At 71.6% G+C, this 56,308-nt stretch carries 52 protein-coding genes (1 of these 52 running past the window's edge); 31 read left to right on the forward strand and 21 right to left on the reverse strand.

The genetic code is table 11. The annotated features are described in order from the left end of the window. The 4 genes from WMF43_RS34160 to WMF43_RS34175 all read left to right on the forward strand — a co-directional run. A protein-coding gene (locus WMF43_RS34160; protein ID WP_437671113.1) for a SagB/ThcOx family dehydrogenase crosses the window boundary here: on the forward strand, positions 1-480 show its 3' portion. It extends 294 nt beyond the left edge of the window; 480 of the gene's 774 nt are visible here — the last part of the coding sequence; its start codon lies off the left edge, out of view; the stop codon is at positions 478-480. Positions 481-511: 31 nt separating this feature from the next. After that, positions 512-1,585: a TOMM precursor leader peptide-binding protein gene (locus WMF43_RS34165; RefSeq protein WP_437671114.1), complete on the forward strand. Its 1,074-nt coding sequence runs from the start codon at positions 512-514 to the stop codon at positions 1,583-1,585. A gap of 183 nt (positions 1,586-1,768) precedes the next feature. Further along, positions 1,769-3,289, forward strand: coding sequence for a protein kinase domain-containing protein (locus WMF43_RS34170; RefSeq protein WP_437671115.1), 1,521 nt, complete (start codon positions 1,769-1,771; stop codon positions 3,287-3,289). A gap of 22 nt (positions 3,290-3,311) precedes the next feature. Next, complete coding sequence (locus WMF43_RS34175; protein WP_437671116.1) at positions 3,312-4,301, forward strand: hypothetical protein; 990 nt, start codon at positions 3,312-3,314, stop codon at positions 4,299-4,301. A gap of 335 nt (positions 4,302-4,636) precedes the next feature. Here WMF43_RS34175 and WMF43_RS34180 read toward each other — a convergent pair whose 3' ends face one another. After that, positions 4,637-6,088, reverse strand: coding sequence for an OmpA family protein (locus tag WMF43_RS34180; protein WP_437671117.1), 1,452 nt, complete (start codon positions 6,086-6,088; stop codon positions 4,637-4,639). A gap of 11 nt (positions 6,089-6,099) precedes the next feature. Beyond that, positions 6,100-7,236: a hypothetical protein gene (locus WMF43_RS34185; protein ID WP_437671118.1), complete on the reverse strand. Its 1,137-nt coding sequence runs from the start codon at positions 7,234-7,236 to the stop codon at positions 6,100-6,102. Between the two features lie 364 nt (positions 7,237-7,600). Here WMF43_RS34185 and WMF43_RS34190 point away from each other — a divergent pair, with 364 nt between their 5' ends. After that, complete coding sequence (locus WMF43_RS34190; protein ID WP_437671119.1) at positions 7,601-10,099, forward strand: M1 family metallopeptidase; 2,499 nt, start codon at positions 7,601-7,603, stop codon at positions 10,097-10,099. A 34-nt stretch (positions 10,100-10,133) separates the two neighbouring features. Beyond that, positions 10,134-10,751, forward strand: coding sequence for a hypothetical protein (locus tag WMF43_RS34195; protein WP_437671120.1), 618 nt, complete (start codon positions 10,134-10,136; stop codon positions 10,749-10,751). A gap of 48 nt (positions 10,752-10,799) precedes the next feature. Here the strand turns inward: WMF43_RS34195 and WMF43_RS34200 are convergent, their stop codons facing one another. From WMF43_RS34200 to WMF43_RS34210, 3 genes are all read right to left on the reverse strand, one after another. Continuing rightward, the gene (locus WMF43_RS34200; RefSeq protein ID WP_437671121.1) at positions 10,800-11,684 is read right to left on the reverse strand and encodes a hypothetical protein; all 885 of its coding nucleotides are present in this window, start codon (positions 11,682-11,684) and stop codon (positions 10,800-10,802) included. 16 nt (positions 11,685-11,700) lie between these two features. Beyond that, the gene (locus WMF43_RS34205) at positions 11,701-12,216 is read right to left on the reverse strand and encodes a hypothetical protein (protein WP_437671122.1); all 516 of its coding nucleotides are present in this window, start codon (positions 12,214-12,216) and stop codon (positions 11,701-11,703) included. A gap of 199 nt (positions 12,217-12,415) precedes the next feature. Further along, positions 12,416-13,081 (reverse strand): hypothetical protein, encoded by a 666-nt coding sequence (locus WMF43_RS34210; RefSeq protein WP_437671123.1) that lies wholly within the window; start codon positions 13,079-13,081, stop codon positions 12,416-12,418. Between the two features lie 395 nt (positions 13,082-13,476). Between WMF43_RS34210 and WMF43_RS34215 the strand changes: the two genes are divergently transcribed. From WMF43_RS34215 to WMF43_RS34235, 5 genes are all read left to right on the forward strand, one after another. Continuing rightward, positions 13,477-17,499 carry a chemotaxis protein CheB gene (locus WMF43_RS34215; protein WP_437671124.1) on the forward strand — a complete coding sequence of 1,341 codons (4,023 nt, stop codon included), beginning with the start codon at positions 13,477-13,479 and terminating at the stop codon, positions 17,497-17,499. Between the two features lie 258 nt (positions 17,500-17,757). Then, positions 17,758-18,183 (forward strand): response regulator, encoded by a 426-nt coding sequence (locus tag WMF43_RS34220; protein WP_437671125.1) that lies wholly within the window; start codon positions 17,758-17,760, stop codon positions 18,181-18,183. A gap of 165 nt (positions 18,184-18,348) precedes the next feature. After that, positions 18,349-19,575: a hypothetical protein gene (locus tag WMF43_RS34225; protein ID WP_437671126.1), complete on the forward strand. Its 1,227-nt coding sequence runs from the start codon at positions 18,349-18,351 to the stop codon at positions 19,573-19,575. A 129-nt stretch (positions 19,576-19,704) separates the two neighbouring features. Next, positions 19,705-20,847, forward strand: a complete 1,143-nt coding sequence (locus WMF43_RS34230) for a hexokinase family protein (RefSeq protein WP_437671127.1) — start codon at positions 19,705-19,707, stop codon at positions 20,845-20,847. A 294-nt stretch (positions 20,848-21,141) separates the two neighbouring features. After that, on the forward strand, positions 21,142-21,609 hold the full coding sequence (locus tag WMF43_RS34235; protein WP_437671128.1) for a hypothetical protein: 468 nt from the start codon (positions 21,142-21,144) through the stop codon (positions 21,607-21,609). Between the two features lie 97 nt (positions 21,610-21,706). Here the strand turns inward: WMF43_RS34235 and gndA are convergent, their stop codons facing one another. Together gndA and WMF43_RS34245 are read right to left on the reverse strand one after the other, a co-directional pair. After that, on the reverse strand, positions 21,707-23,239 hold the full coding sequence (gndA, locus tag WMF43_RS34240; protein WP_437671129.1) for an NADP-dependent phosphogluconate dehydrogenase: 1,533 nt from the start codon (positions 23,237-23,239) through the stop codon (positions 21,707-21,709). 553 nt (positions 23,240-23,792) lie between these two features. Beyond that, complete coding sequence (locus WMF43_RS34245) at positions 23,793-24,731, reverse strand: hypothetical protein (protein WP_437671130.1); 939 nt, start codon at positions 24,729-24,731, stop codon at positions 23,793-23,795. Between the two features lie 230 nt (positions 24,732-24,961). On the opposite strand from WMF43_RS34245, the gene WMF43_RS34250 reads away from it, so the two are divergent. From WMF43_RS34250 to WMF43_RS34260, 3 genes are all read left to right on the forward strand, one after another. Continuing rightward, positions 24,962-26,608, forward strand: coding sequence for a serine/threonine-protein kinase (locus WMF43_RS34250; RefSeq protein ID WP_437671131.1), 1,647 nt, complete (start codon positions 24,962-24,964; stop codon positions 26,606-26,608). 47 nt (positions 26,609-26,655) lie between these two features. Further along, the gene (locus WMF43_RS34255) at positions 26,656-27,738 is read left to right on the forward strand and encodes a hypothetical protein (RefSeq protein ID WP_437671132.1); all 1,083 of its coding nucleotides are present in this window, start codon (positions 26,656-26,658) and stop codon (positions 27,736-27,738) included. 269 nt (positions 27,739-28,007) lie between these two features. Further along, positions 28,008-28,721, forward strand: a complete 714-nt coding sequence (locus WMF43_RS34260; RefSeq protein WP_437671133.1) for a hypothetical protein — start codon at positions 28,008-28,010, stop codon at positions 28,719-28,721. Between the two features lie 69 nt (positions 28,722-28,790). Here the strand turns inward: WMF43_RS34260 and WMF43_RS34265 are convergent, their stop codons facing one another. After that, entirely contained in the window at positions 28,791-29,147 is a 357-nt protein-coding gene (locus WMF43_RS34265) for a Spx/MgsR family RNA polymerase-binding regulatory protein (protein WP_437671134.1), read from the reverse strand. 400 nt (positions 29,148-29,547) lie between these two features. Here WMF43_RS34265 and abc-f point away from each other — a divergent pair, with 400 nt between their 5' ends. From abc-f to WMF43_RS34280, 3 genes are all read left to right on the forward strand, one after another. After that, positions 29,548-31,170 (forward strand): ribosomal protection-like ABC-F family protein, encoded by a 1,623-nt coding sequence (gene abc-f, locus WMF43_RS34270; RefSeq protein WP_437671135.1) that lies wholly within the window; start codon positions 29,548-29,550, stop codon positions 31,168-31,170. 188 nt (positions 31,171-31,358) lie between these two features. After that, positions 31,359-33,926, forward strand: coding sequence for an ATP-binding protein (locus tag WMF43_RS34275; protein ID WP_437671136.1), 2,568 nt, complete (start codon positions 31,359-31,361; stop codon positions 33,924-33,926). Between the two features lie 209 nt (positions 33,927-34,135). Continuing rightward, positions 34,136-34,393: a hypothetical protein gene (locus WMF43_RS34280; protein WP_437671137.1), complete on the forward strand. Its 258-nt coding sequence runs from the start codon at positions 34,136-34,138 to the stop codon at positions 34,391-34,393. Positions 34,394-34,570: 177 nt separating this feature from the next. On the opposite strand, the gene WMF43_RS34285 is transcribed toward WMF43_RS34280, so the two are convergent. Continuing rightward, positions 34,571-34,945: a hypothetical protein gene (locus WMF43_RS34285; protein ID WP_437671138.1), complete on the reverse strand. Its 375-nt coding sequence runs from the start codon at positions 34,943-34,945 to the stop codon at positions 34,571-34,573. A 146-nt stretch (positions 34,946-35,091) separates the two neighbouring features. Further along, on the reverse strand, positions 35,092-35,727 hold the full coding sequence (locus WMF43_RS34290; RefSeq protein WP_437671139.1) for a hypothetical protein: 636 nt from the start codon (positions 35,725-35,727) through the stop codon (positions 35,092-35,094). 382 nt (positions 35,728-36,109) lie between these two features. On the opposite strand from WMF43_RS34290, the gene WMF43_RS34295 reads away from it, so the two are divergent. From WMF43_RS34295 to WMF43_RS34315, 5 genes are all read left to right on the forward strand, one after another. Next, positions 36,110-36,949, forward strand: a complete 840-nt coding sequence (locus WMF43_RS34295; protein WP_437671140.1) for a YceI family protein — start codon at positions 36,110-36,112, stop codon at positions 36,947-36,949. Positions 36,950-37,196: 247 nt separating this feature from the next. After that, a complete protein-coding gene (locus tag WMF43_RS34300) occupies positions 37,197-37,601 on the forward strand; it encodes a hypothetical protein (RefSeq protein WP_437671141.1) in 405 nt (134 codons plus the stop codon). A gap of 22 nt (positions 37,602-37,623) precedes the next feature. After that, on the forward strand, positions 37,624-38,496 hold the full coding sequence (locus WMF43_RS34305; protein WP_437671142.1) for a DUF692 domain-containing protein: 873 nt from the start codon (positions 37,624-37,626) through the stop codon (positions 38,494-38,496). Further along, positions 38,493-39,434 (forward strand): HvfC/BufC N-terminal domain-containing protein, encoded by a 942-nt coding sequence (locus tag WMF43_RS34310; protein ID WP_437671143.1) that lies wholly within the window; start codon positions 38,493-38,495, stop codon positions 39,432-39,434. Before WMF43_RS34305 ends, WMF43_RS34310 begins: the two co-directional genes overlap by 4 nt. Positions 39,435-39,542: 108 nt before the next feature. Continuing rightward, positions 39,543-40,811: a lactonase family protein gene (locus WMF43_RS34315; protein ID WP_437671144.1), complete on the forward strand. Its 1,269-nt coding sequence runs from the start codon at positions 39,543-39,545 to the stop codon at positions 40,809-40,811. Between the two features lie 132 nt (positions 40,812-40,943). Here the strand turns inward: WMF43_RS34315 and WMF43_RS34320 are convergent, their stop codons facing one another. Next, positions 40,944-41,342 carry a DUF5615 family PIN-like protein gene (locus WMF43_RS34320; protein ID WP_437671145.1) on the reverse strand — a complete coding sequence of 133 codons (399 nt, stop codon included), beginning with the start codon at positions 41,340-41,342 and terminating at the stop codon, positions 40,944-40,946. Beyond that, positions 41,339-42,106, reverse strand: a complete 768-nt coding sequence (locus tag WMF43_RS34325; protein WP_437671146.1) for a DUF433 domain-containing protein — start codon at positions 42,104-42,106, stop codon at positions 41,339-41,341. The genes WMF43_RS34320 and WMF43_RS34325 overlap by 4 nt, the downstream gene beginning before the upstream one ends. A gap of 284 nt (positions 42,107-42,390) precedes the next feature. Here WMF43_RS34325 and WMF43_RS34330 point away from each other — a divergent pair, with 284 nt between their 5' ends. Both WMF43_RS34330 and WMF43_RS34335 read left to right on the forward strand, forming a co-directional pair. After that, a complete protein-coding gene (locus WMF43_RS34330; protein WP_437671147.1) occupies positions 42,391-44,616 on the forward strand; it encodes an SUMF1/EgtB/PvdO family nonheme iron enzyme in 2,226 nt (741 codons plus the stop codon). A 4-nt stretch (positions 44,617-44,620) separates the two neighbouring features. Next, on the forward strand, positions 44,621-46,141 hold the full coding sequence (locus tag WMF43_RS34335; RefSeq protein ID WP_437671148.1) for a hypothetical protein: 1,521 nt from the start codon (positions 44,621-44,623) through the stop codon (positions 46,139-46,141). Positions 46,142-46,178: 37 nt separating this feature from the next. Here the strand turns inward: WMF43_RS34335 and WMF43_RS34340 are convergent, their stop codons facing one another. Both WMF43_RS34340 and WMF43_RS34345 read right to left on the reverse strand, forming a co-directional pair. After that, positions 46,179-46,421, reverse strand: a complete 243-nt coding sequence (locus WMF43_RS34340) for a type II toxin-antitoxin system RelE family toxin (protein WP_437671149.1) — start codon at positions 46,419-46,421, stop codon at positions 46,179-46,181. Further along, a complete protein-coding gene (locus WMF43_RS34345) occupies positions 46,421-46,693 on the reverse strand; it encodes a hypothetical protein (RefSeq protein WP_437671150.1) in 273 nt (90 codons plus the stop codon). Before WMF43_RS34345 ends, WMF43_RS34340 begins: the two co-directional genes overlap by 1 nt. A 420-nt stretch (positions 46,694-47,113) precedes the next feature. Between WMF43_RS34345 and WMF43_RS34350 the strand changes: the two genes are divergently transcribed. Together WMF43_RS34350 and WMF43_RS34355 are read left to right on the forward strand one after the other, a co-directional pair. Then, entirely contained in the window at positions 47,114-47,371 is a 258-nt protein-coding gene (locus tag WMF43_RS34350) for a hypothetical protein (protein WP_437671151.1), read from the forward strand. A gap of 1,894 nt (positions 47,372-49,265) precedes the next feature. Further along, a complete protein-coding gene (locus WMF43_RS34355) occupies positions 49,266-49,568 on the forward strand; it encodes a hypothetical protein (protein ID WP_437671152.1) in 303 nt (100 codons plus the stop codon). A 177-nt stretch (positions 49,569-49,745) separates the two neighbouring features. Here WMF43_RS34355 and WMF43_RS34360 read toward each other — a convergent pair whose 3' ends face one another. Both WMF43_RS34360 and WMF43_RS34365 read right to left on the reverse strand, forming a co-directional pair. Continuing rightward, positions 49,746-50,135 (reverse strand): hypothetical protein, encoded by a 390-nt coding sequence (locus WMF43_RS34360; RefSeq protein ID WP_437671153.1) that lies wholly within the window; start codon positions 50,133-50,135, stop codon positions 49,746-49,748. A 57-nt stretch (positions 50,136-50,192) separates the two neighbouring features. Then, positions 50,193-50,450 (reverse strand): hypothetical protein, encoded by a 258-nt coding sequence (locus tag WMF43_RS34365; protein WP_437671154.1) that lies wholly within the window; start codon positions 50,448-50,450, stop codon positions 50,193-50,195. A 144-nt stretch (positions 50,451-50,594) separates the two neighbouring features. Here WMF43_RS34365 and WMF43_RS34370 point away from each other — a divergent pair, with 144 nt between their 5' ends. Beyond that, positions 50,595-50,720: a hypothetical protein gene (locus WMF43_RS34370; RefSeq protein ID WP_437671155.1), complete on the forward strand. Its 126-nt coding sequence runs from the start codon at positions 50,595-50,597 to the stop codon at positions 50,718-50,720. 308 nt (positions 50,721-51,028) lie between these two features. After that, entirely contained in the window at positions 51,029-51,277 is a 249-nt protein-coding gene (locus WMF43_RS34375) for a hypothetical protein (RefSeq protein WP_437671156.1), read from the forward strand. A 21-nt stretch (positions 51,278-51,298) separates the two neighbouring features. Here WMF43_RS34375 and WMF43_RS34380 read toward each other — a convergent pair whose 3' ends face one another. Further along, the gene (locus WMF43_RS34380) at positions 51,299-51,574 is read right to left on the reverse strand and encodes a hypothetical protein (protein ID WP_437671157.1); all 276 of its coding nucleotides are present in this window, start codon (positions 51,572-51,574) and stop codon (positions 51,299-51,301) included. Positions 51,575-51,852: 278 nt separating this feature from the next. Between WMF43_RS34380 and WMF43_RS34385 the strand changes: the two genes are divergently transcribed. Together WMF43_RS34385 and WMF43_RS34390 are read left to right on the forward strand one after the other, a co-directional pair. Continuing rightward, positions 51,853-52,041, forward strand: coding sequence for a hypothetical protein (locus WMF43_RS34385; protein ID WP_437671158.1), 189 nt, complete (start codon positions 51,853-51,855; stop codon positions 52,039-52,041). 9 nt (positions 52,042-52,050) lie between these two features. Further along, positions 52,051-52,428 (forward strand): hypothetical protein, encoded by a 378-nt coding sequence (locus WMF43_RS34390; protein ID WP_437671159.1) that lies wholly within the window; start codon positions 52,051-52,053, stop codon positions 52,426-52,428. Here WMF43_RS34390 and WMF43_RS34395 read toward each other — a convergent pair. Together WMF43_RS34395 and WMF43_RS34400 are read right to left on the reverse strand one after the other, a co-directional pair. Further along, the gene (locus WMF43_RS34395; protein WP_437671160.1) at positions 52,415-52,627 is read right to left on the reverse strand and encodes a hypothetical protein; all 213 of its coding nucleotides are present in this window, start codon (positions 52,625-52,627) and stop codon (positions 52,415-52,417) included. The two genes, WMF43_RS34390 and WMF43_RS34395, sit on opposite strands and share 14 nt — an antisense overlap. Before the next feature lie 1,076 nt (positions 52,628-53,703). Then, positions 53,704-54,363 (reverse strand): hypothetical protein, encoded by a 660-nt coding sequence (locus WMF43_RS34400; RefSeq protein WP_437671161.1) that lies wholly within the window; start codon positions 54,361-54,363, stop codon positions 53,704-53,706. Between the two features lie 48 nt (positions 54,364-54,411). Here WMF43_RS34400 and WMF43_RS34405 point away from each other — a divergent pair, with 48 nt between their 5' ends. Beyond that, positions 54,412-54,609 carry a hypothetical protein gene (locus tag WMF43_RS34405; protein ID WP_437671162.1) on the forward strand — a complete coding sequence of 66 codons (198 nt, stop codon included), beginning with the start codon at positions 54,412-54,414 and terminating at the stop codon, positions 54,607-54,609. 231 nt (positions 54,610-54,840) lie between these two features. Here WMF43_RS34405 and WMF43_RS34410 read toward each other — a convergent pair whose 3' ends face one another. Together WMF43_RS34410 and WMF43_RS34415 are read right to left on the reverse strand one after the other, a co-directional pair. Further along, the gene (locus tag WMF43_RS34410; RefSeq protein ID WP_437671163.1) at positions 54,841-55,428 is read right to left on the reverse strand and encodes a thioredoxin family protein; all 588 of its coding nucleotides are present in this window, start codon (positions 55,426-55,428) and stop codon (positions 54,841-54,843) included. A 322-nt stretch (positions 55,429-55,750) separates the two neighbouring features. Next, the gene (locus WMF43_RS34415; RefSeq protein WP_437671164.1) at positions 55,751-56,086 is read right to left on the reverse strand and encodes a hypothetical protein; all 336 of its coding nucleotides are present in this window, start codon (positions 56,084-56,086) and stop codon (positions 55,751-55,753) included. Between the last annotated feature and the right edge of the window lie 222 nt (positions 56,087-56,308).

Below are 56,308 nucleotides of genomic sequence, written 5' to 3' on the forward strand. Positions count from 1 at the left end.
GTCGAGGGGCAGTGGATCTGCGATCGCCCCGCGCCCTCGGCCGGCGGCCGGTATCCGCTCGAGATCTACGTCGCGACGCGGGCGGTGGAGGGGCTCGCGGACGGCCTTTACCACTACGACGCGCGGGCGCACGAGCTCGAGCTCCGGCGGGAAGGGCTCGCGCACGCGGCGCTCGCCGACCTCGCCGTCGGCCAGGACATGGTCCTCCACGCCAACGTGGTGGTGATCATCACGGCGATCCCGCTCCGCACGATGTGGAAGTACGGCCAGCGCGGGTATCGCTTCCTCTGGATCGACGCGGGTCACCTCGGCCAGAACCTCTACCTCGCCGCCACGGCCATGGGCCTCGGCCCGGTGGCCATCGGCGGCTTCTACGACGACGAGCTGAAGACGTTCCTGGAGCTCCCGGACGAGGAGGAGCCCCTCTACATCCTCTGCATCGGTCAACCCGGGCCGGCAGCGGGTGTGACAGGGCCGTAGCGCGCCTTCACCAACAGCATTGGAGAGCACCATGCCCACCCTTCGACTCAGCCGCTCGGCCAGCATCACGCCCACGGACGCGGGCGTCATCTTCCGCTCGGATCTCGGCACCTTCCAGCTGACCGGCGCGGACGTGAGCGCATTCCTCGAGCGGATGGTGCCGCTGCTCGACGGCTCGCGCGACCGCGAGGCGCTCATCGAGGCGCTCCCCGAGTACTCCCGGCGGAGCGTGGCCGCGTTCCTCGATCTGCTCGAGGCGCGCGGGCTGGTCGAGCCGGTGCCCGACGCGGCGCCGTCGCTCGACGGGGAGCGCTTCCGCGGACAGGCAGAGTTCCTCCGCAGGTGGTCCGACGCCCCCGGGGAAGCGGCCGGGCGGCTCGCCGGCGCTCGCGTGCTCCTCGTGGGGCTCGAGCCCTGGGGCGCCTCGGCGGCCCTCTCGCTCGCGGCGGCCGGGCTGCCCGAGCTCCGCCTGATCGACGACGCGGCGGTGGGCCCGGGCGACGTCGCGGTGGTCCGCGCGCGCGGCGAGGCGGCGCTCGGCGCGCCCCGCCGGGCCGCCGTGGCGTCGCTGATCCGCGAGCGCGCGCCGTGGTGCCGGGTGGAGGAGAGCGACCCCGGCGCGCTCGACGCGGGCGCCCTCCACGCGCGGGACGGGCGTCCTCACCTCCTCGTCTGGGCGGCGCGCGAGGACGACGCGGATCTCCTGGAGCGCGCCGCGCGGTTCGGCCACCGCGCGCGGGTGGTCTCCCTCTGGTCGCGCCTCGCTGGGACGACGGCCGTGCTCGGCCCGCTCGTGTTCCCGGGCGCGACGGCGTGCCGGATCTGCGCGACCGCCGAGGCGCTCAACCCCCCGCTCCCAGGGCACCCGGGCGGCGCGGCCGCGCCTCAGGCGGCCGCGATGGGGCAGCTCCTCGGCCACCTCGTGGCCATGGAGGCCCTCAAGGTGATCACGGAGTACACCCCCTCGAGGCTCGGGGGGCGGCTCCTCATGCAGGATCTCTCGACGTTCGAGACATCGCACCACACGCTCGTGAGGCTGCCCTGGTGCAGGGTGTGCGGGGAGAGGGCGGGCCGGTCGCACGGACATCGGCACCGCGCCCCGTGAGCGCGCGCCACGGCCGGGGCGCCTCGACGCCGCGCCCCGGCTGCTCTAGCCTGCGGTCGTGAAGCGGGGTCGCCTCGAAGCCATCGCCTTGTGGATGCCCACCGCCGCGCTCCCCGCGGGCGCGGCCCGCGGCGGGTCCGTGCGCTGCCGGGCGGTCGTCGCCTCGGTCCGGGGCTGAGCGTCATGATCGGTCGAACCCTCGATGATCGTTACGCGATCATCCGGCTGCTCGGTCAGGGCGGCATGGGCGCCGTCTACGAAGCGCGCCACACCGGCACTGGCCGCCGCGTCGCGGTGAAGGTCATCCTCGGCCAGTCCGCCGACGACGAGCTCCTGCGCCGCTTCCAGCGCGAGGCGCGCGCGGTCGGAGCGGTCGAGTCGGAGCACATCGCGCAGGTGTTCGACACCGGGCGCGATCGCGAGACGGGCGCGCCGTACATCGCGATGGAGTTCCTCGAGGGCGAGGACGTGCAGGCGCTCATCGACCGGCTCGGCCCGCTGCCGGTGGATCTCGCGCTCCGCGTCGCCTTGCAGGCGTGCCTCGGGCTCGAGCGCGCGCACGAGGTGGGCATCGTCCACCGCGACATCAAGCCCGCGAACCTGTTCCTCACCCGGAAGCAGGGCGGCCAGCGGGTGCTCAAGCTGCTCGACTTCGGCGTCGCCAAGATGTCGGATCACAGCCTCGGGAACGGCGGGATGACGAAGAGCGGCGCGCTGCTCGGCTCGCCGCTCTACATGTCCCCCGAGCAGGCGCGCGGCAGCGGCGTCGTCGACGCACGGTCGGACGTCTGGTCGCTCGGGATCAGCCTGTACCATGCGCTCACGGGGCACTGCCCGAACGAGCACCTGACCGGCCTCGGCGAGCTCGTCCTGGCGATCTGCACGACCCCGGTGCGCTGGATCCAGGAGATCGCCCCGTGGGTGCCGCCGGAGGTCGCCCACGTGGTGCACCGGACGCTGGTCATCGATCCGGCCGGCCGCACCGCGAGCGCCGCCCAGCTCGCGGCCGCGCTGCGCGCGTTCCTGCCGTACGGCGAGCAGATCGTCGAGGGGATGCTCGCGCCGGTCGACGCCGCCACGCGCGCCTCGCGCGTGTCGATGGCGCCGCGCGCCGCCTCGCACCCCTCGGCCATTCCCGCGGGCACCCCGCGCCCCTCGGCCATTCCCGCGGGCACCCCGCACCCCTCGGCCGTTCCCGCGGGCACCCCGCGCCCGTCGGCCGTTCCCGCGGGTGTGCCCCACGTGCTGTCGGGCACGGCGCCCCCCATGAGCGTGGGGTTGACGGGCCGCCCCAACCGACCGGCCTCGAAGCCGCCGCTCGCCCTGATCGTCGGCGGCGTGCTCGCGGCAGCGGCCGCGGGCGGGGCTGCCGTTTACTTCGCGGTCGCCGGCGGCTCCCCGCCGCCGGAGGTCCCGGCCGACCCGCCGCGCGTCGAGGCCGAGCCGCCGCCGTCCGCGTCCCCCCCGGCCGACCCGCCGCGCCCGGCCGGGTCGATGCCCGGCCCCTCGCTCACGGCGGCCGCCTCGCCCCCCGAGGTGTCGCCGCCGCCGGCCCCGTCCCCTTCGGCGCCCCCGGGCCCCGCGTCGGCGTCCGCGCCGCCCAGCGTCGCCGTGCGCCCGCCCGCGCCGAGGCCTCCCGCGCCGAGGCCGCAGCTGCCCCCCAGACCTCCGAGGAATGATGACGACGAGACATCGAGGAAGTAGCCGCGCCGCGGCTCGCCGCGCCGTGTGGAGCGTCGCTGCGCTCCTGTCGCTCGCCGCGGGCGTCGCCCGCGCGGAGCCCACGGCGGATCAAGCGGCCGCCGCCGAGGCGCTCTTCCGTGAGGGCCGCGATCTCGTGGCGAAGGGCAAGTTCGCCGAGGCGTGCCCCAAGTTCGCGGCGAGCCAGCGCCTCGATCCGGGTTACGGCACCCAGTGGAACCTCGCGGACTGCCTCGAGCGCCTCGGCCGCACCGCGAGCGCCTGGGCTGCGTTCCGCGAGGCCGCGGACATGGCGAGCCGCTCTGGCCAGGCCGATCGCGAGGCGAAGGCGGTGCGTCGCGCCGCCGACCTGGAGAAGAAGCTCGAGCGCCTCGCCGTCGCGGTGGCGGCGCCCGAGCCCGGCCTGGTCGTGAAGCGCAACGGCGCGGTCCTCGACGCCGGCGCGTGGGGTGCGCCGCTCCCGGTCGACCCTGGCAAACACGTCGTCGAGGCGACGGCCCCTGGCAAGAAGCCCTTCACCGTCGAGGCGCAGACCGCCGGCCCCGGCCAGATCGTCACGGTCGAGGTCCCCTCCCTCGAGCCCGCCCCCGAGGCGGCCGTCCCGCCCCCGTCCGGCCCCGTGCTCGCCCCCACCGCGCCCTCGCCGCCCCTCGCGGACGACGGCGCCGGCACCCGCCGCACCCTGTCTTTCGTTGCCGGCGGCGTCGGCCTGGCCGGCGTCGCCGTCGGCTCCGTCTTCGGCCTCATCGCCAGCTCCCGATGGAACAAGGCCCAGGACGACCACTGCCGCACCGAGACGCTCTGTGACGCGCAGGGCGTCGCGCTGGTCGACGACGCCAAGGGCGCCGCGACGCTCTCCACCGTCGGTTTCGTCGTCGGCGGCGTCGGCCTTGCAGCCGGCGTCGCCCTCTTCGTGACCTCCCTCTCCCCTACCCCCCCCACCGCCGCCCGTCTCGTGGTCACCCCCGCCCTCACCCCCACCGCCGCCGGCCTAGACCTCCGGGCCCGCTTCTAGCCCAGACCGCGAGCGCCGGCGGGTGGGTCCGCGCTCGCCGACGTGGCGCGGGCGGGCGCGCCGAGCACCGACCTGAGGTGCCATAACCCCCCAGTCCTCTCGACGCCTCAGGCGCGCCTTGTGTGGCGCGCACCATAACGTCCCAGTTGGCGTGGCCCGAAGGGAGGCATGCCGGGCGGTGTCCCCTGCGCAAGCTCCCCCGCCCCAGTCTTGCCGATTGGCCAGCGCCCGCCCGCGCCACGTCGGCGAGCGCGGACCCACCCGCCGGCGCGACGCCGCCCGGGATCCCGCCCCCCCTCCCAGGCGAGACCCCGAGCCGCCGCCCCCGCGTCGCGTCACTCGTCGATGACGAACTCCACGCGCCGGTTCTTCGCCAGGCTCGCCGGGTCATCGCCCTCCGCCAGCGGCTTGCTCGACCCGTACCCCTCCGCCGTGAGCCTGCCCGGGCTGACGCCCTTCTGGATCAGGTAGTTGCGCACCGTCTCCGCGCGCTCCCGGCTGAGCTGCATGTTCAGCTCGTCGGTCCCCGTCTCGTCGGTGTGCCCCTCGACCCGCACCCGCTCGATCTCGGGGTTCGCCTTCATGACGAGCGCCACCTGATCCAGCGTCTTGTACGACTCCGGCTCGAGCTCCGCCGACCCCGTCCGGAACCGGATGGTGTCCCGCATCGTGAACTCGCCGGCCTCGTACGTGACCCGCGGCTCCCCCTTGTCCGGGCAGCCGTCGTCGTCCTCGACGCCGTTGATCGTCTCCTTCTCGTCCGGGCACTCGTCCTTCGCGTTCGGCACGCCGTCGTGATCGTCGTCGGCGTCCTCCTCGGGGCAGCCGTCGCTGTCGTACTCCGCGTCGCGGTCCTCGGGCACGTCGGGGCACTGGTCCCGCTCGTCCGAGACCCCGTCGTGGTCCTGGTCGTGCGACGTCGGCGTGTACTTGACCCCCGCGAACACCCGGAAGATCGGCACCCCGTAGCCGGCCAGCGCGCCGATGCCCGGCCCCGCGACGATCTCCCACTCGTCGCTCGGGTTGATCTTCACGTACCCGAGCGCCTCGAGCGGCGCCTCCTCCAGGTCGGCCTCCTTGAGGCCGATGCCGCCGTTCGCCTCGGCGCCGATCTCGACCTTCCCGTCGATGCCGCCGAAGCGGTACCCGAGCGCCGCGGCGTACGTCAGCTCGCTCGCCGCCTCGACGTTCGCGTACGTCGTCCCCTCGCGGATCGCGACGCCCGCGTTCACGCCGAACCGCAGGCCGGGCGCGAAGCGGTGATCGAGCACGAGCCGCGGCCAGAACACGACGTTGCGCGCCCCGCCCGAGAAATCGCCGGAGTGCGTGGGCACGCGCAGCTCGGCCACGAGGCCGAGGCCGATGGAGTCGCGGTCGTCGAGCAGGCGCAGCTTCGGCACGAGCCGGATGTCGCCGATGCCCGCCGACGACGGCGAGCCCTCCCCCGTCTGCCCGAGGAACAGCGGCACGTCGAGCCCGATCGCGAACGGCTCGGCGATCGTCACCGACGCCATGAGGTCGGCCCCCAGCCGGCCGCTCACGATCTGGCGCCGCACCTCGCCGTCGCCCGTCGCGACGATGAGCGGGTTGCGCGCGTAGTTCAGGAAGAGCCCGAACGCCCAGCGATCCTGGGGCTCGCGGACGCCGGAGCCCTCGGTGACGACGAAGGCGTCGTGCGTGACGGCCGGCTTGAAGCGCTCGATGTCGATGTTGTTTTCCTGCGCCCGCGCCCCCGTCGAGGCGGCGAGGACCAGCAGGGCGGTGACGGCGGTGATCCGTGCGCGCATCGGTCTCCTCTTCATCGGATGGCCCCGGGTCCACGGCGCGGGCGACGCCGCCACCTCAGGGCGAGCCCGCCCACGGCGAGCAGGGAAAGGGCGCCCCCGCCGTACGGCGCGGGCCCCGTCGCGCAGGCGCAGGCCCCGCCGCGCACCTCGTCGCCCGGCTGGATCCCCGGGTCGCCGGGCCCGCCGGCCCCGCTCGACGCCGAGCCGTCGACGCACCGGCCGGTCGGCGCGCAGCGCTCGCCCGCGTCGCACTGGGCGCCGCCCAGCGTGCACGCGGCGCACTGGCCGTCCACGCACACGAGGTCCCCGCAGTCGTCGTTCGACGAGCAGGTGCCCGAGGCCACGGGCACACACCGCCCGTCGGGCAGGCAGTCCTCGCCCGCGTCGCAGTCCGCGTCCTCGTAACACGACACGGGCAGCACGCAGTCGCCGCCCACGCAGACGCCGTTGCCGGCGCAGTCGTCGTCGCTGGTGCAGCCCGACACGACCACGTCCGGCACCCGGTCGTCGTCGTCGTCCGCGGGCACACACGGCGCGGCGATGCCGATGTCGAGGTCGCCCGGCCCGAGCCCCGCCGTGGCGTTGACCGAGCGGAAGTACAGGTTCGCCTCGCACGTCGCGGACACGCCCACCACGCCGAGATCGATCGACGCCTGCGCATACCCGCGGTTCGCCTCGTTGATCAGCACCGGGTCGATGTCCACCCCCGCCTCGATGACGACCTGCTCCTCCATCACCGGGGTCTCCGCGTAGGCGCCCCCCTCGAAGGTCCAGAACCCCGCGCGCGTGCCGTCGCCCTTCACGCCGAGCACGTACTCGTACCCGCCCGGCGAGCTGTCCGTCGTGAACTGCGCGTTGATCGCCGTCTCCACGGCCGGGCCCCCGGCCGGCCCCCCGGTCCCCTGGTTCCGGTCGGCGTCGATGAACACGAACAGCGTGACGTCGGCGCTGATCGCCGTCTCCTGCGACACGTACGCGCGCGTCCAGAGCCGCCCCGCGGCGGCGACCGCGTACGCCGTACGGAAGTCGATCGCCTGCTCCGGCTCGTCGAAGGTCTCGCCGTCGCCCGCGACGTCCTCGTCCCCGAACGGCCAGTGCGGCTCGCCGGTCTCGTCGACCGCCACGATCTCGTGGAGGATCGGCGACATCCGTCCGCCGGTCCACGTCTGCGCGGACGAGGTTCCCGCCCCGAGCGCAACGGCGAGCGCTGCCCCCAGAGCCAGCGGCGCAGCGAACGAGCGCCGCCTTACGCACCCATCTCGGTGATGTGCCATGGCGCGAGCATCCTCGCACAAGTCGGCGCAACCATTACAAATGAAAGGCGATCTGCGCAGGGGGTGCGCAGGGGTGCGCGCCCCGCGCTCCCCCTCCGCCGGGCTTGGCCGCGAGCCCGGTTTCTGTAACTGTCCATCGGTCAGTTACCCGCCGCCGCGCCGGCCCGCGGCCCCGGGGGCGCTCCGATCCGGAGCGCCCGGCCCCGTGACATTCACCCCTGCCTCCCGAGGAACCCGGATGCACCGCCCTGCTCAGAACCACCGCCCCGGAGCGTTCCGGCTGGCCTGCCTGCTGCTCCCCGCGCTCGCCGCCGCGTGCTCCGACGGCGGCCCGCCGCCGCTCGAGGGGAGCGCGTTCGACGTCGCGCGCTACGACCTCCGGGGCGAGTTCGACTGGGAGCGGCGCCGCCTCGTCGCGACGCTCGGCCTGACCTTCTCGCTCACGGGCGACGGCCCCCGCGCCGTCGTCCTCGACAGCGCCGTCGAGGTCGCGGAGGTCCGGCTGAAGGGCGGCGGGGTGCTCCCGCACGCCGTCGATCGCGCGCGCGGCGATCTCGCGATCGACCTCGCGGCCGTGCCCGAGGCGGCGCGCCGCGCGCCGATCGACGTCGAGATCGACTACGAGGCGCCCGCGGGCGACGCGCTCCGCGCCGTCCCGGCGCGCCTCGGCGATCCGGTCCCCGTCCGCGCCGTCTACACGATCTCCGAGCCGCTCGCGGCGTCGCAGTGGATGCCGTGCCACAACGCGCCCTCGGACCGGGCGCTCTTCTCGGTCGCCATGCGCGTCGCCCCCGGCGAGACGATGATCGCGAACGGCGACCTCGCCGCCGACGAGGACCTCGGCGCCTCGGGCCGCCTCGTCCGTTACGAGACCGCCTACCCGCTGCCGGCGTACCTCATGGCGTTCGCGATCAGCGACTTCGAGGTGGAGCGCGCCACGAAGGGCGACCTCCCCCTCTCGATCTGGCGCCGCCGCGGGCTGCCCGGCGACGCCCGCGGGACGCTCGACGAGCTCGCGCGCGCGATCGACCGCTTCGAGGAGCTGCTCGTCCCGTACCCCTTCGAGAAGTACGCGCTCGTGCTGCTGCCGGACTTCTCCGTGGGCGGGGTCGAGCACGCGAGCGTCACCTTCCAGCGCGAGGAGCGGAGCACGCAGCCCTCGCTCGCCTCCGATCTCCTGCTCACCGCGCACGAGCTCGCGCACCAGTGGTTCGGCGACCTCGTGACGGTGAGCACCTGGGACGACCTCTGGATCAAGGAGGGCATGGCCACGCTGCTCCAGCAGGAGGTCGCGCGCGCCCACGTGGACGAGAGCTGCGCCGGGACGCTGAACGGCGACGAGCTCGGCGCCGCGGAGGGCGAGGCCGCGCGCGACGTGTCGCTCGATCCGGACGAGAAGTACACGAGCGGCCCCTACGGCCGCGCCGCCTGGGTGCTCACCCAGATCCGCAGCCTCGTCGGCGAGGACGCCTTCTGGTCGGCGCTGCGCGGGGTCCTCGAGCGGCACCGCTTCGGCAGCGTCGGCACCGACGAGCTCCTCGACGCCTTCGCGCCGGCGCTCGGCCCGGACGCGACGGCCCGCGCCCGCCGCGCCGTGACCGCCAGGGCCCTCCCGCGGCTCACCGTCGAGCCCGCGCCGTCCGGCGGCGCGTTCGTCACGCTCCACGACCCGGACGGCGCGCTCGTCGCGCCCCTCGACGTCGCCTGGATGGCCGGCGACGGCCCCGCCCGCGCGCAGATCCTCGCGCCCGGCGAGCGCGTCGCGCTCGCGCCGCAGCGCCCCTCCGAGCTCCTCGTCGTCGATCCGATGGACCGCCACCCCGAGCGGTCCTTCCTGGCCACGGAGCGCGATCGCGACGCCTACGCCGCGGGCCTCGCCCCGCTGCGCGCGCCCGCCGATCCCGCGGCCGTCCCGCGCTTCCTCGACGCCGGCGGCGCGCACCAGCTCGCCGCGCTCCGGGACGGGCTGCCGAAGGCGCTCGCGCCCGAGGAGCTCGAGGCCTTCGTCGCGGGCCTCGACGCCGACGCGGCCAGGGCCGTGGCGCTCGGGGCCGCGTGCGAGGTCGCGAGCGCGCCGGGCCTCGACGAGAAGGCCCGCGCCGCGTGGGCGCGCGCGCTCACCGACCTCTTCTCGAGCGCGGCGATCAGCTTCGGGCTCGACGACGTCGAGAGCTACGCCGCGTGCAGCGCCGTCGTCTCGCCCGAGGTCCTGTTCGCCGACGACTGGTCCGCGCTGGAGACCGGGCTCGCGTCCGGCGGCGTCTCCGACGCGCGGCTCCTGTTCCTGTCCAAGTTCGCCCTGCCCGAGGCCAGGGCGCTCGCCGTGTGGGGGCCGGTCGCGCTGAGGTCGAGCGCGCTGCGCTCGCGCCTCCTCGCGGTCCGGCACCTCGCGGCGTACCTCGATCGGCTCGACCCGGCCGCGCTGCCCGCGTGGCGCGCCTTCTTCGCCAGCGTGCTCGAGGCGACCGACGTCGCCGAGGTCCTCCGCGCCGACCTCCGCGCCGTGGTCGCATCCGCGGCGCCCGCCGCGGCGGACAACCGGGACGCGCTCGCGGGGCTCGGCCGGGTCCTCCGCGCGCGCGACGCCCGCTCCGTCCATGCCGAAGCCGTGTGCGCCGCGCTCGCGCTGACGCGCGGCGACCAAGTGGCCTGGGACCGGTTCGTCGCCGGGGTCGCGGCCACCCCCCAGAGCGACCTCGCCGCCCTCCTGCTGCGCGCCCCCGCGCGTTGCCGCTGAAGCTCCCGCCACGCGCTGCTAGACTCGCCGGCCCATGCCGGAGCTCATCGATCTCCTTCGCCAGAACGCCTCGGTCGCCCGCGTCGCGGAGTACCTCGACGGGCTGACGCACGACGAGCGCCTCCGCGCCCTCTCGACCACCACGCGCGCGGATCAGCGCGCGCTCTACAACGCCGCGAGCGCGGCGCCGGCGCTCACGCTCGACTTCTTCGTCCCGAGCGGCACCCCGCCCCGCGCGGCGGTCCATCACAAGGGGAGGAACAGCCTCCCTCTCCCCGCGCCGCTCCGCTTCTTCGAGAAGCGGTTTGCCCTGCCCGAGGACGGCAGCGCCCGCCTCTTCGGTTACAACGAGGGACTCACACGCTCCTGGATCGGCCCGGGCTTCTTCGTCGCCGTCCCCACGGCCGGCAACCTCGCCTGGCAGGAGCGCGGCGCGGTGGTGATCGACTATTTCCAGGTCCCTGACGGCCCCGTTCCCGACGGCTGGCCCAGGGTCGTGCCGAACGGCAAGGGGCTCCAGTCCTTCGTCTATGACGGGACACGCGACTTCATGCGCCGGGTCTCGAAGCACGTCTCGATCGGCGCCGCGTTCAAGGGCGAGAAGGCGCTCGATCATTACTTCACGCTCTGCCGGGAGCCCGGCGGAGCGTAGCGCTCGCCGGCCCCGCGCCTCGCCTGGCCAGGCTCCTCGACGTCTCGCTCAGATCTCGGAGTAGGCGCGGGAGATGACCCGCCGGGCCACCGACTGGACGCCGGTGTGCTCGTAGTAGCTGGTCATCACGTCGAGCGCCGCGGCCACCACGTCGAGCTTGTCGTCCGAGAAGGAGATGTGCTCGCGCACCTTGTCGAGGACGCCGGCCTGAGTGATGCCCTTCTCCTGCACCAGCTGGGTGACCTTGCCGCCGGTCTGCTCGAGGTTCTTCTGGATGAGGGCCTTGTGCTCATCGGGACCGCGACCGGGCAGGTACTTGGCCACCGCGTTGTAGAGCTTGCTCTCGGTGAGCGCCGAGCCCGAGACGGCGGCGGTGATCTTCTCCATGAAGTTCGGCCCCAGCGGCAACACGCAGTCGATGGCCGCGAAGGCCGCCAGGCGCATGATGTCGCTCTTGCCGTAGCTGCCGACGGCCCTGGCGAACTCGGCCACCCCGTCGCCGGGGATGCCGTTCACGAACACGAACGAGGCCAGCTCGCACGCGAACTTGACGCCCGCGTCCACGGCCTGCGCCGTCTCCGGCTGTGGGGTGATGGCCTTCAGGAAGCCGAGATCGAACTTCTGGCCGATGAGGTTCACCGCGGAGGCGGCGGCGATGGTCTTGTCCAGGCTGTCCACCATCTGGAAGCACCAGACCGCTTTCTGGTAGCTGTTCGACGGGTCGGTGTAGAGCTGGATGGCGCGTTGGCCGACCTGCTGGACGAGGTCCTGGTCGCTCTCTCCCGTCTCGTCGGCGATGAGCTCGTCGAAGTTGGTGATGTTCTTCCACTGGCCGGGGGCGATCCAGTCGAGCGCGTGGAGCACAGCACCGGTGACGCTGGTGCCGGGCAGGTCGTTGACCAGCTTGAAGATCGGGTCGTCGCTGTCGCTCATGGTCTCTCTCCGGTGGCTACTTGGTGGGTGGATTGAAGGAACGCAGCCCGCCGAGATCGAACTTCTCGAGCAGGGCCTTGCGCGCGGCGTGATCCATGGCCTGCGACGAGACCTTGATCTGCCAGCGGTCGGCGATGAGCGCCGTCGTCTGGTTCTTGCCCACCGTGGTCAGCGGGTCGCTGCCCAGCTTCTCGGCGGCGCCGGCGAACTTCTTGCGAGCGTCCTCGTTCTGGACGAGGTCGCTGATCGAGAGCGTGGCCTCGGCGCCCTCCTTGGCGTACTTGGCCTGCACGAAGCCGTCCTTCTCCTGCTCGAAGGTGCGTTTCAGCCCATCGACGCCGTCGGCCGGGAAGAAGGCGTTCAGCTTGCCGCCCTCGACCGCCTTGGGCGCGTCCCCCTTGGCCTTCTCCTCGACGCGCTGGTCGGCGGCCTCCTGCGCCCCCTCCCACCGCTCGTTCTTGTTCTTGCAGCCAGTCGCTCCCGAGAGCATCCCGGCGAGACAGAGCGCTCCGAGCCGTCGCCATCCGAGCATCTTCGTATCTCCTTACGCGCCTGCGAGCGCAGCGCGACCATAGCGCACCCGGCCCGCAGCGGCTGCGCTGGCCGGCGTGCGCGGTGACGATGCGGATCCGGGGCGCCATGATCCGTGCCGGACGCAAGTGAAGCGGATGTACCCCGCTCCTCTATCCCCTTCGGCGCCACCGGCAGCCCGAGCGGCCGGCCGATCCCTCTCAGTTGGGCTGCGTCCCCCCCGGCAGCCGCGCGATCAGCCCTTTTCGCAGGAGCCCCACCTTGTTCCGCATCGCGGCGACCTGCTGCCGCATCCCGTCCGCCTGCTCGGCGAGATCGACGATGCCGGCCGCGGTCGCCGCCTGCGCGAGCGCGCGCGCGTCGTCGGCGAGGCGCCCCATGCGCCCCTCGACCTCGTCCATCGCCGCGACGACCTCGGCGATCTGCTCCGGGCTGGTCGCGTCGCGCTGCCGCGCCGCGGTCTCCTGCACGAGCTGGTTGATGCCCCGCCCCTCCTCGCCGAGCGCCGCGAAGCGCTGGAAGAGCTCGCCGAGCTGCTCCGCCCGCCGCTTGATCTCCTCGCCGCGCGCCGCGAGCGCCGTGGCGGTCGCCTCGTGGCGGTCGCGCGCCGCGGCGATGGCCGCGATCAGCGCCCCGAGCGCCACGCTCACGCGCTGCTGCGCCTCCGCGGCCTCGGTCGTCGACTTCGCGGCGCGCTCGATCCCCTTGCGCGTCTCGAGGGACATCTTCCGCGCGGCGTCCGCGAGCTCCTCGAAGCGGAGGAGCTCGCGCTCGAGCGCGCGCGCCGCCTCCGAGAGCTCGCCGTCGCCCTTGCCGTGATCCTCTCGCCCGCCCACGCTGCGGCCATTTTTTTCGCGCTTGCTCACGTTTTCGCTCTCGCCGCCCTTCGCGTCCGTCCGTGCGCGGCGACAGCATCCTGCCCGATCGCCGGCCCGCGTGGCAGCCCCCTGCGCTGCTCCGGCGCGCGCGTGTGGCGGCCTCGAGCGTGTGGTGTCGCCGAACACCTGCGCCCGCGCGGCGCGCGTGGTACCAGGTAGCTCCTTACGCGCGTGTCCGGTATCCTGACGACCCCCATTGCCCTTGCGCTCTGTTGTCCATGAGAACGAAGAACAGCAGCCGCGCCAGGCGGCCCCCTAGCAGAAAAAAAAAGGCGTCGACAGCGCAGCTCGGGCCGAAGCCAGAGGGGCAGCCTCTTCGTCCACCTGCCGCGGGCGCCCCCCCCGCCGCGGACGCTCCTGCCGCTGCGGGCGCTCCTGCCGCCGTGGACTCCCTCGCCGCGGGCGCGGCGGCGCCTGCCCCTCTCGCGTCCATCGCCGGGTGTCACCCCTCCTATGTCGTCGGGATCGGCTCCTCCGCGGGCGGCCTCGAGGCGCTCCGGGTCCTCATCGGCGGCCTCAAGAGCGCCGACAGGATGAGCCTCATCATCGTCCAGCACCTCGCCCCGCAGCACCGGAGTCGGCTGGTCGAGATCATCAGCCACGCCACGTCGCTGAACGTCAAAGAGGTCGCCGAGGGGGAGATCCTCTGCGCGAACACCGTCTATGTGACCCCGCCCAACGCGGATGTGGTCGTCGACGGCAACGTCCTCCTCCTGCGCCAGCCCGAGACCAAGGTGGGCCCGAAGCCCTCGGTCGACCTGTTCTTCCGGTCGATCGCCGAGCATTTCGGCGAGAACGCCATCGGCGTGGTCCTCTCGGGGACGGGGAGCGACGGCGCCCAGGGCGTGCTCGCGATCAAGGCCGCCGGCGGCGTCACCATCTGTCAGACCCCGGAGTCGGCCAAGTACGACGGCATGCCGCGCGCCGCCAAGCAGACCGGCGCCGTCGATCTCGAGCTCTCCCTCGAGGAGATGGCCAGTCGTCTCAGCAAGTTCAACGAGCTCGCCGGCCGTGAGGACCAGGCGGAGGGCTCGCTCCGCCAGCACAGCCTCAGCCAGCAGGACCCGTACCACAGCATCCTGTCCTTCCTGGAGAAGGCGAGCCGGGTCAACTTCGCGCAGTACAAGCAGTCCACCGTCCGCCGGCGCATCGAGCGGCGCGTCGTCGCCACGCGCTGCGAGTCGATCGAGGCCTACGCCGACTACCTCCGCGTCCGCCCCGACGAGAGCCGGCTGCTCTTCCAGGACATCCTCATCTCGGTCACCTCCTTCTTCCGGGACGAGGCGGCGTTCAAGGCCCTCGGCGCCGCCCTCGCGGAGCGGATCGCCGGCAAGCGCAGCGGCGACAGCTTCCGCGCCTGGGTCGTCGGCTGCGCCACGGGCGAGGAGGCGTACTCGATCGCCATCCTCGTCTTCGAGGCGCTCGCGAGGGCGAACAAGCAGCTCAGCGTCCAGATCTTCGCCACGGACATCGACGAACAGGCGATGTCCGTCGCGCGCAAGGGGCTCTATCAGCAAGCCGCCGTCGCCGACATCCCCCCGCGGCTGCGGTCCAGGTACTTCGACGAGCAGGATCAGTGGTTCAGGGTCAAGGACTACGTCCGCGACGCCATCGTCTTCGCCCGCCACGACGTCGCGCAGGATCCGCCCTTCCTCAAGCTGAATCTCGTCTCGTGCCGCAACGTCCTCATCTATTTCAACAGCCACCTCCAGGAGCACACGCTCAAGACGTTCCACTTCGCGCTCGACAACCAGGGCATGCTGTTCCTCGGCAAGTCGGAGTCCGCGACGACCCTGAGCGACCTGTTCGAGCTCACGGACAAGAACGCGAAGCTGTTCGTGCGCTCGGCCAAGAAGGGCGATCTCCCGCGGTCGTACTCGAGGCAGGAGTACAACCGCGAGAGCGCGCTGATCACGAAGGATCGCCAGTCCACCACGACCCTGGATCTCTTCACCTCCATGGTGAACGGCTTCGCGCCGGACTCGGTGCTGGTCGACGACGACCACCGCGTGCGGCACGTCTACGGCAACGCCAACCGCTTCCTGAACTTCCCGAAGGGCGAGCCCACCGTCTCCATCCAGAGGCTGCTCCCGTCCGAGGTGGCGATCGAGCTGAGCGCGCTGCTCCACCGGGCCGAGCGGTCGCAGCACGCCGCGCGGGGGGACCAGCGGCACGAGTTCCTCATCGACCGCGAGCCGAGGAAGATCCAGCTCACCGTCGTCCCGCTCACCTCCGACGGCCGGACCGAGTTCCTCATCTGTTTCAGCCCGGCGCCGCCCGCCGCGCCGCGCCCGGTCAAGGCGTCGAAGGGGACGAGCCGCCTCCCGCCGAACGAGCAGATCCGGCGGCTCGAGCAGGAGCTCGCCGTGGCGCGGGAGCACCTCCAGACCATCGTCGAGGAACACGACACGGCGAGCGAGGAGCTCCAGGCCCTCAACGAGGAGCTCCAGTCGTCGAACGAGGAGCTCCAGTCGACCAACGAGGAGCTCGAGACCACGAACGAGGAGCTCCAGTCGGCGAACGAGGAGCTCACGACGTTGAACCAGGAGATCAACGTCAAGTCCGCCGAGCTCTTGACGCTCAACCAGCGGCTCGTCGCCATCCAGAACGCGATCGCCTATCCCCTGCTCGTCGTCGACAAGGGCCTCCGGCTGACGGACTATAACCCTGCGGCCCGGCACCTGTTCCGCATCTCCGAGCTGGATCGCGGCCAGCACATCCGCGCCGCCCTCTCGCACCTCAACGTCCAGCGCGTGCTCGACATGGTGCACGAGAGCATGCAGGAGCGGCGCCCCCTCAGGATCCAGCTGGAGATCCTCGACCGGCACTTCGAGGCGCGGATCCAGCTCGTCGAGGGGTCGAAGGGCGAGGTGGACGGGGCCGTCGTGAGCTTCGTCGACAACACCGAGCTGATGCACGCGCTCACCCAGAGCCGGGTCAGCAAGGAGCGGCTCTCCGCGATCCTCGACAACACGCCGGCGCTCGTGACCATGAAGGACTCGATCGGCGCCTACGTCTACGTCAACCAGCGCTTCTGCGACCTCCTCGGGCGCTCCGAGCGGGACGTCTTGGGCAGGACGGACGAGGAGCTGTTCGGGGCCAAGACCGGCAGCGCGCTGCGGGAGCGCGACTTCGAGGTGCTCAAGAGCCGCGCGCCCCTGTGGCAGGAGGAGAGCCTGCACGTCTCCGGCAAGCTCCGGTACTGGCTGTCGTCGAAGTTCCCGCTGCTCGACGACCGGCGCAACGCCCAGTCCGTCTGCACGATCGCGCTCGACATCACCGAGCGGGTGCTCCAGGAGCAGCACCTCAAGGTCTTCAAGAAGGTCGTCTCCGCCTCCAACGCGGGCCTCGCGATCCTCGAGTCGGACGACGGGGGTTACCGGGTGAGCTTCGCCTCGAACGAGTTCGCCGACAAGCTCGGTCGGGACGCGCCGGAGCTCCACGGGCTGCCGCTCGACGAGCTGCTCGGCGTGCTCCTGAGCGGCGCGGAGTCGGCCCGCGTCGCCGAGCTCTCCGAGGCCGCCCAGGGGCGGCCGCTCGCGTCGTTCACCCTCAACCTGGCCGAGGCGAGGGGCGGAGAGCTCTGGGTCGAGCTCAGGACCGCCACGATCAGCTTCGGCGGCGAGGAGCCGAGTTACCTCATCCTCCTGCTCTTCGACGTCACGGAGCGGGTGCGGACGCAGCGGATCATCCTCTCTCAGCAGGAGGAGCTCTCGCGGTTCAGCAAGCTCGCCTCGCTCGGCGAGGTCGCGGCCGGGATCTCCCACGAGATCAACACGCCGCTCAACGTGATCACCACGAAGACCGATCTCCTGAAGCGGCTCGCGGAGCGGGAGCAGCTCGGCAAGGATCGCTGCGTCCGGATCGCGGCCGAGATCGACGGCATGGTCGAGACCATCACCAACGTGATCTCCGGCCTCCGGTCGATCACCCGCATGGAGTCGGAGCAGGTCAGCCCGCACAACGTCTCGGAGCTCATCCGGGAGGCGGTCCGCGTCAGCGGCTTCCGGCTCCAGCAGGCGGGCGTCCAGCTGACCTTCGACCTGCCGCGGGAGGAGCTCGTCATCGACTGCTTCCCGGTCCAGATCGTGCAGATCTTCATCAACCTGATCAACAACGCGGTGGACGCCGTCTCCTCGCTCCGGGAGCGGTGGATCCGGATCGAGGCGCGCTCGTCCGACGGCAAGGTCGTCGTCCGCGTGATCGACAGCGGCAAGGGGATCGATCCCTCGCTCGCGGAGCGGATCATGACGCCGTTCTTCACGACGAAGAAGGAAGAGCACGGCACCGGGCTCGGGCTCAGCCTCTCGCGCAACATCGCGCAGCACCACAAGGGCGACCTGCGGCTCGCCGTGGAGCACAAGAACACCTGCTTCGAGCTGGAGCTGCCCCGGAAGCACGCCTGAGAATGCAAATCGGAGGCCAGCTGCGCGCTCCCCCGCGTTCTACCGTGCGACGGAGGTGAGCTGTACAGCCACCCATCTAAGGATATTCCTTACGAAACCATCCTTTTCCCGATGCGTGCCGCGGGAGTATCCCGTGATGAGTTCGATCCGGACGAAACAATGTCGGGTGGATTGCTCGACGGCGGGCTGGTAAGCTGGTAATGCATCGTTGATGCCCGGCGTGCACGATTCCACGCAGGTCCACGAGGTGGAGGGCGCATGCTCCTGAACATCCTCATCGTCGAGGACAGCGAAGAGCTGTGCGAGGGGTGGCAGGATATCCTGTCGCTCGACGGGCACCGCGTGCACTGCTTTCTCAATGGCAGAGACGCGCTGGAGAACCAGGCGCTCATCATGCAAGCCGACGTCCTGGTCACGGATTACTACCTGCCGGACATCAATGGATTGGCGCTGGTCTCCATGGTCCGGAAGATCCGCGCCGACATTCCCATCATCCTGCTCACGGGCACGCGTGATCCGGCGATCCGGGAGACCCTGCTCCAGGTCGACAACTCGATGTTCCTGAGCAAGCCGATCAGGATCGATCAGCTCGAGCGCAGCATCCGGGAGCTCCTCGCCGCCTCGTCGAAGGCCCCGCCGGTCGACGCCGACAAGGTGGAGCAGCCCCGCTCCTCGTCCGTCTGAGCCGCGCGCTGCGCCGCTGTGAGCCGCGCGCGCCCAGCGTGAGCCGCCTGCCCCGCCCGTCCCACCTGCCGGCGGGCGTCGCTGCGTTTCCACGCAGCCGTGGCGCCGGCCGGTGTATTGTATCAAAACGGCGGACCGCACGTCGTACCCACCTCGGAGGCACCGATGCGAAGCGCGTTGCTCGTCCTCGTCGGAGTTCATGTGCTCATGGGCTGCGGGGCGGCGCCGCGGAGGGACCTGGCAGACCACACCCGCGCCGCGCCGGTCCGGGGCGCCGCCCCGCAAGGGGAGCGCCCGGCGGGCTCCTTCGGAGCGGAGCGCACGGCCGTCTGGCGCTCGCCCGGGGGCGCCTTTCTCGCCCTGCCCTCGCTCGACCTGCCCGGCCCCGCGGAGAAGCAGCGCGCGACCGTGCTGCTGCCCGGCAGCCAGCGCGCCCGCGACCGGGCGCCCGAGGCCGCGAAGGAGCGCGCCCCGATCCAGGCGGCCGGAAAGGAGCGCGCCCCCGTGGGCTCGCCCGAGCCCGGGAAGGCCAGCGCCCCGGCCCGCTCGCCCGAGAAGGGCGGCGCTCCGGCCCGGCCGGCCGGGAAGGGCCACGCCGCGCGCTCGTCCGACGCCGTCACCGCGGATTGCAAGGCGCTCGCCCCCGAGGTCCAGAAGGCCTCGCGCATGATCGAGGTGCTCCGGCAGTCCGACCTGAGCACGCCGCCAGAGGTGCTGCAGAAGATCGCCGAGCGGCTCGACCTCTGGGCCGGCGCGGCGGCGGTGAAGCCCTCCGATGCGGAGCTCGCCGAGCACGCCAAGGGCCTCCGCGAGGGCTTCGGCCGCACGAGCGCCGCGGTGCGCAAGCTCCGGGCGGCGCTCGGCGGGCGCAACCTCAAGAAGGCCGGCGCCGCGCGCGCCGGGCTGGAGCGGGAGCTCGATCGGGACGCGAAGGTCGTGCGGAGCGTCGCCGGCCGCTGCAAGAGCAACCCCTATGAGCCCATGAAGGGCAAAGCCCATATCCCGCCGCACGTGGTGCGGCGCGTCGTCCAGGAGAACTTCGGCCCGATGCGGGCCTGCTACGAGAAGGGGCTTCGCCAGAACCCGAAGCTCGAGGGGCGCATCCCCGTGCACCTCGTCGTCGACGGCGAGGGGAAGGTGACGTACGCGGGCGACGCCGACCGCCCCGCCGCGGACGCCCCCCTGCTCATCGCGCTCCCCTCGCCCGGCGCGGTGATGCCGGCGTCGACCGCGCCGCCGCTCCGCGACCCCAAGGTCGTCGGCTGCGTGCTCGACGTCTTCCGCGGGCTCCGATTCCCCTCCCCCGCGGACCGCAAGGGCGTCGCGACGGTGGTGTATCCCGTCGTCTTCGGTGTGGACGACAACCGCTCTCCGACCGCATCCGCGAAGTGACGCGTAGCGCAATGCCGGCGGCGGGCCGCTGGATCTCCGCCGTCCGGGCGAGGCCGGCTTCAAGCATGCTCGCGCCTCGCCTTGCAAAGTTATTTCCTTCTTCGTAGCTTGGAGGTAAGCATTTTCCTGATGAAGCTCTCGCTCACCGAGCTCCAGGAGATCCGCCGCACCCTCGCGGCGCGCATCGTCTTCGGCCTGTCCACGCCTGGCACCGAGATCGCCGCGCTCCCGGCCTACCTGGCGCCGCCGCCGGGCGGGATGGCGGGGCGCGCCGTGGTGGTCGACGCCGGTGGAACGAACCTGCGCGCCGCCATCGTGGAGCTCGCGCCGGGCGGGGTCTCGCGCCTCGTCGCGGGGCCCGAGTCGGCGAGGTTCCCGGGCGGCCCGGAGATCGCGGGCGACGCTTTCTTCGATGTGCAGGCCGAGCTGGTCGAGCGCCTCGGCCCCGTGCACGGCCTGCCGGTGGGGTATTGCTTCTCGTATCCCTCGGAGACGTTGCCGTCGCTCGACGCGCGGCTGCTCCGCTGGACCAAGGGCATCCAGGTCGCGGGGGTCGAGGGCACGTGCGTCGGCGAGCGGCTCGGCCAGGCGCTCCGCGCGCGCAAGCTCCGGCCGGGCCCGGTGCGGGTGCTGAACGACACGGTGGCGAGCCTGCTCGGTGGCGCCTTCGCGCACGGCGGGAGCCAGCCTGCGGCGTTCATCGGGCTGATCGTGGGGACGGGCACGAACATGGCCACGTTCCTTCCGGCCGGTCGGATCCCGAAGCTGAAGACGGGGCACTTCGTCGCGCCGATGGCGGTGAACCTCGAGAACGGCAACTTCAACCCTCCGCACCTCCGGCCGTTCGACGCGGAGGTCGACGCGAGCTCGGAGAACCCGGGCGCGCAGCGGTTCGAGAAGGCGGTGTCCGGCGCCTACCTGCCGCGGCTGTTCGCGCGGCTGTGCCCCGAGCACCCTTTGCTGACGAGCTCGGCGGATCTCGTGCGGCTCCGCGAGGAGGGCCCGGAGGACGTGCGGCGGGTCGCGGGCGACCTGCTCCAGCGCTCGGCGGATCTCGTCGCGGCGGCGATCGCGTCGGTCGTCGACGTGCTCGACAGCCCCCCCGGCGTCGGCGTGCTCGCGGAGGGCAGCCTCTTCTGGGGCGATCCGCGGTACGCCCCGCGGACGCAGGAGACGTTGCGCGCCCTGCTCGGCGCGCACGTCGAGCCCCGGATCTCGCGGCTCGAGCACGTCAACCTGATCGGCTCGGCCTGCGCGGCGCTGTTCGCCTGACCGCCCGCGCGGCGGCCGCGCGGCGCCTTCCTCTCGCCCTTCCTGACGGCACGAGGGCTCCCGGCTGCGCGCGACGTCGCCGCGGGGGCCCCGGCGGGCAGATCACACATTTCTAGCCTGGATCCCCCGTTTGCGGTCAGTATGGCGCACGGCCGACGACATGGGAGGAGCGTGGCGGGCAATGTGTAGAAACGCAGCGAGCTTCGGCACGGCCGGCCTGGTGGGTCGGGCGCGGCGCTTCCGGTCGTCGCGCGCGGGCCCTGGCGGCCGGGATGGTTATCGTCTCCTGGCGCGATGAGCTCGACGATCGGCAGACCGGCCTTCCGGAGGCAACCGCACCTGCTCGACGACAGCGGCAGTGTCGGCGTGTGGATCACGCAGCCTGCGGGCATGCTGGTGCAGCTCCTGCAAGAGACGGTGGCGACGGCCGAGGTGGCGCGGTTCATTTCGGTGACCGCTTACCAGAAGCTCGTGAGCGTCATGCGGCCTCGAGAGCGGGCGTTCTTCATCTACGACATGGGGCACATGGTGCGGCATGAGAGCGAGGCGCGGGTGATCCTGACCCAGTGGGGGCTGAATGTGCGCGACAAGATCGAGCACATCGTGGTGCGGCCTCCGCCGGAGATGAACAAGCTCGGGAGGATGGGGATCCAGACGATCGCGGCGGCGATGAGCCTGGTGGGGGTGCCGTTCGATATCGTGGAGGATGTCGAACCGTTCCTGCTGGAGAGGAATCTGAAGCCGCGGTTCATGGCCGCTTGACGGATCCCCCGAGGGGGCCGGGAGACCTGGGCGGGGGCCGGGCCTCACCGAAGGAGGCAGAACGCCTCCTTCGGTCCCCTCCGAGCCGCCGGCGCGATCAGTGGCCTCCGCCGGTGCCCTTGATGTCGAGCTGCGGCCGCTCCGGATGCGGCCAGTCGAGGTGGAAGAACTTCCCTCTCGGCTGATCCGTGCGCTCGTACGTGTGGGCCCCGAAGTAGTCGCGCTGCGCCTGCAGCAGGTTCGCCGGCAGGTGCGCCGCCCGGTACCCATCGTAATAAGACAGGGCCGACATGAACGCCGGCGCCCAGACGCCGTTCTGGGCGGCGATCGACACCACGCGCCGCCAGTTGGCCTGCCCCTGCTTGATCTGCTCGTTGAAGTACGGATCGAGCAGGAGGTTCGTCAGCCCAGGATTGCGCGTGTACGCCTCCGTGATCTTCTGGAGGAAACGGGCGCGGATGATGCAGCCGCCGCGCCAGATGCTCGCGATCGTGCCGAAATCGAGCTTCCAGCCGTACTCCGCCTGCGCCGCTGCCATGAGCTGGAACCCCTGGGCGTAGGCGCAGATCTTCGAGCAGTACAGGGCGTCGCGGATCGCGGTGATCGTGCCCTGCCTGTCCTCGACCGGCGCCGGGGTCGGGCCGGTGAGCTGCTTCGACGCCTCCACGCGCTCGTCCTTCAGCGCCGACAAACAACGGGCGAACACCGCCTCGGCGATCGCGTTCGCAGGAATGCCCATGTCGAGCGCGTTGCTGCTCGTCCACTTGCCCGTGCCCTTCTGACCCGCGGTGTCGAGGACGAAATCGACGAAGGGCTTGTCCTTGTTGACGGGATCCTTCTGCTGGAGGATGTCCGCGGTGATCTGGATGAGGTACGAGTCGAGATCGCCGCTGTTCCACTCCGAGAACACGCGCGACATCTCGTCCTTCGACAGGCCGAGCAACCCCTCCAGCAAGGTGTAAGCCTCGCAGATGAGCTGCATGTCGATGTACTCGATGCCGTTGTGAACCATCTTCACGTAATGGCCCGCGCCGTTCGGCCCGATGTACGCCGTGCAGGGGACGCCGCCCTCGACCGGCTTGCCCGGGGCCGCGCCCTCGAGCGGCTTGCCCGTCTGCGGATCCACCTTGGCGGCGATCGCCCGCCAGATCGGCTCGAGGTGCTGCCACGACGCGGGGTCGCCGCCGGGCATCAGCGAGGGGCCGAAGCGCGCCCCCACCTCGCCGCCCGAGACGCCCGAGCCGAAGAACTTGCACTGCTTCTCGTACTCCTTCTCGCGCCGGATCGTGTCGGTCCAGAGCGAGTTGCCGAGATCGACGACGATGTCGTCCGGCTCGATCCCGGCCTCGAGCAGCTGCTTGACCACCATGTCGACCGGCGCGCCGGCCTTGACCAGGATCACCGCCTTGCGCGGCTTCTTCAGGGCGCGGACGAAGTCCTTCAGCGTCTCGCAGTAGACTAGGCCGCCGGGCGTGCTCGGGTTCCTCGCGACGAAGTCCTTCGCGACCTGCACCGTGCGGTTGTACACGGCCACCTTGAACCCGTGGTCGGCCATGTTGAGCGCGACGTTCTCGCCCATGACCGCCAGCCCGATCATGCCGATGTCGCAGCTGGATGTGTCGTCATTCATCCGAGTTCTTCTCCTTCACACATTGCTCAGGCTACGTCGGCGACCACTCGCCCTCGCCCGTCCTCGTCCGCGCGGCTCGAGCGCCTCAGCAAGGCGCATGCCCCCGCGCGCGCTCCCATCCATGGGGGATGGGAGATGGAGAGGGGAGATGGAGGTGGTCGGCTTGCAGCCACGGCGGCGCATTCTGAGCAGGCCGGCGGCGCGGCGTCCAGTGCGGTCGCGACCGGCCGGCCATCCGTGCTCCCCTCGCGTCCCCTCGCGGCGGTGCGACCGGGCCCGGCGCTCGCGCCGCGACCGACCTGCCGGCCGCGTCGCAGGCTCGCCGAGGATGCGCGGGCGCTCGGGGCCGAGGAGCGGACCGTCGAGCGGCTCGCGGCGGGCAGACCCCTCGAGACGTCCCCGACACGCCCGAGCTCGCCGCCGCGCGGAGCCGGGCCGCCGCGTGGCAGCACGCTCGGCGAGGCCGCCGGCTTACGCGGCGCGGGGACGAGGCGACCTGCACCGTCGGCGGGAACATCGACCTCGGGGGCTCGATGTGCCCCACGGCCCCCGGCTACTCGCCGCCCTCGTCCTCTGAAGAGGACCCGGGCTCCCGGTAGAAGGCGATGTCGTCGATCCAGATGTTGAATGCCTTGCCCCGGGGATAAAGGAAGTCGAAGCTCCGGAGCTCGGTCACGCGGAGCGCAGGGAATTCGCCGTAGCCGTCCTGCCTGAGGCAGGCGATGGGGATCTTGTAGTGCTTCCAGCTGGGCGTCAGGACGACCTCTCGGTGGAAGTGATCGTAACACGGGGGCTGCATCTCCCCTCCACATTCGCCCCCCTCGCCGTCGGTCTGCCGGTCGATGAACGACACGACCAGCGCCCTGGAGGAGTCTTCCTCGGCGTACGCCCAGAAGGTGATTCCGCTGTACGCGGAGGCGTCGTAGTACTCGCCGTCTCTCAGGAGGACTCCGACCCCGGCTCCCCATTCGGTGAACCCGTCGTCGGCGCTGGTGTGCACGGCCATCGCGCTGCCCTCGCGCGGCAAGGCGAGAGGGACGACGAGGTCGTCGTCAATCAAGGGTTCCTGTACCCCTGCGGCCTCATCGTGGAACGTGTACCAGAACCCCAGCCGAGGGTTCGTCGGCTCCCCCTCGGGGATATCGATGTTCCCGTCCTCCATGTCGTCGATCGGCGACGTCGTCAGCTCCTCGCCCGGCGACACCTCCAGAATTCTACAGTCGATGCCGCCGCCCGCGCCGCCCACGTTCGTCGAGACGCCGCCCTCGCCGCCACCACCGGCGCCGCCAGGACCGCCGGCACCAGCGCCGGAGTCCCCGCCGCCCGCGCTCCCGGAGGTGCCGATCATGACGCCTCCGCCGCCCCCGGAGCCGCCGCCCCGGAGCTCGTAGTCGTCATCGAAGCCGAAGACCTGAGCGCACCCGAGCCCGAGCACCGCGACGGCGCACCCGCCCGCGCACCGAACGAAAGCAAGCGTCCTCGTCATCGTCATAGAAAGCATCTTCAAAGGCTCCACCCAATAGACCATGAAGGCAATGCCCGAATGGAAGGGACCCGGCCCCGGAGAGCGGCCGCTGCGGATACCCTAGCTCAGCGGCGCAGGTCAAGCGAACGGTCCCTACATCACGGCGGTCCGCCGCACGCGAGCCCACAGCGAAACACGCGGTTCCTGGGTGCCGCTGTCCGACATGATGGTGTAAGCTCGTCCGACGCGGTGGAGAGATGTCGCTGACGTTCGTCGAGGGAGGCCTGTTCGGAGGCAGGTACCGCGTGGTGCGCGGCATCGCCACCGGCGCCATGGGCGCCGTCTACGAGGTCGAGCACATCGAGACCGAGCGGCGGCGGGCGCTCAAGGTGATGCACCCGCACCTCGCCGAGAACCCCGACTTCCGCGCCCGGTTCAAGCTCGAGGCGCGCGTCGCGGCGCGCATTGCGAGCGATCATATCGTCGAGGTGTTCGACGCCGGGATCGACGCCGAGACGGGCATGCCGTTCCTCGTCATGGAGCTGCTCCGCGGCGAGGAGCTCAGCAAACGCCTCCGCCGCACCGGGCGCCTCTCGCCGGAAGAGGCGATCGCCTACCTGCGCCAAACCGCGATCGCCCTCGACAAGACACACGCCGCCGGGGTCGTCCACCGCGACCTCAAGCCGGCCAACCTCTTCCTCGCCGAGGGCGAGGACGACGGCGAGCCCCGGGTCAAGGTGCTCGACTTCGGCATCGCCAAGCTCGTCGCCGAGACCGCGCTCGACGCGGCGACGACCGCGACCCTCGGGACACCACTTTACATGGCGCCCGAGCAGTTCAAGGGCGAGCAGATCTCGCCGGCGGTGGACATCTTCGCCCTCGGGATGATCGCGTACACGCTCCTCGTGGGCACCGCGTATTGGCTGAACGATATGCGCGAGTACAATAACACGCTCGCCTTCGCGGTCACCGCGATGCACGGCCCCCAGGAGCCCGCGTGCGCGCGCGCGGCCGCCGACGGGGTGACGCTGCCCCCGGCCTTCGACGCGTGGTTCGCGAAGGTGACGGCGCTCGCCCCGGAGGAGCGCTTCAGGACGGCTTCCACCGCCATCGAGGCGCTCGCCGACATCTTCGGGATCGCCCCGGCGCCGGTGAGATCGTCGCGCGTGTTCATGCTGGAGCAGCCGGGCGGGGCAGGGAGCATCGTCCCGGTCAGCATCCGCCCCGAGCAGGCGCCCGCGTCCGCGCAGTCGTCCAGCACGGGCCTGGAGACGCGGATCTCGCCGGCACAGCCGCGGAGCCGCGCCGCGATCGTCGCCGCGGGGCTCGCCCTGCTCGGCGCCGTCGCCGTCGCCGGCGTCAGCGCCTTCCTGGGCGAGCGCCTCCACGCTGACCCAGGCGGCGCGGCGGCCACCCAGGCGGCGGAGCCGGCGCCCTCGCCGGCCTCCGAGCCGACCGGGGTCGAGCCGATCCCGGCGCACGCCGACACGAGTGCGCTGTCGGCGCCGGAAGCTCGGGCCGTCCCCACGGTGACGACGGCCGCCGCGCCGCTGCACACCGACGGCCCGGCGCTCGCTAGGAGCGCTGCGCCCGCGAGCGCCACGGGGTCCGCCGCGCCCGCGAACGCCGCGGCGTCCGCCGCGCCTGCGAGCGCCACGGCCGCGGCCGCGCCCGCGAACGCCACGGCGCCCGCCGCGCCCGCGAACGCCACGGGGCCCGCCGCGCCCGCGAGCGCCGCGGATCCGGCCGCGCCCGCGAGCGCCGCGGCCCCGGCCGCGTCTGCGAGCGCCGCGGCCCCGGCCGCGTCTGCGAGCGCCGCGGCCTCGGCGCCGCCCAGCACCACCGAGCCCCCGGCGGCTGCGGAGCCGACCCGGAGCAGGGAGTGGCTCTACACGCCCGACTGACTTTTTCGCCAGGGGCGCTGGCGAACGATGCTATCTCCCTCTCCACGATGCGCTTCACGTGCACCTGGTCCGCGCTCTGCGGAGTGCTGAGCATCGCCGTCGCCGCGCCGGCCAGCGCGCAGGACGTCGCCCTGGCCGAGTCGCACTTCAACCGCGGCCTCGCGGACATGCTGGCGGGCCGGTACGAGACCGGCTGCCCCGCCCTGGCCGAGAGCCAGCGCCTCGATCCCCGGCCAGGGCGGCTGTTCACGCTCGCCGAGTGCGAGGCCAAGTGGGGGCGCGTCGCGACCGCGGTCGCCCGGTACAACGAGTATCTCTCGGTGTACTCCCGCATGACGGACGCCGAGAAGCTCAAGCAGTACGATCGCGACAAGCTCGCGACCGAGCAGCGCGACGCGCTCGCGCCGCTCGTCCCACACCTCACCCTGACGCTGCCGACGGGCGCGCCCCCGGGGACGATCGTGCAGCGCGACGGCATCGTCCTGGCGCAGCCGTCGCTCGGCGTCGCGCTCCCCGTCGATCCGGGCGAGCACGTCGTGACGACCCAGGCGCCTTCAGCGCCGGTGAGCGAGCTGCGTTTCACCATCAAGCCGTCGGAGTCGAAGACCCTCGAGCTCGAGGTGAAGCCGCCCTCGCTGGAGGCGCCGGCGCGCGTCGGGCCGGCGCAGCCGCCTCCGCCGCCCGTCGTCCAGCAGCCGTCCCCCTTCGTCCAGCAGCCGGCGCCCGTGCAGGCGGCGGCGGACGAGGGGCCCAGCGGCCGGCGCGTGGCGGCCTACGTGACGGGCGGGCTCGGCGCGGCCGGGCTGATCCTCGGCGCCGTCACCGGGTGGATGGCGCTCGACGAGAGCGGCGTCGCCGACGCCCATTGCGATGAGCCGCTCCAGGGTGTGGCGAAATGCGACGCGACGGGCAAGCTCGCCGGCGACCGCGCGAAGACGCTCGGGCTCGTGAGCACGATCGGCTTCGGCGCCGGCGTGGCGCTGGCCGGAACCGCGGCGGTGCTCCTGCTGACGGAGCCGTCCTCCCCCGGCCCGCGGCCGTCCGCGGGGCGCCCGCAGCAGCCCGCGATGGGCTGGGCCGTGGTCGCAGGGCCGGCCGGCGGCGGCGTCCTCGTGCACAGCCGCTGGTGAGACGGCGAAGCCGCAGGTGAGGCGACGACGTCGCGGTGGGGACGCGCGCAGCCCTGGCGCGGCCGGCCCGCGCGTGGTCCACCCGCCCTGATCCGGCGTCACCTCGTAAGCGCCACCACACCGGAGGGACCTCCAGCGCCTCGCGAAGCCCGGAACGAGAGCTGCAAGGCAGGTCGGCGCCACACACCTCGCGGTCGGGCGCGGCCCATTGTAGCATCCACGCAAAATTCCAGGACCACTCCTCGGAGACCACGATGAAAGGACACCCCATGATCACGAAGACCACGACGGCGATGCTCGCGCTGGCGGCGCTCGGCCTCTCGGCCGGCTGCAAGGAGACGCTCGACTCGAACACGATCCGCACCCAGGGGATCTCGGCGACGATCGAGGCGACCGCGGTGAGCGAGTCCTCGACGAGCGTGAAGGCCACCCTCAAGGCCGGCGGCGACGAGAGCAACACGTACATCGTCCTGAGCGGGGGAGACCGGATCTCGGCGGCGGCGGACGGGAAAGAGGTCGACATGCTGGCCGAGGAGTCCGGCGTCTATGTGGCCCAGTTCCAGACGGGCGCAGAAGACACCGAGTTCAGCGTGCAGCTGGACCGCGAGGACGACGACGACGCGCCCGGCAACTCCGGGACGCTCCCCGCCCCGTTCGAGATCGAGGCGCTGCCCACCGAGCCGATCTCGCGCACGGAGGACCTCACGATCACCTGGGAGCCGAGCGGGACAGGCGACGACATGGAGATCGAGGTGAGGGGCGACTGCATCTTCTCCAAGACCATCGACGTGGGGGGCGACCCGGGCACGTACACCCTCAAGGCGGGCACACTCGAGGAGACGAGCTCGCAGGAGCCCGAGACCTGCGATGTCGAGGTCACGATCAGCCGCACCCGCGGCGGGAAGACGGATCCGATCCTGGACTCGGAGAGCTCGTTCCAGCTCAGCCAGGTGCGGCAAGACACCTTCGCCTCCGCGCCCTGACGCGGCGAGCGCGCTGCAGGGCGCGGCTCCGCGCCGCGGCCCGGCGCGGAGCGCAGGATCGGCGCGACCTCAGCGGAACAGCTCCGCGTAGTGGTCCTCACGGAAGCCCACCATCACCTTGTTCCCCACGAGCAGCACGGGCCGCTTGACGAGCTTCCCGTCCTCGGTCAGTAGCCGCGTGATCTCCTCGTCGCTCGCGGCGTCGAACCGGGCCTTGCCGAGCGCGCGGTAGCTCTGGCCGCCCGTGTTGAGCCACCGGCGCACCGAGCGCCCGCTCGCCGGGACCCACCGGGCGAGCTCCTCCGGCGTCGGCGGCTGCTCGACGATCGGCCGCTGGGCGACCTCGATGCCGCGCTCCTTGAGCCATCTCAGGGCCTTCTTGCAGGAGCTGCAGCCAGGATAGGAGAGCATTTGCACCTTGTTCATGCCGGCCTTTTGCCCTCGCCGATGAAATAGAGCAAGCCCCCAGGACAGGAATTGATCGCGACAAAAGCCGCGGATTTGATGATAATCCGAGCGCAACGAGCGGAATGCCCAACCGGCCTTGGGTTTCGCTCCCTCCGGCTCGCCTCCGTGCCAATCCAGGGCGCCGAGAGACAATGAGGTTCCCGGCGCGGGGCGCTGCGGGCCGAGTGGAGGATTCCGCGGATGCTCCTCCTCCCGAGAAATCCATAGAATCGCGGCGGAACCGCGGCCAGAACCCGGGGCGATGCGGCGCGCCGCCGCCCGGCCTCGCCGAACGTGAAACGAAAAATTGCCGCGTCCCGTGACCCCCCGTCTGGTATACGTGCGCGGAAAGGAGCCGCCTCCGGCGGCAGGTCATCGCGTGATCCGCCTCGACTCCATCAGCAAGCAGCACGGTAAGCAGATCCTCTTCCTCGAGGCCTCGGCGGCGGTGAACCGCGGAGAGAAGGTCGGCCTCGTGGGGCCGAACGGCTCGGGCAAGACCACGATTTTCCGGATGATCACCCGGGAGGAGGCCCCCGACAGCGGCCAGGTCGCGATCGACCGCGGCGTGAGCATCGGCTACTTCAGCCAGGATGTCGGCGAGATGAAGGGCAGGAGCGCCGTCGCCGAGACGATGGACGGCGCCGGGCCGGTCTCGGTCGTCGCCGCGGAGCTCCGCGAGCTCGAGGCCGCGCTCGCCGACCCCGAGCGGATGGACGAGATGGAGAGCCTGATCGAGCGCTTCGGCCAGGCGCAGGCGCGCTACGAGGAGCTCGGCGGCTACGCGCTCGACGCCAAGGCGCGCGAGATCCTCGCCGGCCTCGGCTTCAGCCAGGAGATGATGGACGGCGACGTGGGCAACCTCTCGGGCGGGTGGAAGATGCGCGTCGCGCTCGCGCGCATCCTCCTCATGCGGCCTGACGCGCTCCTGCTCGACGAGCCGACCAACCACCTCGACATCGAGTCGATCATCTGGCTCGAAGGGTACCTGAAGCAGTATGCGGGCGCGCTCGTCATGACGTCGCACGACCGCGAGTTCATGAACCGCATCGTGACGAAGATCCTCGAGATCGACGGCGGCGAGCTCACCACCTACTCGGGCAACTACGACTTCTACGAGCAGCAGCGCGCCGTCCAGGAGCAGCAGGCGGAGGCGCAGTACGAGCGCCAGCAGGCCATGCTCGCGAAGGAGATGCGCTTCATCGAGCGCTTCAAGGCGCAGGCCGCCAAGGCGGCGCAGGTCCAGTCGCGCGTGAAGAAGCTCGAGAAGATCGACAAGGTCGAGCCGCCGAAGCGAAGGAGGACCATACGCTTCGAGTTCAAGCCCGCGCCGCGCTCGGGCGACGACGTGGCGCGGCTCGAGCGCGTGAAGAAGTCGTACGGCGGCCGCGCGATCTACGACGGGCTCGACCTCCTGATCCGCCGGCGGGAGCGCTGGTGCGTCATGGGGGTGAACGGGGCCGGCAAGTCCACCCTGCTCAAGCTCATCGCGGGCGCGTCCGCGCCGGACTCGGGGGCGGTGAGCGTCGGCGCGAGCGTCAAGCTCGGGTACTTCGCGCAGCACGCGATGGAGCTGCTCGACCCGTCGCGCTCGGTGTGGGAGTCGATCGTCGCGAGCTTCCCGCAGGCGTCGATCGGCTCGCTGCGCACGCTCGCCGGCGCGTTCGGCTTCTCCGGCGACGACATCGACAAGCCCTGCCGCGTGCTCTCGGGAGGGGAGAAGGCGCGCCTCGTGCTCGCGATCATGCTCTACGATCCGCCCAACTTCCTCGTGCTCGACGAGCCGACCAACCACCTCGACATGGCGACCAAGGAGATGCTCGTCGAGGCGCTCTCTGGGTTCGAGGGCACCATGCTGTTCGTCTCGCACGACCGCCGCTTCCTGGCCTCGCTCTCGAACCGCGTCCTCGAGCTCTTGCCGGACGGACCACGCGTCTACGGCGGCGGATACCTGGAATACGTCGCCCAGAGCGGACACGAGGCGCCGGGGCTCCGGAGCTGACGTCCCCCGGCGCGACGCCGGTTCGACCTCGTTGATCGTTTGCATCACGCGCATCACGCGCATCACGCGCATCACGCGCGGCGCGCGCCGCGCGACTCGAGCCGCCGCGACGTCCGTTCTCGTCGATTTGATGATCCCGGCTCGAGGTGAACACCTACCCATGGTTTCGCGCTATCGTGGAGGCCCTCATGGACAGGCTCGGTAGACCGAACGGAAGACGGCTCTCCGATCTCGTCCGGCGCCACCGCGACGTGATCCTGGAGGCCTGGAAGCAGCGAGCCGTGGCGCTGAGCCCGGCGAGGCAGCTGCCGGATCCGGTGTTGACCGACCCCATCCCGGGCCTGCTCGCCTACCTGGCCGAGGCGGCGGACGTCGCGGCCGTGGAGGGCTCCGCCGCCCGGAAGCTCAGGGACGTGCCCGGGGCGTACGCGCTGGGCCGGCTGGGCCACGGGTACGACCTCGCCGACATGGTGAACGAGATCGCGGCGCTCCGCGCGGTGATCCTCGACCTCTGGGCGCGGGAGGGCGGCGGCCAGGCGGCGCTCGAGCTGATCCGGCTGAACGCGGCGCTCGACGAGGCGCTCGCGGACGCCGCGGCGCACTCCCAGGCGGCGCGGGTGCGCCTGCTCCAGACGCTCGACGTCCTCTCGACGGCCGCCCTGGGCAGCAGCGATCTCGACACGTTCCTGAAGGCGCTCGTGCGCGCCACGCGGGAGGCGGCGGCGGCCGTGGACGCGGCGATCGTCCTGCTCGCGGAGGGGGACGCCCTCGAGGTGCACGCGACGGCGGGCCTCGACGATCAGCCGCTGCACGGCGTCACCCTGGAGGCGATCCGGGAGTTCGCGCGTGTGGTCATGGAGCTCCGGGGCCCCTGCTCGCTCGACGCGGCGCTGCGGCTCCTCCCCGTGACGGCGCGGGAGATCCGGTCGCGGGGCCTGCGCGCGGTGCACGGGGTGCCGCTGATGCACGAGGGGCGCCCGATCGGCGTCGCCATCCTGGGCTCCCGCAAGGCCGAGGTGTTCTCCGAGGACGACGCCCTGATGCTGCGGACGATGGGCAGCCGGGCGACGGCGATCGTCGTGCAGGCGCAGCTCGTCGCGCAGGAGCGCGCGTCGCGGCAGCAGTCGGAGGACGCGCGCGCGCTGCTCGCGGCGGTGGTCGAGCAGCTGCCCGCGGGGGTCATCATCGGCGAGCGGGAGACGGGGCGCGTCCTGCTCTCGAACCACCAGGCCACGGAGATCTTCCGGCAGCCGCTCGACGGCGCCACGTCGTTCGAGGACTACGCCGTCTGCCGGGGGTTCCACCCGGGATCCGGCGCACCGTACACGCCGTCGGAGTGGCCGCTGGCGCGCACGGTGATGACGGGCGAGGTCGTGAGCGACGAGGAGATCGAGGTGCTCCGGGGCGACGACACGCGGGGGCGGATCCTCGTGCGATCGGCGCCGGTGCGGGATCCGTCCGGGCGCGTCTCGGCGGGCGTGGTGATCTTCTTCGACATCACCGAGCGGACGCGCACCGAGCGAGCGCAGCGGTTCCTTGCCGCGGCGAGCGCCGCCCTGAGCGACAGCCTCGACCTCGAGGGTGCGCTCGACCGGCTCGCCCGCGTCGTGGTCCCCGAGATCGCGGACTGGTGCGTCATCCAGACGTTGCCCGCCGACGTGGAGACGACGCGGCGGCTCACGGTGAAACACGCGGATCCGGAGGAGGTCCGGCGGGCGCGGGCGCTGTTCCGGGAGCTGGAGCTGCTCCCCGGGCTGGGCGCGCTGGCGGAGCAGGTCCTCTGCGGCGGGCGTCCCGAGCTCGTGCGGGACCTCTCGCACCCGCTGCTCGCCTCGCTGGGCCAGCAGGGCGCCTTGCGCCGGGTCGTCCGGGAGCTCGGGGTGACGTCGGCGATGATGATCCCGCTGGTCGCGCGGGGGCGGACCTTCGGCTGCATCACGCTGGCGACGGCGGGGTCCGGCCGGGTGTACGACGAGGTGGACCTCGCGCTCGCGCACGATCTGGCGCAGCGGGCCGCGCTCGCCGCGGACAACGCCCGGGTGTACGAGGCCGCGCAGCGCGCGATCGAGCTCCGGGACAACGTCCTCGCGACGGTGTCGCACGATCTGAGGAACCCGCTCAGCGCGATCATCACGGCGGCCGCGGTGATGACGAAGCGCGCGGCGTCGCGCGGGGGGGACAAGGGGGACACGAAGGCGATCCAGGCGATCCAGCGCTCGGCGCACCGGATGGACCGGCTGATCCACGATCTGCTCGACTTCGCGAGCCTGCGCGCGGGCCGGCTGGCGCTGCGGCGGCAGGCGCAGGATCCGCGGGAGATCGGCCGGGAGGCGGTGGAGACGTTCGAGTCGCTGGCGCAGGAGAAGGGGGTCCGCCTGAGCGCGACGTCGGGGGACGATCTGCCGCCGGTCGTCTGCGATCGCGATCGGGTGCTCCAGGTGCTGTCGAACCTCCTGAGCAACGCGCTCAAGGTGACGGGTCCGCAGGGGTCGGTCACGGTGCGATGTGAGCGCCGGGAGGAGGATGTCGTCTTCTCCGTGGCGGACACGGGGCCGGGGATCCCGGAGGACGAGCTGCCGTACCTGTTCGAGCGGTTCTGGCGCAGCCAGCGGAACGGCTACAAGGGGACCGGGCTCGGGCTGGCGATCGCGAGGGAGCTCGTGGCCGCGCACGGGGGGACCCTCAGCGTGGAGAGCGTGGTGGGGGTGGGGAGCACGTTCCGGTTCACGATCCCGATCGGGAGCGGAGAGGGCTGAGCCGGGGGGGCGGGGCGGAGGGCCCGGCCCGAGGGTGGCGTGCAGCAGGGATGGCCGCAGCGGGGGTGCGCGCGCTGCGCGCGGGCGTGGAGGAACGGCGCGGGGGGCCTGAAGCGGGCGCGGCCTTGGCTTGGGACCGGGGGGACGGGTGCGGGTGGAGGAGTGGACGATCGATCGCGCCGGCCCCAGAGGCCTCGGAAGGAGGAACTATGGGAAACGAGCGAACCAAGGACCAGCTGGGGGTGGAACGGCCCGAGCGCGAGGTCAGCGAGGAGAAGCAGCCGCACCCGCAGGCGGAGGTGCCCGGGGTGCGGGGGGCGATCACCTCGTCCGGAGAGAGGGCCGACGCGCCAGAGGATGAGGTCGAGACGTTCGGCAGCGAAGGGGGCGCGGGCAACTACAAGGGGGGACCGGAGTATTCGAATAAGGAGATCCCTCCGGAGGGCTCGGGCGGGGAGCCGGCGTAGCGGCATCGAAGGAGATTTAAATCGAATCGATCACGATCACGATCACGAAAGAGGGCAGAGCGAGAGACGAGAGACGAGAGACGAAAGACGAGGGGCGGTCGCGAGAATGCGGGGCTCATCGTGAGAGAATCCTCGCAACCAGCTCGGGTACAATCGCGATGCCCCCCGAGCTTCCGTCTACTGCTGCTGCTGCGCCGGCCTGGGCGCACACCGCTGCATGTACGCCGGCTCGGGGCAACCTTCGTGCGTCAGCACCTCGCTGTCCTTGCACTGCACGAGCGCCGCCCTGATATCGAGGCACCGCCCCGGCCCCGCCTCCACACACCGATGCTGCGTCGTGGTCCCGATCGCGCACCCATCCACCTGCCCCTCAGGACACGTGAGCAGCGCCCCGGTAGAACAGTCCTCCCCCTCCCGACCGGCCGCCGCCGTCCCCGTGGTCGCCGTCGTCCCCTGGGCCGCCTGCGGCGTGGTGCAGGCGGCGCTCGAGGCAAACGCGAGCGCCGTAAAGAAGAAAAAGCCCCTCCGGGGCGAGCTGCTCCGTGCATTCATGCCATCGTTCTCCGTGGGTCAGGGCCGGACGGAGACCCGAAAGACAGGTCACCGCCCGGCGCGCTCGGCAGACTACTCCACGGAACGGCATCCTCCCGGCGCTTTCGCGCCCCCCAAGAGAACGCCCGGCGCACGCAGCGCCCCGGTCAGAACGCGCCGCCGCCGTGCGCGATCACAGACCAGCTGTCCCCGCCCGTCCGCTCGGCTGCGCCGCGGACGCTCAGATCATCGAGGAACACGGGACGGAAGTTGAACCGAGCGCCCAGCTTGATGTTCCGCGTGACGAGCCGCTCCACGCCCGCGGTGAGCGGAACCGCCACCGCGAACGCGTCGCCGCCCTCGCCCGCCCAGCCCGCGTACCCCACGCCCGCGACCACGAACGGTTGCACGAACGCCTCGTGGGCGCGCAGCACGTTGTAACGAACCCCCGCGTCGAACGAGGTCAACACGAGCGATCGCGCCGTCGTCGTGCGCTCGTTCACCGAACCAACGTAGTTGCCCTCGACCGCCAGCCGCGGCGACAGGGTCCCTGTCACACGCACGTTCCAGGTGGGGCCGACCGCCGCGGTGCCCCCCAGGTAACCGAGCACGCCGAAGCCGCCCTCGACCGCGATCGTGGGCTCGGGAAAGCGCTGGATCAGCGGCTGATCCGCCGGCGGGAGGTTGCCCGCCGGCCGCCCGCCGCGCCGATCCGCCGCCGTGTCCTGCGCGTCCGCCGCAAACGCCAGCGCCATCATGGCAGCGACGGTCATCCCCGCCGCCGCGAGTCGTCGCATCCTCATCGCTCTTCCTCTCCCATCAACCTGGTCCACCATCGACGATCGGCCTCGCGGCGGTGCACACCGTGGGCCAGACGCCCCTGTGCAGCGCGGGTCCGGCGGCGCGGCGCGCTCCGCACGGCCGCCGCGCTGCGGAAAACCAGCGCCGACCGAAACCGCAGCGCGACGCGCCCGTAGAGGGATCGGCGCGCCCGAAGCCTCTGCCCGACCGCCACGAGCGCGCCGTTTCAGCCGGAGAGATCGAACCCAGCAGCGAGGTGGTGCGGCGGCCCCATGCCTGCCCTCTTCTCGCTTCCCGCCGCCCGAGCGCCCTGCTCAATTGTAACGAGGGCAGCGCGGCGGCGACAGGCGGCGGGCCTCGACCACAACACTCCAGGAGACGAGCGTGACGACGATCCGAACAAGGACCCTGCTCTTCGCGGCGCTCGCGGCCGCAAGCGTGAGCGCGGCCGCGTGCCAGGAAGAGAAGGCGCCCCTCGCGCCCGCCGCGACCGAGCTCAAGGCGCCGGCGGCGAAGGCGCCCGCCGCGGCGACCTTCGCGATCGACAGGGCAGGCAGCAAGGTCGAGCTCATGATGGAGGCGCCGCAGGAGAAGATCCGCGGGCGGATCGAGGGCGCGGCCGAGGGGACGCTGCAGGTCGACCCCGCCGACATCACGAGGACGACGGGCCTCATCACGATCGACCTCTCGCCCCTCGAGCTGTTCCAGACCGGCGTGGGCGACGACGGCAAGCCCGGCCAGGAGAAGAAGAGCGATCTCCAGAACGAGCACGCGCGCACGTGGCTCGAGATCTCGAAGGACACGCCCGCCGACGTCCGCGAGAAGAACACGAGGGCCCAGTTCGCGATCAAGTCGATCTCGACCTCCGGCGAGAAGGACCTGTCGAAGCTGTCCGGCGCGGAGCGCAGCGTGACCGTCACCGCGTCCGGCGACCTCCTGCTCCATCAGCGGCAGGCCCCGAAGACCGTGGAGCTCGTGGCCACGTTCACGTACGAGGGAGACAGGCCCACCCGCGTCGCCGTGAAGACGGCGAAGCCGTTCGCCGTCGGGCTCGCCGAGCACGACGTCCGACCGCGCGAGGCGTTCGGCAAGCTCGCCCAGAAGACGCTGGAGGTGCTCTCGCCCAAGGTCGCCAAAGAGGCGATGGTGTCGCTCGAATTCACCGCGACGCCCGTGAAGAACGACGCCGCCGCGCCGGCCAGCACCGCGGCTCCCGCGCCGTGACGCCGCGCCGTGACGCCGCGGACCGCGGCGCGGTGAGGCCGCGGACCGCGGCGCGGTGAGGCCGCGGACCGCGGCGCGGTGAGGCCGCGGACCGCGGCGCGCCGCGCGTCGCTGGACGATGAGCCGTTGCGGCGCCGCGGCGGGTCTGAGATGAACCAGCGCTCTCGGCCGCCGCGGAGAAACCAACCCCGGCTTCGCCCGTACCAGGGTTGCTGGGCCATCGAGACGTGAACCAGAGGAGCACACGATGTTGTCGAAGAAGAGCATCTACGAGACCCTCGCCGCGCTGAGCGCCGGCGCCATGGTGGTGAGCGGCTGCGGCGGCGCGCAGGCGCCGGTCAACGCGGCCGAGGTCCCCGCCGAGCACGAGGCGGCCCCGGCCGCGCCCACCGAGGCGACCTCGGGCGACGACGCCGCGGGCGCCACCGCGGCCGGGACCCCGGCGGAGCCGTCCTCCACGGCGGAGGCGCCCCCCCCCGCGCCCCCCACCGACGTGCAGTCCGCGACCGAGCCGAAGATCGCGCCCACCGCGACCCCGGCCCCGGGCGCGCCCGCCCCGCCCTCGCCGACGACACCGGCCAAGCCGACCGCCAAGAAGCCGGCCGGCAAGAAGCCCGGCCACGCTGGCTGCGGCGCGGGCACCTGCGGCTGACCCCGGCCCGCCCTCCCGCCGCATGTTCGCCACGACCGGCAGCGCGCCGACCGGCGTCGGCCTCGGGCTCCGGTGGGAGTTCCTCGAGGAGGTGCTCGCCGCGCTCGACGAAGGCGCGGCGCTGCCCGTCCCCTTCTTCGAGCTCTCCCCCGAGAACTACATGCGCCGCGGCGGCTACTACCCCGCCGCGATCGAGCACATCCGGGAGCACCGCCCGATCCTGACGCACGGGCTCACCCTGTCGGTCGGCGGGGTCGACCCGTTCGACGCGGGTTACCTGCGCGCGCTCGGGGATCTGCTCGGGCGGCTCGATCCTCCCTTCCACAGCGACCACCTCTGCTTCTGCGGGGTCGACGGCAGGCAGCTCCACGACCTCCTGCCGCTGCCGCTGACGCCCGCGGCCGCCGCCCACGCCGCGGCCCGCATCCGCGAGGCGGAGGACCGGCTCGAGCGCCCGATGGCGGTCGAGAACATCACGAGCTACCTGGTCCCGGGCCGCGCCTCGCTCGACGAGGCCGACTTCCTCGTCGAGGTGCTCGAGCGCGCCGGCTGCGGGCTCTTGCTCGACGTGAACAACCTCTACGTGAACGCCAAAAACCACGGCTTCGATCCGGTCGCGTTCCTGGAGAAGATCCCGCCCCGGCGCGTCGTGGCGATGCACGTCGCCGGGCACGAGTGGCGCGACGAGGCGGAGGTCCTCGTCGACACCCACGGCGCCCCGGTGATCGAGCCGGTGCTCGATCTGCTCGCCCGCGCCGTCGCGCGGACCGGGCCGGTGCCGGTGGTGCTCGAGCGCGACCACGACGTGCCGCCGCTCGCGGCGCTGCTCGACGAGCTCGCGGCGGTGGACGCAGCGTACCGCCGCGGGCTCGCCGCGCGGGAGGCGCAGGCGTGAGCCGCGCGGGGGACGCTGGCGGGGGGCGCGCGGGGGACGCGGGCGGAGGCAGCACGGGGGGCGCAGACGGGGGCCGCATCGGAGGCGCAAGCGGGCAACCCGCGCCCGCGCCGCCGGAGCTCGCGGCGCTGCAGCGGGCGCTCCAGCGCAGCGTGAGCGAGCCGGACGGCGCGGGGATCGCCGCCGATCCGCGCGCGTGGCTCGCCCGCGCCGGGCTCGAGGGGCCCGACCTCGACGCGATGGCGTCGCTCCCCCCGAAGCGGCTGCTCCTCTACCGGAGCCTCATCCGCGGCGGGCTGACGAGCGCGATCCGGAACGAGATCCCGCGGACCGCGGCGCGGCTCGGCCCGCTGTTCGAGGCCTACGTCTCCCGCTTCCTCGCGGAGGAGCTGCCCCGATCGCCCTACCTCCGCGACGTCGCCTTCGAGTTCGTCGCCTTCGCCGCGCCGCGCTGGGCCGCCGACCCGGAGGTCCCGCCGTACCTCGCGGATCTCGCGCGCCACGAGCTCGTCGCGTTCGTGGCGGCGTGCGCCGAGCCGGAGGACGCGGCGGCCGGCGCGCCGGGCGCCGGCGACGAGCTCTCGCTCGACCGGGGCGCGCGCTTCCAGCGGGCCGCGACGCTCGTGCGCTACGAGCACGCGGTGCACCGGCTCCAGGGCGGCGAGGCGGCGCGCGACGTGCCGGCGCGCGAGCCCGTGAGCCTGCTCGTGTACCGCGACGCCGACCACGAGGTCCGCTACCTCGAGCTCACGCCGCTCGCGGCCGAGATCCTCGGCCGCCTCCTCGCCGGCGAGACGCTCAGCGAGGCCGTGATCGCGGGCTGCGCGGCCCTCGGGCGCCCGGTCGACGGCGCGGTCCTGGAGAGCACCGCGGCCTTCCTGAGCGACCTCGCGGAGCGCGGCGCGCTGCTCGGAGCGTCGCCCCAGTCGACGACCTGAGCCGTGGCACGAGAAATTGCGCGCACTGCGGTCAGCCTCGACGGCGATCTTCGCGGCCTGCGTTCCTGGCCGGAGGTGACGCGTGATCCCGGATAAAGTCGGGCGAACATGCAGCGACCTTTCTTCTGGTTGGCGGTCGGCCTGTGGCTCGGGTGCGGCAGCTCGGGCGCTCGGACCCCAGACAACGGGACCTCGACGGGGACCTCGGGCGGCGGTAGCCCCGTGAGCCCGAGCGGCGGCGGCAGCGGCAACGCGGGCGGCGGCGGCAGCGGCAACGCGGGCGGCGGCGCTGGCGGCGGCAGCGCGGGCGGCGGCGCTCCGGCCTCCGGGGGCGGGCCGTTCGTCTATGTCGGAGGCCACGCGGGGATCTTCGTCTTCCGCTTGAACGAGGCCGACGGCGCGCTCGACGCCGTCGAGGGCCCGCTCGACGCCGAGATGAACCCGACCTTCCTCGCCGTCGATCCCGCGCATCGGCACCTCTTCGCGGTGAACGAGCTGAGCGAGGTGGACGGGGAGGAGTCGGGCGCGGTCAGCGCGTTCCGGATCGGCCAGGAGGACGGTAAACTCGCGTTTATCAACAGGATTTCATCGAAAGGCAGGGGCCCCGCCCACCTCGCCACGGATCGCTCCGGGCGCTTCGTCCTGGTCACCAACTACGGCGGGGGCACGGCGGCGGTGCTCCCCATCGGCCAGGAAGGCGAGCTCGGCCAGGCGGTCGCCGAGAGGACCTTCGGCTTCCGGTCGAGGTCGCACCACGCCGCGACCGATCCGGCGAACCGGTTCGCCTTCGTCACCAACCTCGGGCTCGACGCGATCGCGCAGTTCACCTTCGACGAGGCGACGGGCCAGCTGGAGCCCAACGACCCGCCGACCATCACGTTCCCCAGGGGCACGACCCCTCGCCACCTCGAGTTCCACCCGAACGGCCGGTTCGCTTACGTGATCAACGAGTCGGCCGGCTCGATCACCACCCTGAGCTACGACCCGGCGCGCGGGACGTTCTCCGCCGTGGCCACCGTCTCGACGTTGCCGGAGGGCGCGAGCAGCGAGGACAACACCTGCGCCGAGATCCAGGTGTCCCCGTCGGGCAAGTTCGTTTACGGCTCGAACCGCGGCCACGACAGCATTGCCATCTTCGCGGTCGACCCCGAGAGCGGAGCGCTCACCCCCGTCGGCCACCAGCCGACGGGCGGCGCGACGCCGCGCCATTTCCAGATGTCGCCGTCGGGCAAGCTGCTGCTCGCCGCGAACCAGGACTCGGACAACATCGTCGCGTTCCACGTGAACGAGGCGACTGGCGCGCTCGAGCCGACCGGCCGTGTCACCGCCGTCCCCGAGCCGACCTATGTCGGGATCGTGCACCTGACGGGCCGGTGAGCGAGCCGCCTCCACCCGCGTCGGCGGGTGCCATTCATCAGCTCACGATGCGCCGACCTCACGCGAGCATCTCGGCTGAGCCCGGTCCCGGCTGAGGTCCCCTGGCGCCGCCGGCTCACCTGCGTGGGCTCATCACCCGTCCGTGCGCCGCCGTATCGCCTTCGCTCTCAGCGGGAGGGTTTTGATCCGGCTCTTCGTCTCGTCCACCGTGATCAGCGCCCCCTGCTCCAGTGCGCCCGCGTGCTCCCGGAGGACGGTCGCGACCCGCTTCGCCAAAGAGTTCGCCCGTATATCGCGCGTCCGCAGCAGCATCACGCTTGGACTCGCCGCCCCGGTCATCGCGAGCAGGTCAGTAAAATCGAGATCACAGGTCAGGACCACACAGCCGTTCGCCGATGCCCAGGAGAAGATCTCCCTGTCGGTTGCGTCGGCTGCGCCCACGGAGGACCAGTGAACGGCGCCGATCCCGAGCGATCCGAGCTCCCCGACCCACCTCGGCGCCAGATTCATGTCGACGAGGAGGCGGATCAAGCCGCCTCTCGAGGAGGATCACGGCGACTCATGAACCATGCCGCATAGGCGAGCGCCGCCCGGAGATCGGCCTCCTGCAGATACGGGTAATCCTCCAGGACGGCCTCGAACGAGTGACCCACCGAGAGGAGGCTGAGGATCGCTCCAACCGTGACGCGGGTGCCGCGGATGCACGGCCTTCCTCCCATCACCTCGGGGCTGCGCACGATCCGCGAGAGGAGCTCTCCCTCGGCCGAGCGACGCTCCCCGAGGTCGCCGTCGACACGCACCAGCGTGTGCCTCCCGTGCCGGCCATGGAAGTTGATGTCCTCGAACTCGGGTGCCGTCAGGCCGTGCGCCCGCTCCACGCACCACCCTGTGAAGACACCCAGCTTCGGATCGGGGCGATACCCCTCCCCGCTCGCCGGCTGCTCCCGGAGGGCATCGAGCAAGCCTCGGTTGTCCTCCAGGTCGATCACCCTCGCGAGAGCGGCGTTCCTCTCGGGCCACAGGGGCTCGAAGCGTCCTCCCAGGGAGGCAGGGTCGAGCACGCGGTAGGTGCCCACCAGGCGGTGCCGCCTCTCGTTGTGGGCGGTGTGGATGTAATAGACATGAAGGACGTCGCCGGGCCGAACGCGCTTGACGTTCCCGACCGCCCCCCCCGCGGCATCGTTCTTCATGCGCCTGTAAGCCGACCGCGCGACGAAGCCGAAAGCGTCGGCCAGCCGGGTCGTGTCCTCGTCGGGCTTCTTCCTGCCCGTGACTTTGTAGGCCCACTCCGGCATGTCGACGCCCCAAGCTACCCCCCCGCCCCGCCCTGTCAACGGCTCCCGGACCCCCCGACCGGCCGCGCCGCCCCGGGGCAGGCTCACCTCGGCGAGGTCCCGGCCCTGGGAGCGCGACCGCCGGCCCGCGCGGCGACCGCCAGGCCCGCAGCGACCGCCGGGACGGCGGCGACGGCCGGGGCGCCGTGAAATGGTTCCAACCGGGCCCGCTGCCACTAAGATGACCCTGACGCACGCGAGCGCGGCGCTTCGACCGGCGCCCCGCCGCGGCGCGTAGGGACCTCATGAGCCAGCACCTGGACCGCAGCGACCCGCTCACCATCGCGGGGACCCTCATCGCCGACAAGTACAGGATCGAGCGCGCCGTCGGCGAGGGCGGCTTCAGCGTCGTTTACAAGGCCGAGCACGTCATCTGGAAGCAGCCGGTCGCCCTCAAGTGCTTCACCCTCCTCGCGAACGCCCCGCCCGAGCAGCGCGAGGAGCTGCTCCAGGGGTTCATCCAGGAGGGCAAGCTCATGGCGGAGCTCTCGAGCCGCTCGGCCGCCATCGTCCAGGCGCGCGACATCGGCACCTTCAACGCGCCCGACGGGCAGTGGCTGCCCTACATGGTCCTCGAGTGGCTCGACGGCATGCCGCTCGACCGGGTCCTCGAGGAGGAGGCGCGGCAGCGGCTGCCGCGGCGCGACCTCCACGCGACGCTCGCGCTGCTCGAGTCGGCGGCGGTCGCGCTCGAGCTCGTGCACTCGCGCAACATCGCGCACCGCGACATCAAGCCGGCCAACCTCTTCGTCGTCGGCCGGCCGCGCGACCCCTCCGCCTTCGTGAAGGTGCTCGACTTCGGCATCGCCAAGGTGATGGCCGAGCACGCCGCGGCGGCGACGGCGCTCGCCCACACCGGCAAGGAGATCACCGCGTTCACGCCGAGCTACGGCGCCCCCGAGCAGTTCAGCCGCACCCACGGCGCGACCGGGCCGTGGACCGACGTCTTCGCGATGGCGCTCATCATGGTCGAGGTGATGCTCGGCGGAGCGCCGGCCCTGGAGGGCGACGACTACATGCAGCTCGCGGTCGCGAGCCGCGATCCGTCGCGCCGGCCGACCCCCAGGACCCTCGGCCTCGAGGTGAGCAACGAGGTCGAGGCGGTCTTCGAGAAGGCGCTCGCCGTGGCGCCGTCGGATCGCTTCCCCACCATGGGGCGCTTCTGGTCGGCGCTGCACCGGGCGATCTCCCTCGACGATCCGAGCTGGGCGATGAGCTCGGGCGGCTCCCTCGCGCCGCCGGCCGGCGCGTCGGCCCCGCGGATGTCCTCGTCCCCGCGGATGTCCTCGTCCCCGCACCTGTCGCCGCAGGTCGCGCCGACGCTGGCGGCGCCCCCGACCGCGTCGGCCCCGGGGACCGCCCCTCCGGCGACGTCCCAGACCGCTGCCCTCCAGGAGATGGGCACCACCGGCGGCACCGCGAAGGACGCGGCGACGCAGCGCCCGGCGCCGGCCGGGCCGCGGCCCAAGGGCGCGCTGGCGCTCGGCGTCGCCGCGGTCGCGCTCGCGGCCGGCGTCGCGATCGCCGTCCACCTGCTCCGCGAGCCCCCGGAGCCGCCGCAGGCCGACACGTCGCGCCCCGCCCCGGTCGCCTCGTCCGCCCCGCCGATCGTCAGCGCGAGCGCGCCGGCCGCGCCGGCCGCGCGCCCGACCGAGTGCCCTTCCGGGATGGTGCTCGTCCCGGGCGGCAAGTTCTTCATGGGCTCCGACGATCCGGCGTTCAAGCTGTGGCAGCCCGCGCACAAGGTCACGATCGACACGTTCTGCATCGACGTCCACGAGGTGACCGCGGGCGAGTACAAGGCGTGCTCGGACAAGGGCGAGTGCAAGCGGCCCCCGACCACGCCCGACTTCCCCAGGCCGGACGGGGTGTCCGCCGCCGAGCACGAGCGGACGCTCGCGGCGCTCGCCGAGCTCTGCACCTTCGGGAAGCCCGAGCTCGCGCAGCACCCGATCAACTGCGTGCCGTGGAGCCTCGCGGACGCGTACTGTACCGTCCACCAGAAGCGCCTGCCGACCGAGGCCGAGTGGGAGTACGCGGCGCGCGGCTCCGACGGGCGCAAGTTCCCCTGGGGCGACGAGCCGGGCGATCACACGTTCATGAACGCGTGCGGCGCCGAGTGTACGAAGTGGGAGACGGCGCGGAAGCTCAAGCCGAGCCCGCGCATGTACGACGCCGACGACGGCTTCTTCGGCACGGCGCCGGTGGGGTCGTTCCCGAAGGGCAAGACGCGGTTCGGCGCGCACGACACCGTGGGCAACGTCTGGGAGTGGACCGCGGACTGGTTCGCGACCTACAGGGACGAGGAGCAGGTGAACCCGAAGGGCGCGCCCGCCGGCGACCGCAAGGCGATCCGGGGAGGCGGCTACAACGGCGGCTTCCCGCTCTGGATGAACCCGGCGTTCCGCTACCACCAGCTCGCGACGGCCAGCGCGCCGGGCATCGGCTTCCGCTGCGTGACCGATCTCTAGCCCCGTGCCCGTCCCCGCCTCGCAGCTCGGCAACCCCTCGATCACGGGCCCGCTCGGCACGCTCGCGTTCTCGCAGGTGCGCCCGCTCAGCGCGTCGCTCGCGCTGCGCGCGATCCGCTGGCACCAGAGCCTCGAGCGGCTCGGGGTCGTCCTGCCGTTCGCGCTCGTGCACGACGCGGGGCTGGTCTTCTCGACCCCGCGCGAGCAGCTCGAGCTCGGCCCGCGCTGCGACCCGAAGGAGCTCGCGGGCCGGCTCCGCGACCCGGAGCGCACCCTGGAGGGCTACCGGGCGGTGCTCCGGGAGCTCGGCGAGAGCGAGGCCGCGCGCTCGGCGGCGCAGCTCCGGATGAACGACGACCTGATCACGGTCCTGCTCTCGCGCCTGTTCAGCACCGTCGCCGCGCGCACCCACGCGGCGCCCTCGTACCGCGCGTCGCTCCCGGTGGACGCGGCGCTCTTCGAGGGGATCGATCCGCAGCTCCGCGGCCTGTTCCTGTCGACGCGGCGCGACTTCGAGCAGCGGGCGCTCGAGGCGCTCGACGTCTCGCGGCTCTACGTGCTCACGATGTCGGACGCGCTCGACATCGAGACGCTGCGCCTGTTCGGCATGCTGGGCTCGGAGGCGTCGGCGGGGGCGCTCGCCCAGGTCGATCTGCTGGCGGCGCTCTCGTCGCCCGAGGCGAACGACATCGTGAGCTTCTCGCTGGAGATCCTGCCGAGCGTGCTCGAGACGAAGACGCGCCCCGCGGCGGGCACGACGGCGGCGCACGGCTACTCGGGCCTCGGCACGCGCGGCTCGATCGACAGCATGGTGCTGACGGAGCTCGCCTGGGACGACATGGAGCTCGCGCGCCGGATCGCGGACAACGAGGTGCTCTATTTCGCCCGCGAGCAGAGCCGGGACGAGCAGAAGCGCATCCACTACCTGCTCATCGACGCGTCGGCCTCGATGCGCGGCGATCGCCAGACGTTCGCCCGGGGGATGGCGATCGCGACGGGCAAGCGGCTGCTGCTCGAGGGGGAGGACGTGGCGTTCCGCTTCTTCGACGCGCGCCTCTACGAGCTCTACCGCGCGAAGAACGGCCAGCTCCCCACGGCGCATCTGTTGTCGTTCAAGGGGGAGCGCGGCCGGAACCCGGCGCGCGTGTTCGCGGAGCTCGCGACCGATCTCGACGTGACGCGGCACCACGACCCGCGCACCCCGGTGGTGCACCTGTTCACGCACGCGGCGCTCTACATCCCGCGGGAGATGGTGCAGGCGGTGCAGAGCCACGCGCACATCTCGGCGGTGTTCATGCTGCCGTCCGGCGGCCAGCTCGACCTCGACTACCTGGACCTGCTCGACGCGCACTGGGTGGTCGATCATGCGACCGTCGCGAGCGGGGCGGCGCGGGCCAGCGCGGCCAAGGCGATCCTCGGCGAGAAGGAGCGGGCCGAGGAGGGGGGCGCCGGCGGGCGGCGCCCGGGAGCGCAGCGCGCGGCGGGCGAGGCCGAGGGCGGGCGCGGGGAGAGGCGCGCGCCCTGAGGGCGGCGGGCGAGGCCGAGGTCCTCGCGAGGTGAAGCTACACCCGGTGCCCCCACCAGACGCGGAGCACGTGCTCCTGGACGTCGCGCGTGATCCGCACGCGGTACGAACCGACGCGCAGGCGCAGCGTCACGGCGTCGTCCTCCGGCAGCCGGTAGAAGTCGCCTTCGCCTGTCTCCGCGAAGTGCTGGACGGCCTCATCGATTCTGGCGGCGTCCTGCCAGTGTAAACGACCCAGCGAGACGCGTCCGGGCGGGGTCCAGTCGACAACCCACGTCATCAAGGACGGGAAGGCGTGCGCCCGCGGGCCCGCATGATCTCCTCGTACTCCGCCAAGGCGCCCTCTGCCTCCGCCCTCCGCCGGATCTCGGCCGTCACTTCCTCGCCAGGGATGCAGGGGCCGTCAGCAGCAGCCGCAACCGCCTCGCGCTCCTCGTCCGAGATCTGCTCGTCGTAGACCACCGGCGCGAGCCGGAACGCGCGGAGGACCGGATCCTCCTCGTCAAGATCGGGGGCCATGACGTGGGCGGTGCTGTCTCGTCGGAGGCTCATGCGCCGAAGGGTACTACGGCACTCCCGCCGGATCGACGGCGTCCGGCATGGAAAATGCTGAGCGCAGAGGGGAATGCGCGGCCTCAGTCTGGTCAATCGCGCTCCCCACCGCCCTGATCCGTGATCACCTCGTCGGCGGCGCGCGCACCTTCGACGAAGAACCGTCGTGGGAGCGGCGTCGTCTACGTCGAGGCCGAGGCGGAGCAGCAGGGCACGGTCGTGCGGCGGGACCGAGCGGAAGATCTCAGCGGCGGCGGGGCACGGGCGCGTACCCATCACGTCGATCCGGCGGGCGCTCGCGGTCCGCCGTGAGGCCCACAGCCACGAGAATCACGAGCAATTAACCCACTCGGCCGTAATACCCCGGCTCGTTGCCGGGCTGAGGACGCGAGATCTGCGGAGGAACCGCCACTAAACGGCATGATTGCCGATGGTGATGGTGCGCGGTCGGTAGACGCTAAGTGCCTGGATCTACGTCGCCGGGCAGAATTCGGGCAAAAATCCACCGAGGCATCGCCCGCCGCCGACGTGGGGGCGAACGGCGACGTGGAGGCGGCGGCGGCACTCGCGCTGCTCGGCCGTCAGGTCCTCGCTGGCTCCCTGGCGTGGGACGCGCTCGACACCGTGTTGGCCGACCTCGACGGGGAGCCGCCGGCACGCGAGCGGAGGGGGCCATGAAGCTGCTCGCGTCGCGGCGGCGGTGCTCACGGTCGTCTCCTGCCTGCCTCCGGACGACGCCGAGTGGACGGCGCGCAACCAACACGCGGAAAAAATCGCTACTCCGTTGCCCGGGACCCCCTCTACCACTGTTGCAGGGGGGAGGTAGGACAACGGGACCGCCCCGTGGCGATGGATACCCGCCCCACAGCATCGTTGCCGCTGGGGGGCAGGCGAGGCGGGGCGCTGGACCTCCGCTGCGAGAGGCACGTCATCAAAACCTCCCCGTGCTCACTCAAAATCGGCACAGAATGATGTCGTAGGTCCAGACCCCTCGCATATACCACTCGCGCACGACTCGTTGCTGCTACATTCCTCGCCAGGTGGTAGTTTGCATTGGCCAAGGCTGTTGCACACGTAGCCGGCAACGCAGTGCTCACCAACGCCAAGCATGGAACACGTGCCCACTGACCCCGCCACGTGGCAGCTCATGCATGTTGACGGGTTGCAGTCGGCGTTGCAGCAGACGCGTTGGTCACAGATCCCGCTCCCGCAATCTGCGGGAGCCAGACAATCTTCACCGTTCGCAGCCTTGCATGTGCCGGTAGCATCACAGATTTGGCTGGCGCATTGCATTGCAACCAGGCATGACTGACCGTTTGCGCGTTTGCACCGGCCTGTGACGTCGCACGCTTCGTTCTCCCCGCAACCCAGGCCCTGCGTGCCTCGTGCCGCTCGTCTGCATCGGCTGTCATCACCACAGGCGTGGCATGTCGCGCAGTGGGCATCATCCGTGCACTCTGTGCGACACGTGTTGCCTTCCGCGTTGCAAGCGAATCCCTCGCAGCTTGTCGTCTTGATGTTGGTGCACCCCACGGTGATCCCGTCGCACGTCCTGACGCTCTCGATGCCGTCGGTGCACGTAGTCTCGGAGCACTCGCTTCCGGCCTCGGTGGGACCGCACGTCCCGTCCTCGCCAGCTCCTTTCAGCTCAGCAGTACATGAATCGCATGCTGCATCACAAGCCTCGTTGCAGCAGACGCCGTCTGCACAGTTTTCGGTGTAGCAGTCGAACGCGGCGGAGCAGCGCTTCCCCGCCCTGCATGGCAAGCAGCTGCCGCCGCAGTCGACGTCGCTTTCGTCGCCGTTGATTCTGCCGTCATCGCATGCTGCGCCGCCGCCACCGCCTCCTCCACCAGCGCCGCCACCTGAGCTGACGGGTGAGCCAGCGCCGGCTGTGCCGCCACCACCGCCAGCACTGCCTCGGCTTGAACTGACGGACGAGCCAGCGCCGCCGCCGGTCGGTGATGTGAAAGTTCCTCCGCCCCCATCGTCTGCACGCGTGTACTGGTCCCAGTCCGCGCCGATGAGCTGCGCGCAGCCGCCGTGCGCGGAAGCTGCAACCCCGACCAGAACCACCGCCCACGCTCCCGCCATCGTCCTGCCCGCCATGGGCCGGAGCGTCCGGCGGTGCGTTTCCGCGGTCAAGAACGCCGCGGAGCCGCGTCTAGGGGCAGGTTCGACCGGGGTGAACGCGCCCGCGACCCGCGGTTCGTGCGCTGCGTCCGCTCCCGATCCGCCGGCCGAGTAAGCGCCGCGCAGCAAAGCGGGACCGCAGCAAGAGTCGGCCCTTTCGGCGACCCGGCGCCCGCCCGTCGAGGCGCCGTCAGCCCAGCAGTGGGCGCCCGCGTCGGGCACCTCCTCGTCGAGCCCATCGACGGCGTGCCGGGCTGGCCCTGGTGCGTCCACAGCGCGGCGCCGCATGCTGGAGCGCGGGGTGAGGGCAGGCGGCTGGCGACGCGACGGCAGGGTGGGTAAACTTTTACCACTTGCTATTTTCGCTTGTGCTTGTCGAGCGACTCGAGGGAGTGACGTGGTCGGGTTCGGATGGATGCCGAGCCCAATTGGAGGACTCGTGAACAAGTCGAACAGATCGAAGCTCCCGGCGACCATCGGTCGCCCGCGTCCCACTCCGTCCGCTCGTCTCCAGCCCAGGGCTGGCGACCGCTACCACATGGAGCGGCTCGACCGCGTCGGTCGCCGGCTGACGCGCGCCTACGTCTCCGACATGCTGCTGGGCTTCGGCGGCGTAGCCTCGACGGCCGCCGTGCACGCGCTGACCCGTCGGTGCGAAGTCGAGGTGCTGCGGACCAGAAACGGCGTGACCGTCCCCGTGTACCGTGCCGACCGTCACGGCGGCGGCGGCTGGGTGTCGTAGCCCGAGTTCCCCCCTCCCCCACCACTGCCTCCGCCCACCACCCGCCGCACCTCCAGAGCGCCGCGAACGTGCCGCTGGCGTCGTAGTGTACCTCCAGCGTCACGCCCGGCGCGGCAGGGTGCGGCACGGCCAGCACGGCGGCGGGCTCGGAGAGGTCGGCTTCGGCTGCGTCGAGGTCTAGGTCGTGTCCCTGTCGGTCAGGTCGGCGCGAGGTGTCGCTCCGGTTGCGTCGGGATCGTGCGCAACTTGCGGTCCAGGAGGATCATCGGAACCAGACGAACGTATCTTGAGCCATTCCTCGAGCGTCGTACCCGGCCCACGGTAACCCTTGAAGTTGCTGTGCTCATTGGCGGGCTCCAACCACGACTCGGTTGGCACGAGGCCCACGGTGTCGGGTCGGTCTTCGGTTGTCTTCACGACCCTGCCGTTGCTGTCCTGGTACTCCGTCGTGGGGATTACGAGAGCCCAGCAGGCCACTGGCTCCTCGTACGTATCTTTCTCATCGCCGAACACGGCGAACCACCCAGGTGCCGCGGCGACGATCTGCTTCTGAACGTAAAACTCCAACTTGTGCGGTTTATTTACCATAGAACGCCTCCGAGCAGTCCGTCCGCATGCCCAGGGTCACCGGGGCCAGCGCGGCTCTCGCTTGCCGACATACCCCTTGTAATCTTCCGAACCTGAGGCGGCGGTTTGATCGCCTTCCTGCTCTCCAGCGCTCTGCTCGCGCGAGCGCCTCGCGGTGTAGCACAGGGTCAGGTCCTGCCCGTCCTTCTCCTTGATCCACTGCGTGGAGAAGACCTCCCAGCCCTTGCCTTCGAGTTCGTTGAGCCGACCCGCAGCGAAGGTCTTCGACACCGTGTCCGCGATCCACTCGTACATGCAGTCCTCTCGTGGTGAGCCAGCAGAGTACGATCCGCGCAGGGGACGGGTCCAGCGCAGCCGGTCCTACGGCGCGGAGCCAGAGCAAGCCCCGGACGCGCTCTCTGTCGCAACCCGCTCCCGGACCGCGTCGACCTGGAGGACATGAACGACCTCTCCCCCGACGACCTCGACGCCCTCCTCGCCATGGCCGACGCCGTGCTCGCCGAGCCCGAGCGGACGCTCTCCGCCCCCGCACCCCCATCGTGCCCGGCGTGCTGCTCGAGGTGACCACCGACGGCACGGGCATCGTCTCCGCCTGGTGGCGCTGCGGCATCCGGGAGCGGCCCGCGTCGCCCCCTCGTCCAGCCCGAGCCGTCGCTCGACCCGCTGCGCGAGGCGAAAGCCGCTCCTGCGGTGCCGCCCGGCAAGACGGCCCATGCGATCGGCCGCCACCATCACCGCATCGCGCGGCCCGCCGCCACAGCTCGGCGCCCAGCTCCACCCCTGCTCCTTCGCGTCGATGTAGCTGAGTCCTCCATGCGGCTGCGCCCTGAGACCGTATTGCCGTTTCGCGTCGACCGCGGTACACGCGCATCATGACACAGTCAGAGGACAAGAACGAGGGCGCTGTGCTCGAGCTGCTCGAGGCTGCCGTGGCCGCCGCACGATTCGCTTCGGAGATTTTCCAGAGCCAGCTCGCGCGAGAGAATCCAGCTTTGGCGCAGGCTGGTGTTAACGCGCTCGACGCCGCTACACGGGCGATCGATGTGGCAAAGGGCAAGCTCGAGCCGCAGTACGCCGCGTTCGATCGGATCGAGGCTAAACTCTACGGCAAGGGCTCGTAACCGGACATCACGCAACAGTCTTCACGTGCTCCGCTTCAGCGGGTGGCGCACGTCGACCACCACGAAGCGGTTCTCTTCCAGGTACCCGGCCGGTATGGGCGGGAGCTGCCTGAAGGGTTCCGGCGGCGGCGAGAACCACACGAACCCGCAGTAGGCGCAGATGGACTCGGAGTCGTCCGCCCCCTTCCGCGCCATGACCTCGGCCGGGATCTTCGCGCGCTCGTCGTGGGTGAGCGACCGGACCGACGGGTTCGACGCACGGCAGCTCCTGGCGGGGCATCCTGAGATCGGCGTCACGCGACCAGCATCCCGCGGTTCGCGAACCGTGCCGTCCAACCGGAGGGGAGCGGAGCCGCCGCCGGCTGGCCGGATTCGCCGGAGCGTCCCCGACCCTTGGGTCGGCCGCCCTAGGCGGCCAGACCGCCGTGGGAGCCCTGACCGGCGAGGTCCTCATCCGGCGGCAGGGCGTGGCAACCTCTCGCGGAATCACGTGCCGCACACTTGTCAGGTGTACGGACAAACGATACGGATAATCTACGCGTTCGCGTAGACTCGCTCGGACAGTTGGGAGGCCCATGATGCACGGCAAGAGCAACGCAGCGGCACAGGAGCAGCCTGCCGCGCCCGAGTCAGGTGAGAGCGACGTGCGGCGCCGGCGAGATCCCGCTGCGCTCGCCCGCTTGGACGAGCTCTTCCGCAGTGCGCCGCCGGAGTGGCAGGAAGTCTTCGCCGAGCTTGACCGCCGCGATCCGAAAATGCGATAGCGCGCGGGGATGCTCCGGCTCGACGACCTGCTTGACATCTGCGAGCGGCTCGAGCTGAACGCCGAGTCCCAGTGGAACGAGTTCCCATCGGAACGTAACCTGCGCCGGTGCCTTGACGAGGCGGAGGAGCGCGCCGGGTTCAGCCCGTCCCCGACTGAAGAGGCCGCCGCCCTGTTCTTCTCCTTGAGCTTCAACGAGAACCTGCTCGGCGACGCGGCGCCCCAGCTGGCGGTCAGGGCATTGTACGTGCAGTTCGTCGCGTCCGGTCTGCGGATGCATCCGGAGACGCGCAGAACCCTCCCCGACATGAAGGACCGGATCGCCGAGGGCGACCTTACCTGGGATGAGGTCCGCAGCTGGTTCGAGGCGCGCCTCAGGCCGAGGTGAGCAGAGCTCCGCCTTCGCCCAGTCGCTCGCGCTCCCACCGTTTCTGGTCCGCGATCTCCTCGTCGGCGGCTCGCACGCCCTCGACGAAGAACTCCGCGGACGCGGGGTCGTCAAGGTCGAGGCCGAGCCGGAGCAGCATGGTGCGGTCGCGCGGAGGGACCGCGCGGAGGAGCTCGGCGGCGGAGCGGCGGCGGGCCATGGCGCGAGGCTACAGGCCGAGCGGATCTCAGGTGGCCGGCTCCGGGTCATCACCTCCTACCGAAACCTCGCAACGAGCGCGTCGAGGTCGATCCAGCACATCAACTGCCGCTGCGCGCCCTAGGCCCTGCCCGGCTCGATGCTGCGGGCGATGTCGAGCACGCACCTCGGCTCCTCGCCCGTGGCGGGCGCAACGCTCCAGACGTGCTCCTTGGCCTCGATGGCTGGTACCCCTCGGCATCCCGCTGCCCACCGTCGAGCGCCCAGCGCACCGGCACGCCGGCGCACAGGCCGAGCTCGATGACCACGAACACGTGCTCCCTCGGGCCGGCGCCGACGAGGACGACGTCCCCCGGGCCTGGCATCGCCCCGATCGCCCGCGGGCGCTGCTCGATCGCCTCGGGGGTCCGGCCTCCGAATCGCGCGGGCTTCGGTGCCGATCCGGATCAGCCGGGTCACCGCCGTCCCGACGACGTAGGGCGCGCCGAGCAGCGCATGCCGCAGGCCGAGCGCCCGCCAGAGACCGGCGCAGATCAACGCGCAGCCGCTCATCCGCGCCATATCCTCCCGGGCCTGCCGGCCCTCCCCGGGCGCGACGAGCTCGAGGTAGGCGGCGTGCCGGTCGGGGCGGCGCGGGTTCGCTCCGAGGCCGGCGAGGCTCTGCTCCGATCGAGCTCCCGCTGTATGGCCTCGGCCCCAGGCTCCCCCTTGCATCCGCCGCGGTACCCGAGATCGTCCAGGAAGAGCACGTCGGCCGCGTCAACCTCCGCGACTACGCGATCGGCGTCAGCCGGCGCTGACCACGGATTGACGTGCCGCTCGTGGGTATATCGCCGCACGAGTACTCGCCCGACAGGGTTCGGCGCTGCCCTCGTCATCGCGACGCCGAGGCTCGTCTTGCCGCTCCCTGTCTCGCCCGTCAGCGTCACCACAGGAGCCGCCAGGCTCGCCTGCGCCAGGTCGACGGCCGCGCCGTTCGCCACGAGGGCGCGCAGCTCCGGGTGCTCGAACCTTGCCCATGCGTACACGGGCGGCGGCGTCATCCCGACCAGCTTCCACTCTTCTTGCTTTGCTCTATCACGCTGCCCTCGCGGTCTGCTTCGGCGGGAAGCGCACGACGCGCACGAGGGCGCCATTGTCGGACAAGACTCGGCGCGCCACACCGACCCCGTAGAGGCGCCCGGCGGCCTGCTCGTCGAGCCCAGTCGTGACCCACGTCGGGAGCGGCGGACTGCCCCCGCGGTGGAACCGGACCGAGATGAGCTTCGAGGTGAGGTCCTTGAAGACCGTCTCGACGCCGTGGCGCTCGGCGCCGAAGTCGTCGAGGACGACGAGCGGCGCGTCCGCGACCGCCTTGAACACGGCCTCCGGTGCGCCCTTCTCCCCGCCCTCGCCCGAGAGATCCCAGGCCGACACGTACTTCGCGCCGCACGCGATCTGGACGATGCACGAGTCGAGCAGCCCCCCGAGCGCCATGGCGAACACGTGGCGGAGCAGCACGATCGCGAGCGAGGTGTTCCCGGTCCCGGCCGGGCCGGCCAGGGTGAGGGTCGCGACGTCCGGCTCCGGCTTCAGCATGAGCGGCAAGATCGCCGCGGCTTCCTTCCGCGCGCGCAGCGGGATCCGCTGCTCGACCTCCGGTGCCTTGGGTTTCGCCCACCGAATCAGGTAGGGCAGCGCCGCGTCGAGCGGCACGTGGAGAATGTCGACCTCCGGCATCGCGTGCTGCACGTCCACCGTGCGATCGATAGGAAGCGAGGCGGCATCAAGGAGGTGAAGACGAACATGCCGCGGCGTTTCGCGATCGAGCAGGAGCTGCTCGAGGTGCTCGTCGCCGACGCGCGAGCAGTGGGCGCCGTCCGGCTCGTCGCCGTGCCGCCGGTGCACTCGCTCCCTGGGAAGCTCAGGAAGTACCTACAGCGCGCCGGCGTCGACCGCGCGGAGCTCTTCGTTGAAGACGCGACCAGGAAGCGCCTGACGTGACACGATCTCCGCGACGGGCATCACCTGGATGGCGATCCGAGGAGGCGAGCCCATGCACATTATGCACAGGGCGGGCCATGAGCAGATGGCCACCACGATGGGCTACGTCCGCGAGGCGGAGTCGGTCGAGTGGCTCCGGTCCGAGGTCTTCCTCCCCGCTGCCTCCGGCGCTCATTCTGCCCGGAGTTCTGCCCGACAGGGGGAGACCTCGCCGCGTACCCGTTGAATTGATTAAGGAATCCGCCCGTAATACCCCGGCTCGTTGCCGGGCTTCCACTTGATGTTGCAGCCGATGCTCGGCCGCTGATCCGAGGGGGCGGGCGCCTTCTTGAGCACCGCGTCGACGGCGGCGCGGAGGTCGCGCCCCGTCACCGGGACGTTGTTGCCCGGGCGGCTGTCGTCGAGCTGACCGCGGTAGACCAGCCGGCGGTCGGGCCCGAAGAGGTAGAAGTCCGGCGTGCAGGCCGCCTGGTAGGCCTTGGCGACCTCCTGGGTCTCGTCGAGCAGATACGGGAACGTATAGCCGACCTCGCGCGCCTCCCTCGCCATCGCCTCGGCGTTGTCCGCGGGATAGGCGGCGACGTCGTTCGGGTTGATGGCCACGATCGCCACGTCCTCGGGCCGGTAGTCGCGCCGGAGCTTCGCGAGCTCGTGGCGGACGTGCTTGACGAACGGGCAATGATTGCAGATGAACATCACGAGGAGCGCCGGCTGCTTCGTGAAGTCCGACAGCGCCACCTGCTCTCCGTTGAAATCCGGAAGCCTGAAGTCGGGCGCCGGGGTGCCGAGCTCGAGCATCGTGGACGGGGTGCGTGCCATGGCAGAGATCCTCCTCTCGAGAGAGACGGCGCGCACCCTACCACACGGAAGGGGAGCCGCGCCCGCGGCGAGGCGAGGCGCGCGCGCCGGCCACCGCGAAGCGCCGCGCCGCCCCGGCTCGCCTCGTCAGCCCGAGCTCACCGTCAGGTCCCAGTCCTCCCAGCCCGAGCTGGTGAGCGCGAGCTCCCGGATGCGGCCATCGCGCGAGCTGCGGAAGAGCACGGCCGACACGTTGTCGCCGCGCTTGTAGGCGGCGGGCGTGCCCGCGGCGGCGGCCGTTTACCCGACGTGAACGAAGGCGTCCGCGTCGGCGCGGTCGAGCTCAGAAGTACGACCGAGAGCTGCACGTGACGGCGTCACATGCCTTGACCCACTTCGGCTTGTTGGCCTCGGGGTTTCCCCACGGACACGAGACGTATGCGACCGTGTTCGCCGTCGCCTGTTCCGTTCCCGCCGTATCGCGGACCACGTAATGAGTGGCGCCGGACACCGTGGCCCAGCTCGCCTGCCAAGCGCAAGCCGCGATGAGCCGTGAGTCCAACCCGGTGGGCGCGGTAAGTTGCTGCTGGGCGGAGGCGCCACCAGCCAGCAGCGCTGCCGGAACGAGAATGGCCGCCGGAAGTACCCTGATGAATACGCTTTTGATTTTCTGACGCATGACCCTCTCCTGTGATGCCGACGAAGAAGCCGACGCGAGCCCTGCGCCGGCGGACGTGCCGTGCCCCGAGAGACCTTCGATGCGTGGGCCGCGGATTGTGCTGGTGGAATATTCGGCAGCCGGCTCGCCTTTCCTGGCGATGACTGGCACCTCTTCCTTGACTGTTAATTTCGTCCTACGCTGCCGTGCGCATGAGCCATGCGCCGACAAGGCAACGTGTCA

The organism is Sorangium sp. So ce131 (assembly GCF_051519095.1).
Taxonomy (GTDB): Bacteria; Myxococcota_A; Polyangia; order Polyangiales; family Polyangiaceae; genus Sorangium.

Bases quoted from the DNA above. Each gene is read 5' to 3' on its own strand.
- WMF43_RS34165 (WP_437671114.1), top strand. From the start codon at position 512: ATGCCCACCCTTCGACTCAGCCGCTCGGCCAGCATCACGCCCACGGAC.
- WMF43_RS34170 (WP_437671115.1), top strand. From the start codon at position 1,769: ATGATCGGTCGAACCCTCGATGATCGTTACGCGATCATCCGGCTGCTC.
- WMF43_RS34180 (WP_437671117.1), bottom strand. From the start codon at position 6,088: ATGCGCGCACGGATCACCGCCGTCACCGCCCTGCTGGTCCTCGCCGCC.
- WMF43_RS34185 (WP_437671118.1), bottom strand. From the start codon at position 7,236: ATGTCGCCGATCCTCCACGAGATCGTGGCGGTCGACGAGACCGGCGAG.
- WMF43_RS34190 (WP_437671119.1), top strand. From the start codon at position 7,601: ATGCACCGCCCTGCTCAGAACCACCGCCCCGGAGCGTTCCGGCTGGCC.
- WMF43_RS34195 (WP_437671120.1), top strand. From the start codon at position 10,134: ATGCCGGAGCTCATCGATCTCCTTCGCCAGAACGCCTCGGTCGCCCGC.
- WMF43_RS34200 (WP_437671121.1), bottom strand. From the start codon at position 11,684: ATGAGCGACAGCGACGACCCGATCTTCAAGCTGGTCAACGACCTGCCC.
- WMF43_RS34205 (WP_437671122.1), bottom strand. From the start codon at position 12,216: ATGCTCGGATGGCGACGGCTCGGAGCGCTCTGTCTCGCCGGGATGCTC.
- WMF43_RS34220 (WP_437671125.1), top strand. From the start codon at position 17,758: ATGCTCCTGAACATCCTCATCGTCGAGGACAGCGAAGAGCTGTGCGAG.
- WMF43_RS34225 (WP_437671126.1), top strand. From the start codon at position 18,349: ATGCGAAGCGCGTTGCTCGTCCTCGTCGGAGTTCATGTGCTCATGGGC.
- WMF43_RS34230 (WP_437671127.1), top strand. From the start codon at position 19,705: ATGAAGCTCTCGCTCACCGAGCTCCAGGAGATCCGCCGCACCCTCGCG.
- WMF43_RS34235 (WP_437671128.1), top strand. From the start codon at position 21,142: ATGAGCTCGACGATCGGCAGACCGGCCTTCCGGAGGCAACCGCACCTG.
- gndA (WP_437671129.1), bottom strand. From the start codon at position 23,239: ATGAATGACGACACATCCAGCTGCGACATCGGCATGATCGGGCTGGCG.
- WMF43_RS34245 (WP_437671130.1), bottom strand. From the start codon at position 24,731: ATGACGATGACGAGGACGCTTGCTTTCGTTCGGTGCGCGGGCGGGTGC.
- WMF43_RS34250 (WP_437671131.1), top strand. From the start codon at position 24,962: ATGTCGCTGACGTTCGTCGAGGGAGGCCTGTTCGGAGGCAGGTACCGC.
- WMF43_RS34255 (WP_437671132.1), top strand. From the start codon at position 26,656: ATGCGCTTCACGTGCACCTGGTCCGCGCTCTGCGGAGTGCTGAGCATC.
- WMF43_RS34260 (WP_437671133.1), top strand. From the start codon at position 28,008: ATGATCACGAAGACCACGACGGCGATGCTCGCGCTGGCGGCGCTCGGC.
- WMF43_RS34265 (WP_437671134.1), bottom strand. From the start codon at position 29,147: ATGAACAAGGTGCAAATGCTCTCCTATCCTGGCTGCAGCTCCTGCAAG.
- WMF43_RS34275 (WP_437671136.1), top strand. From the start codon at position 31,359: ATGGACAGGCTCGGTAGACCGAACGGAAGACGGCTCTCCGATCTCGTC.
- WMF43_RS34280 (WP_437671137.1), top strand. From the start codon at position 34,136: ATGGGAAACGAGCGAACCAAGGACCAGCTGGGGGTGGAACGGCCCGAG.
- WMF43_RS34285 (WP_437671138.1), bottom strand. From the start codon at position 34,945: ATGAATGCACGGAGCAGCTCGCCCCGGAGGGGCTTTTTCTTCTTTACG.
- WMF43_RS34290 (WP_437671139.1), bottom strand. From the start codon at position 35,727: ATGAGGATGCGACGACTCGCGGCGGCGGGGATGACCGTCGCTGCCATG.
- WMF43_RS34300 (WP_437671141.1), top strand. From the start codon at position 37,197: ATGTTGTCGAAGAAGAGCATCTACGAGACCCTCGCCGCGCTGAGCGCC.
- WMF43_RS34305 (WP_437671142.1), top strand. From the start codon at position 37,624: ATGTTCGCCACGACCGGCAGCGCGCCGACCGGCGTCGGCCTCGGGCTC.
- WMF43_RS34315 (WP_437671144.1), top strand. From the start codon at position 39,543: ATGCAGCGACCTTTCTTCTGGTTGGCGGTCGGCCTGTGGCTCGGGTGC.
- WMF43_RS34325 (WP_437671146.1), bottom strand. From the start codon at position 42,106: ATGCCGGAGTGGGCCTACAAAGTCACGGGCAGGAAGAAGCCCGACGAG.
- WMF43_RS34330 (WP_437671147.1), top strand. From the start codon at position 42,391: ATGAGCCAGCACCTGGACCGCAGCGACCCGCTCACCATCGCGGGGACC.
- WMF43_RS34340 (WP_437671149.1), bottom strand. From the start codon at position 46,421: ATGACGTGGGTTGTCGACTGGACCCCGCCCGGACGCGTCTCGCTGGGT.
- WMF43_RS34345 (WP_437671150.1), bottom strand. From the start codon at position 46,693: ATGAGCCTCCGACGAGACAGCACCGCCCACGTCATGGCCCCCGATCTT.
- WMF43_RS34350 (WP_437671151.1), top strand. From the start codon at position 47,114: ATGATTGCCGATGGTGATGGTGCGCGGTCGGTAGACGCTAAGTGCCTG.
- WMF43_RS34365 (WP_437671154.1), bottom strand. From the start codon at position 50,450: ATGTACGAGTGGATCGCGGACACGGTGTCGAAGACCTTCGCTGCGGGT.
- WMF43_RS34370 (WP_437671155.1), top strand. From the start codon at position 50,595: ATGAACGACCTCTCCCCCGACGACCTCGACGCCCTCCTCGCCATGGCC.
- WMF43_RS34375 (WP_437671156.1), top strand. From the start codon at position 51,029: ATGACACAGTCAGAGGACAAGAACGAGGGCGCTGTGCTCGAGCTGCTC.
- WMF43_RS34385 (WP_437671158.1), top strand. From the start codon at position 51,853: ATGATGCACGGCAAGAGCAACGCAGCGGCACAGGAGCAGCCTGCCGCG.
- WMF43_RS34390 (WP_437671159.1), top strand. From the start codon at position 52,051: ATGCTCCGGCTCGACGACCTGCTTGACATCTGCGAGCGGCTCGAGCTG.
- WMF43_RS34395 (WP_437671160.1), bottom strand. From the start codon at position 52,627: ATGGCCCGCCGCCGCTCCGCCGCCGAGCTCCTCCGCGCGGTCCCTCCG.
- WMF43_RS34405 (WP_437671162.1), top strand. From the start codon at position 54,412: ATGCCGCGGCGTTTCGCGATCGAGCAGGAGCTGCTCGAGGTGCTCGTC.
- WMF43_RS34410 (WP_437671163.1), bottom strand. From the start codon at position 55,428: ATGGCACGCACCCCGTCCACGATGCTCGAGCTCGGCACCCCGGCGCCC.
- WMF43_RS34415 (WP_437671164.1), bottom strand. From the start codon at position 56,086: ATGCGTCAGAAAATCAAAAGCGTATTCATCAGGGTACTTCCGGCGGCC.